Source organism: Lentzea jiangxiensis (assembly GCF_900104175.1).
In the GTDB taxonomy this organism is placed as follows: Bacteria; Actinomycetota; Actinomycetes; order Mycobacteriales; family Pseudonocardiaceae; genus Lentzea; species Lentzea jiangxiensis.
Genome location: NZ_FNIX01000030.1, coordinates 1 through 47521 on the forward strand (window position 1 = coordinate 1; position 47521 = coordinate 47521).

The 47521-nt window shown below is 70.9% G+C and carries 51 protein-coding genes; 33 read left to right on the top strand and 18 right to left on the bottom strand.

Annotated elements, in window-relative coordinates; translation table 11 throughout:
- Positions 1 to 308: transposase (locus tag BLQ91_RS37480; protein ID WP_176960169.1), on the top strand; the 308-nt coding region annotated here is incomplete at its 5' end.
- A 7-nt stretch (positions 309 to 315) separates the two neighbouring features.
- On the opposite strand, the gene BLQ91_RS43200 is transcribed toward BLQ91_RS37480, so the two are convergent.
- The gene (locus BLQ91_RS43200) at positions 316 to 2295 is read right to left on the bottom strand and encodes a helix-turn-helix transcriptional regulator (protein WP_245734242.1); all 1980 of its coding nucleotides are present in this window, start codon (positions 2293 to 2295) and stop codon (positions 316 to 318) included.
- A gap of 211 nt (positions 2296 to 2506) precedes the next feature.
- On the opposite strand from BLQ91_RS43200, the gene BLQ91_RS37490 reads away from it, so the two are divergent.
- Positions 2507 to 2890: an SsgA family sporulation/cell division regulator gene (locus tag BLQ91_RS37490; RefSeq protein WP_090104982.1), complete on the top strand. Its 384-nt coding sequence runs from the start codon at positions 2507 to 2509 to the stop codon at positions 2888 to 2890.
- A gap of 4 nt (positions 2891 to 2894) precedes the next feature.
- Here the strand turns inward: BLQ91_RS37490 and BLQ91_RS37495 are convergent, their stop codons facing one another.
- Positions 2895 to 5150 (bottom strand): ATP-binding protein, encoded by a 2256-nt coding sequence (locus BLQ91_RS37495; protein WP_090104984.1) that lies wholly within the window; start codon positions 5148 to 5150, stop codon positions 2895 to 2897.
- Between the two features lie 9 nt (positions 5151 to 5159).
- A complete protein-coding gene (locus tag BLQ91_RS37500; protein WP_090104986.1) occupies positions 5160 to 5807 on the bottom strand; it encodes a GntR family transcriptional regulator in 648 nt (215 codons plus the stop codon).
- 100 nt (positions 5808 to 5907) lie between these two features.
- On the opposite strand from BLQ91_RS37500, the gene BLQ91_RS37505 reads away from it, so the two are divergent.
- The 8 genes from BLQ91_RS37505 (at position 5908) to BLQ91_RS37540 (ending at position 11718) form a co-directional block, all read left to right on the top strand.
- Entirely contained in the window at positions 5908 to 6861 is a 954-nt protein-coding gene (locus BLQ91_RS37505; protein ID WP_090104988.1) for an asparaginase, read from the top strand.
- A 22-nt stretch (positions 6862 to 6883) separates the two neighbouring features.
- Positions 6884 to 7174, top strand: coding sequence for a hypothetical protein (locus tag BLQ91_RS37510; RefSeq protein ID WP_090104990.1), 291 nt, complete (start codon positions 6884 to 6886; stop codon positions 7172 to 7174).
- A 96-nt stretch (positions 7175 to 7270) separates the two neighbouring features.
- The gene (gene msrB, locus BLQ91_RS37515) at positions 7271 to 7693 is read left to right on the top strand and encodes a peptide-methionine (R)-S-oxide reductase MsrB (RefSeq protein WP_090104992.1); all 423 of its coding nucleotides are present in this window, start codon (positions 7271 to 7273) and stop codon (positions 7691 to 7693) included.
- Between the two features lie 245 nt (positions 7694 to 7938).
- Positions 7939 to 8826, top strand: a complete 888-nt coding sequence (locus BLQ91_RS37520; protein WP_090104994.1) for a TIGR04222 domain-containing membrane protein — start codon at positions 7939 to 7941, stop codon at positions 8824 to 8826.
- 91 nt (positions 8827 to 8917) lie between these two features.
- Positions 8918 to 9700: a TIGR04222 domain-containing membrane protein gene (locus BLQ91_RS37525; RefSeq protein ID WP_143023020.1), complete on the top strand. Its 783-nt coding sequence runs from the start codon at positions 8918 to 8920 to the stop codon at positions 9698 to 9700.
- Positions 9679 to 10536, top strand: coding sequence for a TIGR04222 domain-containing membrane protein (locus BLQ91_RS41905; RefSeq protein ID WP_281199888.1), 858 nt, complete (start codon positions 9679 to 9681; stop codon positions 10534 to 10536). Before BLQ91_RS37525 ends, BLQ91_RS41905 begins: the two co-directional genes overlap by 22 nt.
- Positions 10536 to 11354 (top strand): MbnB/TglH/ChrH family RiPP precursor modification enzyme, encoded by an 819-nt coding sequence (locus BLQ91_RS37535; protein ID WP_090105000.1) that lies wholly within the window; start codon positions 10536 to 10538, stop codon positions 11352 to 11354. The genes BLQ91_RS41905 and BLQ91_RS37535 overlap by 1 nt, the downstream gene beginning before the upstream one ends.
- 4 nt (positions 11355 to 11358) lie before the next feature.
- Positions 11359 to 11718, top strand: coding sequence for an SCO6045 C-terminal-like domain-containing protein (locus BLQ91_RS37540; RefSeq protein WP_090105003.1), 360 nt, complete (start codon positions 11359 to 11361; stop codon positions 11716 to 11718).
- Between the two features lie 49 nt (positions 11719 to 11767).
- Here the strand turns inward: BLQ91_RS37540 and hemQ are convergent, their stop codons facing one another.
- The 3 genes from hemQ to hemE are packed head-to-tail and all read right to left on the bottom strand — an operon-like array spanning position 11768 to position 14945.
- Positions 11768 to 12460: a hydrogen peroxide-dependent heme synthase gene (gene hemQ, locus BLQ91_RS37545; RefSeq protein ID WP_090105006.1), complete on the bottom strand. Its 693-nt coding sequence runs from the start codon at positions 12458 to 12460 to the stop codon at positions 11768 to 11770.
- Positions 12461 to 12483: 23 nt separating this feature from the next.
- Positions 12484 to 13911: a protoporphyrinogen oxidase gene (hemG, locus tag BLQ91_RS37550; RefSeq protein ID WP_090105008.1), complete on the bottom strand. Its 1428-nt coding sequence runs from the start codon at positions 13909 to 13911 to the stop codon at positions 12484 to 12486.
- Positions 13911 to 14945, bottom strand: coding sequence for a uroporphyrinogen decarboxylase (hemE, locus tag BLQ91_RS37555; RefSeq protein ID WP_090105010.1), 1035 nt, complete (start codon positions 14943 to 14945; stop codon positions 13911 to 13913). Before hemE ends, hemG begins: the two co-directional genes overlap by 1 nt.
- 72 nt (positions 14946 to 15017) lie before the next feature.
- On the opposite strand from hemE, the gene BLQ91_RS37560 reads away from it, so the two are divergent.
- Positions 15018 to 15563 carry a DUF3000 domain-containing protein gene (locus BLQ91_RS37560; RefSeq protein WP_245734244.1) on the top strand — a complete coding sequence of 182 codons (546 nt, stop codon included), beginning with the start codon at positions 15018 to 15020 and terminating at the stop codon, positions 15561 to 15563.
- A gap of 115 nt (positions 15564 to 15678) precedes the next feature.
- Here BLQ91_RS37560 and BLQ91_RS37565 read toward each other — a convergent pair whose 3' ends face one another.
- The gene (locus BLQ91_RS37565) at positions 15679 to 16824 is read right to left on the bottom strand and encodes a dipeptidase (protein WP_090105015.1); all 1146 of its coding nucleotides are present in this window, start codon (positions 16822 to 16824) and stop codon (positions 15679 to 15681) included.
- Between the two features lie 255 nt (positions 16825 to 17079).
- Between BLQ91_RS37565 and BLQ91_RS37570 the strand changes: the two genes are divergently transcribed.
- From BLQ91_RS37570 to BLQ91_RS37580, 3 genes are all read left to right on the top strand, one after another.
- Entirely contained in the window at positions 17080 to 17796 is a 717-nt protein-coding gene (locus tag BLQ91_RS37570; RefSeq protein WP_090105079.1) for a response regulator, read from the top strand.
- Between the two features lie 70 nt (positions 17797 to 17866).
- Positions 17867 to 19123: a ribonuclease D gene (locus tag BLQ91_RS37575; protein ID WP_090105017.1), complete on the top strand. Its 1257-nt coding sequence runs from the start codon at positions 17867 to 17869 to the stop codon at positions 19121 to 19123.
- Between the two features lie 230 nt (positions 19124 to 19353).
- On the top strand, positions 19354 to 19842 hold the full coding sequence (locus BLQ91_RS37580; protein ID WP_245734246.1) for a GNAT family N-acetyltransferase: 489 nt from the start codon (positions 19354 to 19356) through the stop codon (positions 19840 to 19842).
- An 81-nt stretch (positions 19843 to 19923) separates the two neighbouring features.
- On the opposite strand, the gene BLQ91_RS37585 is transcribed toward BLQ91_RS37580, so the two are convergent.
- On the bottom strand, positions 19924 to 20412 hold the full coding sequence (locus BLQ91_RS37585) for an HIT family protein (protein WP_090105084.1): 489 nt from the start codon (positions 20410 to 20412) through the stop codon (positions 19924 to 19926).
- 71 nt (positions 20413 to 20483) lie between these two features.
- Positions 20484 to 21134 carry a MerR family transcriptional regulator gene (locus BLQ91_RS37590; RefSeq protein ID WP_090105019.1) on the bottom strand — a complete coding sequence of 217 codons (651 nt, stop codon included), beginning with the start codon at positions 21132 to 21134 and terminating at the stop codon, positions 20484 to 20486.
- Between the two features lie 104 nt (positions 21135 to 21238).
- On the opposite strand from BLQ91_RS37590, the gene BLQ91_RS37595 reads away from it, so the two are divergent.
- The 4 genes from BLQ91_RS37595 to BLQ91_RS37610 all read left to right on the top strand — a co-directional run bounded on the left by BLQ91_RS37595 (position 21239) and on the right by BLQ91_RS37610 (position 25935).
- Positions 21239 to 22075, top strand: coding sequence for a hypothetical protein (locus tag BLQ91_RS37595; protein WP_143023021.1), 837 nt, complete (start codon positions 21239 to 21241; stop codon positions 22073 to 22075).
- Positions 22072 to 22521 carry an ABA4-like family protein gene (locus BLQ91_RS37600; RefSeq protein WP_090105022.1) on the top strand — a complete coding sequence of 150 codons (450 nt, stop codon included), beginning with the start codon at positions 22072 to 22074 and terminating at the stop codon, positions 22519 to 22521. The genes BLQ91_RS37595 and BLQ91_RS37600 overlap by 4 nt, the downstream gene beginning before the upstream one ends.
- A gap of 91 nt (positions 22522 to 22612) precedes the next feature.
- Positions 22613 to 23830, top strand: coding sequence for a thiolase family protein (locus BLQ91_RS37605; RefSeq protein WP_090105024.1), 1218 nt, complete (start codon positions 22613 to 22615; stop codon positions 23828 to 23830).
- Complete coding sequence (locus tag BLQ91_RS37610; RefSeq protein ID WP_090105025.1) at positions 23827 to 25935, top strand: 3-hydroxyacyl-CoA dehydrogenase NAD-binding domain-containing protein; 2109 nt, start codon at positions 23827 to 23829, stop codon at positions 25933 to 25935. The genes BLQ91_RS37605 and BLQ91_RS37610 overlap by 4 nt, the downstream gene beginning before the upstream one ends.
- A gap of 46 nt (positions 25936 to 25981) precedes the next feature.
- Here BLQ91_RS37610 and BLQ91_RS37615 read toward each other — a convergent pair whose 3' ends face one another.
- The 3 genes from BLQ91_RS37615 to BLQ91_RS37625 form a co-directional block, all read right to left on the bottom strand.
- Positions 25982 to 26299: a hypothetical protein gene (locus BLQ91_RS37615; RefSeq protein ID WP_090105027.1), complete on the bottom strand. Its 318-nt coding sequence runs from the start codon at positions 26297 to 26299 to the stop codon at positions 25982 to 25984.
- A gap of 283 nt (positions 26300 to 26582) precedes the next feature.
- Positions 26583 to 26993, bottom strand: coding sequence for a type II toxin-antitoxin system VapC family toxin (locus tag BLQ91_RS37620; protein WP_090105029.1), 411 nt, complete (start codon positions 26991 to 26993; stop codon positions 26583 to 26585).
- On the bottom strand, positions 26981 to 27268 hold the full coding sequence (locus tag BLQ91_RS37625) for a type II toxin-antitoxin system Phd/YefM family antitoxin (RefSeq protein ID WP_090105031.1): 288 nt from the start codon (positions 27266 to 27268) through the stop codon (positions 26981 to 26983). Before BLQ91_RS37625 ends, BLQ91_RS37620 begins: the two co-directional genes overlap by 13 nt.
- 72 nt (positions 27269 to 27340) lie before the next feature.
- Here BLQ91_RS37625 and BLQ91_RS37630 point away from each other — a divergent pair, with 72 nt between their 5' ends.
- Complete coding sequence (locus BLQ91_RS37630) at positions 27341 to 28054, top strand: DUF72 domain-containing protein (protein WP_090105033.1); 714 nt, start codon at positions 27341 to 27343, stop codon at positions 28052 to 28054.
- Here the strand turns inward: BLQ91_RS37630 and BLQ91_RS37635 are convergent.
- Positions 28020 to 29306 (bottom strand): FAD-dependent monooxygenase, encoded by a 1287-nt coding sequence (locus tag BLQ91_RS37635; protein WP_090105036.1) that lies wholly within the window; start codon positions 29304 to 29306, stop codon positions 28020 to 28022. The genes BLQ91_RS37630 and BLQ91_RS37635 overlap by 35 nt on opposite strands.
- The gene (locus BLQ91_RS37640; RefSeq protein WP_090105040.1) at positions 29303 to 29863 is read right to left on the bottom strand and encodes a PadR family transcriptional regulator; all 561 of its coding nucleotides are present in this window, start codon (positions 29861 to 29863) and stop codon (positions 29303 to 29305) included. The genes BLQ91_RS37635 and BLQ91_RS37640 overlap by 4 nt, the downstream gene beginning before the upstream one ends.
- Before the next feature lie 70 nt (positions 29864 to 29933).
- Between BLQ91_RS37640 and BLQ91_RS37645 the strand changes: the two genes are divergently transcribed.
- The gene (locus tag BLQ91_RS37645) at positions 29934 to 31652 is read left to right on the top strand and encodes a glycoside hydrolase family 5 protein (protein WP_090105042.1); all 1719 of its coding nucleotides are present in this window, start codon (positions 29934 to 29936) and stop codon (positions 31650 to 31652) included.
- Here the strand turns inward: BLQ91_RS37645 and BLQ91_RS37650 are convergent.
- Positions 31607 to 32356: an arylamine N-acetyltransferase family protein gene (locus BLQ91_RS37650; protein WP_090105044.1), complete on the bottom strand. Its 750-nt coding sequence runs from the start codon at positions 32354 to 32356 to the stop codon at positions 31607 to 31609. The two genes, BLQ91_RS37645 and BLQ91_RS37650, sit on opposite strands and share 46 nt — an antisense overlap.
- 17 nt (positions 32357 to 32373) lie before the next feature.
- Here BLQ91_RS37650 and BLQ91_RS37655 point away from each other — a divergent pair, with 17 nt between their 5' ends.
- The 6 genes from BLQ91_RS37655 (at position 32374) to BLQ91_RS37680 (ending at position 39953) form a co-directional block, all read left to right on the top strand.
- Complete coding sequence (locus BLQ91_RS37655; protein ID WP_090105046.1) at positions 32374 to 33183, top strand: DUF72 domain-containing protein; 810 nt, start codon at positions 32374 to 32376, stop codon at positions 33181 to 33183.
- Positions 33184 to 33220: 37 nt separating this feature from the next.
- Positions 33221 to 33577, top strand: a complete 357-nt coding sequence (locus tag BLQ91_RS37660; RefSeq protein ID WP_090105048.1) for a peptidase inhibitor family I36 protein — start codon at positions 33221 to 33223, stop codon at positions 33575 to 33577.
- A 155-nt stretch (positions 33578 to 33732) separates the two neighbouring features.
- On the top strand, positions 33733 to 36099 hold the full coding sequence (locus tag BLQ91_RS37665) for an AAA family ATPase (protein ID WP_090105050.1): 2367 nt from the start codon (positions 33733 to 33735) through the stop codon (positions 36097 to 36099).
- Entirely contained in the window at positions 36096 to 36512 is a 417-nt protein-coding gene (locus BLQ91_RS37670) for a hypothetical protein (RefSeq protein WP_143023022.1), read from the top strand. Before BLQ91_RS37665 ends, BLQ91_RS37670 begins: the two co-directional genes overlap by 4 nt.
- Positions 36490 to 37326: a metallophosphoesterase family protein gene (locus BLQ91_RS37675; protein ID WP_090105054.1), complete on the top strand. Its 837-nt coding sequence runs from the start codon at positions 36490 to 36492 to the stop codon at positions 37324 to 37326. The genes BLQ91_RS37670 and BLQ91_RS37675 overlap by 23 nt, the downstream gene beginning before the upstream one ends.
- On the top strand, positions 37323 to 39953 hold the full coding sequence (locus BLQ91_RS37680; RefSeq protein WP_090105056.1) for an AAA family ATPase: 2631 nt from the start codon (positions 37323 to 37325) through the stop codon (positions 39951 to 39953). The genes BLQ91_RS37675 and BLQ91_RS37680 overlap by 4 nt, the downstream gene beginning before the upstream one ends.
- Here the strand turns inward: BLQ91_RS37680 and BLQ91_RS37685 are convergent.
- Positions 39934 to 40329: a very short patch repair endonuclease gene (locus BLQ91_RS37685; RefSeq protein WP_090105058.1), complete on the bottom strand. Its 396-nt coding sequence runs from the start codon at positions 40327 to 40329 to the stop codon at positions 39934 to 39936. The two genes, BLQ91_RS37680 and BLQ91_RS37685, sit on opposite strands and share 20 nt — an antisense overlap.
- A 110-nt stretch (positions 40330 to 40439) precedes the next feature.
- Between BLQ91_RS37685 and BLQ91_RS37690 the strand changes: the two genes are divergently transcribed.
- From BLQ91_RS37690 to BLQ91_RS37710, 5 genes are all read left to right on the top strand, one after another.
- On the top strand, positions 40440 to 41072 hold the full coding sequence (locus tag BLQ91_RS37690; RefSeq protein ID WP_090105060.1) for a hypothetical protein: 633 nt from the start codon (positions 40440 to 40442) through the stop codon (positions 41070 to 41072).
- Between the two features lie 115 nt (positions 41073 to 41187).
- Positions 41188 to 42087 (top strand): helix-turn-helix domain-containing protein, encoded by a 900-nt coding sequence (locus tag BLQ91_RS37695; RefSeq protein WP_090105062.1) that lies wholly within the window; start codon positions 41188 to 41190, stop codon positions 42085 to 42087.
- Between the two features lie 21 nt (positions 42088 to 42108).
- Positions 42109 to 43224 (top strand): hypothetical protein, encoded by a 1116-nt coding sequence (locus tag BLQ91_RS37700; RefSeq protein ID WP_143023023.1) that lies wholly within the window; start codon positions 42109 to 42111, stop codon positions 43222 to 43224.
- A 21-nt stretch (positions 43225 to 43245) separates the two neighbouring features.
- Entirely contained in the window at positions 43246 to 44373 is a 1128-nt protein-coding gene (locus tag BLQ91_RS37705; protein ID WP_090105066.1) for a hypothetical protein, read from the top strand.
- A 63-nt stretch (positions 44374 to 44436) separates the two neighbouring features.
- On the top strand, positions 44437 to 45345 hold the full coding sequence (locus BLQ91_RS37710; protein ID WP_090105068.1) for a hypothetical protein: 909 nt from the start codon (positions 44437 to 44439) through the stop codon (positions 45343 to 45345).
- On the opposite strand, the gene BLQ91_RS37715 is transcribed toward BLQ91_RS37710, so the two are convergent.
- Positions 45318 to 46046, bottom strand: a complete 729-nt coding sequence (locus BLQ91_RS37715) for a Rossmann-fold NAD(P)-binding domain-containing protein (protein ID WP_245734249.1) — start codon at positions 46044 to 46046, stop codon at positions 45318 to 45320. The genes BLQ91_RS37710 and BLQ91_RS37715 overlap by 28 nt on opposite strands.
- Before the next feature lie 160 nt (positions 46047 to 46206).
- Here BLQ91_RS37715 and BLQ91_RS37720 point away from each other — a divergent pair, with 160 nt between their 5' ends.
- On the top strand, positions 46207 to 46566 hold the full coding sequence (locus BLQ91_RS37720; RefSeq protein ID WP_090105073.1) for a nucleotide pyrophosphohydrolase: 360 nt from the start codon (positions 46207 to 46209) through the stop codon (positions 46564 to 46566).
- Positions 46563 to 47153 carry an LURP-one-related family protein gene (locus BLQ91_RS37725; protein WP_245734251.1) on the top strand — a complete coding sequence of 197 codons (591 nt, stop codon included), beginning with the start codon at positions 46563 to 46565 and terminating at the stop codon, positions 47151 to 47153. Before BLQ91_RS37720 ends, BLQ91_RS37725 begins: the two co-directional genes overlap by 4 nt.
- Here BLQ91_RS37725 and BLQ91_RS41910 read toward each other — a convergent pair.
- Entirely contained in the window at positions 47150 to 47314 is a 165-nt protein-coding gene (locus BLQ91_RS41910; protein WP_176960171.1) for a hypothetical protein, read from the bottom strand. The genes BLQ91_RS37725 and BLQ91_RS41910 overlap by 4 nt on opposite strands.
- Positions 47315 to 47521: the final 207 nt, after the last annotated feature.

Below are 47521 nucleotides of genomic sequence, written 5' to 3' on the forward strand. Positions count from 1 at the left end.
AGTTGTACCTGGTCATGGACAACTTCTCCCCGCACCGCCACCCCGACATCCGCAAGTGGGCCGCCGGCAACCAGATCGAGCTGGTGTTCCTGCCGACCTACGGATCCTGGCTGAACTGGATCGAGGCCGAGTTCGCCGCACTGCGCTACTTCGCCCTCAACGGCACCGACCATCGCAGCCACACCGAACAGAACACCGCGATCGCCGCCTACATCCGCTGGCGCAACGCCCGCGCCAAGCCCAAGACCGGCTTCGCCACCGACTCACCCATCCGCACCTGGACCCATTACCCGGCCAACGTTGCGTGACGCGCCACTAGCCGGCACCGAAAACGGACGAGAGCTGCACCCGCCTGCCGATCCCGGCCTTGCGGTAGACGCGGGTCAGGTGCAGCTCGACCGCCCGCCGCGTCACGCCGAACCGCTCGGCGATCTCCCGGTTCGTCCGCCCCTGCAGCGCCAGCAGGACGATTCGCGACTCGTGCGGCGTCAGCTCGTCCCACGCCGCCGAACGCACCGGCCGCGCCGGACGGGACAGTGCCGGACGGGACAGTGCCGGACGGGACAGTGCAGCCCTCGCCTGCTGCACCACCTCGGTGGCGCCGGCTCGTTCGGCGTCGGCCACGGCGGCACGCGGCGAACCCAGCGCGAGATGCATGCGGGCGCGCTGGTGCAGCAGGAGGTCGCACGCCCACGCAGGCGGCAACGTGCCGGTGTAACCCAAGTGCACCAGCATCTCCCGAGCCTCACCCGGCCTTCGAACGTCCACACAGGACGCCACGAACGCCGCCGCTCCCAGCGCCACGCAGCCGCGCAACGGTGACGCCCGGGCCAGCTCACGCATGAGCCGCGACACCTCCGCGTGGTCCCCGCGAGCCCGGTGCGCCCACATCTCCCACGCGGTCAGCCAGTCGTGCTCCGCCCCCACGAGCTTCGGCCGCACCAGCGGCGCCAGCTCCAGCAGCACGTGCTCGGACCCGGTCCGCAGCAACGCGAGCCCGGCGAGCGCGAGCGACGGCACCACCGGCCCGCTCGGGGGAAGCGAGCGCAGCACCCGTTCCGGATCAGCCGGGACGACCGGCGTCTCGCCGAGGCTCAGCACGTCCTCGTCGCACTGCCAGTCGAGGACCACCGCGTCGACCCACGCGCGGGCGACGGGCCGCTGCCGGGCGAGCTCGCCGGCCCCGGGCGCGATCCCGCAGCGCAGGTGCAGCTCCGCCGCGGCCACCGCCACCTCCGCCGCGACCCCGGCGTCCAGCGGCTCCCGCAGCGCGGCGCGCAGGCACCGGACCGCGTGCTCCGGCCTTCCGGCCGCCCGGTGCAGCCGCGCCGCGCCGAGCAGCAGCGGAGCCACCCACCGCGCTCCCAGGGGTTCCGCGCACGCCACGACGTGCTCGGCGACAGCGGCCGGTGGGTCGCTGCGCCGGTGCATCACCTCCGCCGCGGCGCGATGCAGGCGCTCGCGCGGTTCGGGCGCCATCTCGTGCCGGATCGCGTGGCGCAGCGCCGGCGACCGGACCCGCATCGGCTCACCGCGGGCGAGGCGGGCGTCGACGAGCCGTTCGAACGCGGCCAGCGTCCGGAACGACCCCGTCCCGGCCACCTCGCCCAGCACGTCCAGCGACGCCGTCCCCAGCACCGAGAGCGCCCGCGCGACCGCCACCGCGTCGGCGTCCAGCGCCTCCCAGCTCCGCCGCACCGCCCGCAGCAGGCGCGGCAGCCTCAGCCCGGGCAGCAGAGCGCGCAACGAGGACACCGACACGTCCGCGACGACGTCCAGCACGTCGCTGAGCACACCGGGCGCCCCGCCGCTGAACTCGAGGCACAGCTCTGCCAGCTCCGGCGAGACCTCGGCGTCGCACCGGCGCCGGAGCATCTCGGCCACCGCCGCCGCCCCGACCGGCCCCACGGGCACCCGCACGGCGTCCACGACCGGCAGGGTGTCCGGATCGCAGTCCCCCGCCACCAGCACCACGCCCCGGAACCGCGCCAGCCGCTCGGTCTCCTCCCCGGACAGCCGCTCGACGTCGTCCACGACGAGCACCGTGTGGCTGTCGACCCCGGCCAGCGCCCTCAGCCCGCGCACCGGCCGCAGCCCGCTGCGCACCGCGATCGACGACGCGACCGACAACAACGCGCTCTTGCCCATACCAGTCGCGCCATGCACGACGCACGACCGCACACCACCGCTGATCGCGTCCGTCAGGACGGCGATCTCCCGCTCACGTCCCACGAGCAGGCCGCCCGCCCGGCGCACGGCGGCGTCGACGAGGCCGGGACGAAGTGGGGCGACCATGCCGTCCAGCAAATCGCCCGCGCCCCCGCTGGACCATGCAGAAGCACCGGCAGAAGTTCGCCGGTTCTGCCCCTTCGCACAGCACCGGCGACCGCTCTTCAGGGCATGAACGCCGAATCCCCTCGACCAATCGGTCGGTGATGACCGTGAACCGTTCCGGCTCCTGTCACGTGTACCTCTAGGTAGGCACGCGAACACTCGGGAGTCCCCCATGCGGGTCGCATCACGCACCGTCTTCGACTTCGTCCGGCCGGACGGCACCACCGCCCCGGTCGAGACCGAGCTGGTCTACCAGGCGGACGACCCGTTCGCGGTGACCATGAGGTTCCGCGCGGGCGGCTCGGTGGCCACCTGGGTCGTGGGCAGGGACCTGGTCTCCGAGGGCATGGCCGCGGCGGCGGGCGAAGGCGACGTGCGGCTGCGTCCCGTCACGAGCCGCGTGCTGCTGCTGGAGCTGATCTCGGACCGGCAGGTCACGGTGTTCCGGGTGCCGGCGGGCACGCTGCGGAAGTTCCTGGGCGCGACCCACGAGCTCGTGCCGCCCGGCTCCGAGCGGTTCGACGCCGACGCGTTCCTGAGCACCGTCCTGCGCTAGGCCGTCACCCCGCGAACAGGCGCTGCCGCACCTCGGCGGCGATCTCGTGCGTGGCGTCGGTGTCCCACCGCTCGCACACGGCGAGAGAGTCGCGCAGATGCCGTTGCGCCGCGCCGTCGTCACCTCGTGAGGCGGCGTTGTCGGCGAGCGCGCGCAGGATCTCGATCTCACCGAGCCCGTCACCGATCGCCCGGAACCCCTCCAGCGCCCGGGCCAGGTCGTCGTCCGACGCGTCCAGGCACCCGGCAGCACGGTGGGCCAAGGCGCGATGCAGCAACGTGCGCGCGAGCCACGACCTCATGTGCGCACGCCGGTAGACGTCCTCGGCCTCGGTCAGCACCACAACGGCCTCGTCCGCCCTGTCGGCGTCTATCAACGCGAGGCCGAGCCATCCGAGCGTGCGGCCGAGGGCGGAGAGGTCGTAGATGCCGCGGGCGTAGGCGCGTTGCTCCTCCGCCACTTCCTCGTGCGCGGTCACGGCGGCGATCGGGCGGTCCATCAACCGCCACAGCACGCCGAGCACCGACCGCGCGTAGTGCTCGTCCCCGGGCTCGCGCATCGACGCGATCGCCTTCAGGCACACGCGTTCCGCCTCGTCGAAGTGGCCGAGTCCGCTGTGGGCGGCCGACGCGACGAGCCACACCCAGCCGAGGTGCCCGGTCTCCCCCGACTCCCCGGCGAGCCGCGCGGCACGGGTCAGCACCTCCAGCGCCGGGCCCGACCGGCCGGCCACGTCGAACAGCACCCAGCCCAGCTGGGCGAGGACCACGATCTCCTGCCACGGCTCGCGCGCGGACGCGAGAGCGGCGCGGTAGACGCGTTCCCAGAGCAGGCCCGGTTCGATGGCGGCGTAGTGCGACAAGGCGATCACCGCGCGGGCCACGTCGTCGTGCAATCCCCGGGCCTGCGCCCGGTCGACGATCTCGGGCAGCAGGTCGCGGTGCTCGTCGAGCCACCGCCGCGCCGCCACCACGTCGGGGAACGTCCTGCCCCGCGGGCGGACGCGCCGGGCGTCGCCCGTCTGTCCGAACAGGACTCCCGCCGCCACGGTCGACTCCAGCAGCCAGGAGAGCATCCTGCGGTGCGCATCGTCGTCGGTGGCGTCGATCAGGCCGTTGGCGAACGTCCGGACGAGGCCGTGCATCGCATAGCCGTGCTCGTCCGGGTCGAGGAGGCTGACGTCGGTCAGCTCCTCCAGGGCCTGCCCGGCCTCGGCGGCGGTGACGCCGGCCAGCTCCGCCGCGAGGTCCGGGGTCACGTGGGTGCCGACGAGCAGCCCGAGCCGCCGGAACACCAGGCGCGCCGTCTCCGGCAGGTGCGCGAGCGACACCTCGAACGCGCCGCGCACGTCGAGGTCGCCCGCCGTGAGCGCGGCGAGGCGGCGTTCCTCGATCTGCTCGACGAGGTGGCGCAGGGGCCAGCGCGGCCGGCTGGCGAGCCGGTTGCCCGCGATCCGCAAGGCGAGCGGCGACGTCCCGCACAGCCGGACGAGCGTCCGCGCGGCCTCGCGGTCGGTCTCGACGCGGTCCGCCCCGACGATCGACGCGAGCAGGTCCAGGGCGAAAGGCTCCGTGAGACCGCCGAGCCGGATCCACGTGGCACCCGCCAGACCGGCGAGGCGGTGGCGGGACGTGACGATCGTGAGGCACCCCGGATCGGCCCCGAGTGTGCGAACCTCCTCCTCCGTGCGCGCACCGTCGAGCACGAGCAGCAGGCGCTTACCCGCGACCAACGACCGGTAGAGCCGCGTCTGGCCGTTGACGTCCTCGGGCACATGCTCGGCGGGCACACCGAGGTCTCTCAGCAGCCGCTGGAGCGGTCGCTGAGAGCCTTCGAGGTCGACGAGCAGCTGTCCGTCCGGGAACCGGCCCTCCAGCAGATGCGCGGCCCTCACCGCGAGGCTCGTCTTACCGGTTCCCGCCGCGCCGTGGACCACCACGAGGCCGTGGGGCTTGCCCGCGATGGCGTCGAGCTCGGCGTCGCGGCCCACGAGGTCGGCGACGTACATCGGCACCGACCGGACGGGGCTCGTCAGCACGACCCCGCCGGTCCTCGCGAGGCGGCGCAGCTCGGCGCGGTCGCGTTCGTCGAGGTCCAGCGCGTCGAGCAGGGCTTCGGTCGTGCGGCGCTGCGGCGACCGGGCGCGGCCGCGTTCCACGTCGCTGATCGCGCGGACGCTGACACCGGACCGCTCGCTGAGCTCCTCCTGGCTGAGCCCGGCGTTCCTGCGGTGCCGCACGAGCCGGTCGCCGAACGTCATGCCCCGAAATTAGTGGTTGAGGCTCGTGAGCATCTGCGCACACACGCGGGAGAGGTGGCGGCGCATCACCGCGGACGCCTTGGCCGCGTCGCCGTCCGCGATGGCCCGGACGAGCTCGTCGTGGTCGTCCAGCGACGCGTGCTGGTGCGGGGGGTCGTCCTCCAGCGCACTGCGCAGGAGCACCACGCGTTGTTGCACGAGCCGCACCTGCTCCGCGATGCGCGGGCTGCGGGCCGCGTCGAGCAGCGACTGGTGGAACGCGAGGTCGAGCCGGTACGGGAACGGCTGCCCCGCCTTGTAGTTGCGGCGGCTCTCCGCGCAGACCTCCTGCAGCCGCACCAGGTCGACGTCGGTCCGCCGGGACGCCGCCAGCTCGGCCGCCGCGCACTCCAGGGCGGTGCGCAGCTCGAACAGGGCCTTGACGTCCTCGGGCGTGGCATCGGGCACGAACGCGCCGCGGTGGGGCACCAGCGTCAGCAGCCCCTCGGAGGCGAGGTGCCGGATCGCCTCGCGCAACGGGCCGCGGCTGATGCCGAGCTTCTGCGCGACCTCGACCTCGTTGACCCGCGAGCCCGGCGCGATCTCGCCCGTCAGCACCTGTTCGCGCAGGACGTCCACGGCCTGCCCGGCCAGGCTGAGGTGCAGCGGGGGTGTCACCTTCGTCTCCTGATCTGGACGGCACCGGCCGTCCCCCCGCTAAGCTAGCGACCCTGTCAACTGTCGACAGTTGGCAGTTCCGGGGTGCGATAGGGGCGACATGGGACACGAAGTGCTGGCAGAGGTCTGGCGGGGCGACTTCCTCGAGTCGGTGCACCACGGCACCGTCGTCGCCACCGACGCGTCCGGCGCCCCGGTCCTGTCCGTCGGCAGGCCGGACGACATCACCTTCCCGCGCTCGTCCAACAAGCCGCTCCAGGCCCTCGCGATGCTGCGCAGCGGCCTCGACCTCGACGGCCCGCTGCTCGCGCTCGCCTGCGCCTCCCACTCGGGAGAGGACTTCCACGTGGCCGGCGCCCTGGAGATCCTCTCCTCGGCCGGCCTCGGCGAGGAAGCCCTCCAGTGCACGCCCGACCTGCCTCTCGGCGAGCAGGCCCGCGCCCGGCACCTCGCCCAGGGCCTTTCCGCCGCGCCGAAGTACATGAACTGCTCGGGCAAGCACGCCGCCATGCTCGCCACCTGCGTCGTCAACGGCTGGTCGACGGAGGACTACCTCGACCCGGCGCACCCGCTGCAGGTCGCGACCCGCCGCACGATCGAGGACGTGGCCGGCGAGCCCGTCGCCCAGGTGGGCGTGGACGGCTGCGGCGCCCCGATCTTCGCCATCAGCCTCACCGGCCTCGCCCGCGCGTTCGGCCGGCTCGCCGGCGCCGCCCCCGGCACCCTGGAGCACCGCGTCGCCGCCGCGATGAACGCCCACCCGCAGTGGGTCGGCGGCACCGGCCGTGACGTCACGGTCCTGATGGGCGCCCTGCCCGGCGTCATCGCCAAGGACGGCGCCGAGGGCGTCTACGCCGTGGGCCTCCCCTCCGGCGAGGGCGTGGCGCTGAAGATCGCGGACGGTTCGTCGCGCGCCCGAGCCGTCGTCGTCGTCGCGGTGCTCAAGCGCCTCGGGGTGGACGTGAGCGCGGTCGAGGACCTCGCCACCGTCCCGGTCCTCGGGCACGGCCGTGCTGTGGGCGCGGTCAAACCGTCGCTCGCGCTCGCGGGCTGACCAAGCCACTAAGCTGGGGCTTATGGGTGATTCGAAGGACGAGGACGAGAAGTTCCAGGAGGAACTGATCGGCCTCGACCCGCAAGACCCCGAGACAAAGGCGTTCGCGGACCACCTGGACCGCATGCAGCGGCAGCGTCCCGGCTACACCGTCGAGGGCTACCTCGACGGTGTGCGGGACTTCGCCGACTCGGCGAACCGCACGACGGGGCACCAGCGGCTGGTCGCCGTCATCGTCGTGGGCCTGATGCTGCTCGGCGTCCTGCTCACGATCTGGTTCGCGCTGGGCGACATCGTCACCATCATCTTCTGACCCGGACGAGAACGAGTTCTTACCGGCGTCTTACGGCCTCGCACGGGGAACGTCCCGCCGGGAAGCCTCACGAGCCCGCCGGCGTTATAAAGAGACATGGAACCTGTTGTCGGCGCCACCCCCAAAGTCGTGCGATCCGAAGAGGAATGGCGCACGCTGCTCAACCCCGCCGAGTTCGCGGTGCTGCGCCAGGCCGGCACCGAGCGTCCGTGGACCGGCGAGTACACCGAGACCAAGACCGAGGGCGTCTACGAGTGCCGTGCGTGCGGGGCCGAACTGTTCCGCAGCGACACCAAGTTCGACTCGCACTGCGGCTGGCCGTCGTTCTTCTCGCCGCTGGCCGGTGACTCGGTCATCCTGCGCGAGGACCGCGCTCTCGGCATGAAGCGCGTGGAGGTGCTCTGCGCGGCCTGCCACAGCCACCTCGGGCACGTCTTCGAGGGCGAGGGCTACCCCACCCCGACGGACCAGCGGTACTGCATCAACTCCGTTTCCTTGAAACTCGTTGCGTCCGAATAGGAGACTGGAGCAGGACTCCGGTCGCCGGACCGGACCGACCTGGGAGGCAGCATGAACTTCTTCGGTACCGACGGTGAAGGCTCCAGCGGGGTCGACGGCGGTTCGTCGAGCTAGTGACGGCACCGCGGCCGTCGACCGGTGACGGGCAACCCTAAGGCTTCGTCAACAAGCCTTGTCCGGCTGTGGCGCGGACCACACCATGGACGCACCGAAGCACATTCGGGGCAGTTCAGGGGGTGGGTCGCATGAAGGCTTGGGGGTTGTCCGGACCGGAGTTCCTCCAGTTGTACTGGATCGGGCTGGCACTGGCGGTGCTGGTCGCGGTCGTCGTCCGGGTACGCGTGCGGGCAGGTCACGGCGACCAGCCCGTGCGCTCCCTGGACATGGACGAACTCGCCTACCTCGCGGGCGGTCCGAGGCGCGTGGTCGAGACGTCCCTCGCGCGCCTGCTCACCGCGGGTGAGCTCCGCACGTCCCGGCGCGGCACGGTGCAGGTGACGTCCACCACGCAGTCGCTGAACCCGGTGGACCGCGCGGTGGTGACTGACGGCCAGCGCTACACCAACCGCACGGTCAACCTGATGATCCCGGCCGTCGCCCAGGACGACGTGGTCACCGCGATCGGCCGGCGACTCGAGGACATGGGCCTGGTCGTGAACCCGGCCATCGCGAAGAGCGCGCTGCACAAGGGATGTGCCGCGCTGTGGGTCCTGCTGGCGATCGGTGTCGCCCGCTGGGTCAACGGCATCGCGATCGGCGCGGACATCGGCTGGCTCTCCGTCCAGCTCGTCCTGACGGTCCTGCTGATCGTGCTCCTCACGCGACGCGGCAAGCACATCCGCACCGCCAGGGGCACCAGGGTGCTGGAGGCCGCCCGCGGCACCCGCACCAGGGCCGCGAGCGGGGACGAGGCCCTCTACGCGGGCGCGGCCGGAGCGGTTCTCTTCGGCGGCCTCGTCGTGTACCCGGACCTGGCGGTGCGCAGCTCGCTGCTCGCCTCGTCCTCCACCACGTCGGCGACCACCGGCTACGGCGGGTGTTCGTCCAGCTCGTCCTCGTGTTCGAGCGGCAGCAGCTGCAGCAGCTGCGGCGGGGGCGGTGGGTGCGGTGGTGGCTGCGGCGGGGGCAGCTGAGCCGTCCTCCCTTGTTCTATTCCGGTAACGCGAGGAACCCAGGGGTAGATCTCGCGTCGAAGAAGCACAGGCACCAGTGAGGGGAGTGCTGATGTCCACGCCTTCGACACCGCACCAGACCATGTGGACCGCGGAGGAGATCGGGTTCCTGGCGGGGGGACCGGGCAGGGCGGCGGAGGCCGTTCTCGCCCGGCTGCTGGACGGCGGTCTCGTGCGCGTCTCCCGCGAGGGACTCGTGACCGCCGTCCACCAGAACGCCTACGGCGCCACCAGTCCGCTGGAGGCGTACGTCCTGGCGGGACTGCACGGAACGCCCCGGCCGGTCCAGCAGGTCGTGCAGGTGGCGATGACGAGCCACGAGATGGGCGCGCTGCACCAGAGCCTCGTCGCCCGCGGGGTGGTGCGCTCCTCGTGGGGCAGGCCCCGCGGCGGCAAGACCGCGTTGCGGGTCGTGCTGTTCCTGGTGGCGTTCGCCTCGTTGTTCGTGGCGCTCGCGGTCGAACCCCTGGTGCTCGTGCTGACGGGCATGGTGCTGGTGACCGCGCTCCTGTTGCGGGACAAGGGCAGGCTCACGGCGAATGGCAAGATCGTGGTGCGATACGCGTTCAGGTCGACGAGCAGCGGTGCGGAAGCGGTGGCGTTGTTCGGATTGCGGCGGGGCAAGCAGCGCGCGGTCAAGTCCTCCGGTTCGTCCACTCCACACGTCGGCAGCGGTTGCGGCTCCTACGACTGGAGCCACCACGGCTGCGGCGGCTCGTCGAACTGCTCCAGCGCGAGCAGTTGCGGTTCCAGCAGTTGTTCGAGCAGCAGCAGTTCGAGTTCGAGTTGCAGCAGCTCCAGTTCCAGCAGCAGTTGCGGCAGTTCCAGCAACTGAGGAGAAAGCGGTGGCCACGGCGGTCATCGTGGTCGTGGGTTCCGGCAGCAGTTGCGGTTCCGGCAGTTGAGGGAGAACTGATGGTGACTCCGACGACCTCCCGGGCGACGGTCCTGTCCCCCGAGGAGATCGGCTTCCTGACGGCGGGACCGGGCAGGGCGGCCGAGACCGCGCTGGCCCGGCTGCTCGACGCCGGGGTGGTGCGGGTCGCGCGCGATGGCCGGGTGTCCCCCGTGCACCAGAGCGGCGGTGGCGTCACGGTGGTCGAGACGCGCATGCTCGGCCGGCTCACCAAACCCGTGCAGTTCGGTCAGGTGGTGCAGGCCTCCGCGAACAGCCTGGAGATGCGGGTGCTGCAGCAGGGGCTGCGCGAGCGGAAGCTGATCCGCAACCCCCGTCCCCGGATGCGGCTGTGGTGGATCTTCCTGGTGATCGGGTCGTTCCTCGGCCTGGCCGCCCTCACCGAGCCGACCCTGCTCGTGGGAACCGCGGCGCTGTTCGGGGCCTCCTGGTGGTCGTTCGGCGCTCGTCCGGTCACCAGGGCGGGCAGGGCGGCGCTGGAGGGCGTGACCGGGGACGACCGGGTGCTCACGGTCGCGTTGCACGGCTTCCGCGGCCGGGTCGGCGGCCGGAACGTCGGCGACCTCTTCGAGCTGCCGCAGAGCGTCGTCAACACGGTCCCGCGCAAGAACAGGAAGCGCACCGACAACGACGGAGCCGGGTACGGCAGCTGCGGGAGCGGGTGCGGCAGCAGTTCTTGTGGTAGCAGTGGGTGTTCGTCGGGCAGCAGCAGCTGCGGTGGCGGCGGTTGTGGCGGCGGCGGAGGGGGCGACTGATGGCGGGGATCGAGGACCTGGGTGTCGGCATCGGCTGGCGCCCGGAGATCGACCTGACCGTGGAACGCCTGCCCGGCGTGGACTTCGTCGAGGTCGTCGCCGAGAACCTCCACATCGGACACCTGCCGGAGTCGGTCGCGCTGCTGCTGGAGCGCGGGGTCCCGGTGCTCCCCCACGCCGTGTCGCTGTCGCTGGGCGGCGCCGACGAGGTCGACCTGCACCGGGTCGAGCACCTGGGTGCCGTCGCCGAGGCCGTCGGGGCGCCGATGGTCAGCGACCACGTGTGCTTCGTGCGGGCGGGCGGGCTCGACTCCGGTCACCTGATGCCGGTGCCGCGCACCAGGGACGCGCTCGACGTGCTCGTCGCGAACGTCAAGCTGGCCCAGGCGAACCTGCCGGTGCCGCTCGCGCTCGAGAACGTCGCCGCGCTGCTGGAGTGGCCGGACGGCGAGCTGTCCGAGGGCCAGTTCCTCGCCGAGCTCGTGGAGCGCACGGACTGCTGGCTGCTCGTCGACGTCGCGAACCTCTACGCCAACGCCCGCAACATCGGCACGGACCCGGAGCGGTTCCTCGACGAGATCCCGCTCGAACGGCTGGCCTACGTGCACGTGGCCGGCGGCGAGCAGCACGGCGACATCTACCACGACACGCACGCCCACGCGGTCCTGCCGGAAGTCCTGGAAGTGCTGGACGAACTGTGCTCGCGGGTCAGTCCTCCTGGCGTTCTGCTGGAACGCGACGACAACTACCCGTCCGACGCGGAGATCGAGGCGGAACTGGCCGCGATCCGCGCCGTCGTGGACAAGCACCGCGGCTGAAGACATGAACGAGAACGAAGTCCTCGCCGCCCGCGAAAGGCTCGCCGCCCGGCAGGCCGAGCTGCTGAACGCATTGCTGGCGAATGGACCGGCCCCAGCGGGGTTCGACGAACAACGCCTCGCCGTCGAACGGCGCGCGTTGCTGTCCAAACGACGCGGCATCGTGCGGATGCTCGGCCCCGCGGTCGCCGATGAGCTCGGCGAGCGGTTCCGGCCGCTGTTCGACGCCTACGCCGTCGAACACCCGCGTCGGGCGGGATCACGCGCGCGCGAGGACGCCGCATCGTTCGCGGAATGGTGCCGCGCCGCGGGCGAGTTGTCGGCGAAGCGCAAGGCTCGCTGGAAGTTCTGGCAGTCGAACTGATCGACCCGGAGGGATCCCGGCCGCCCGCTCCGGACGGCCGGGACCGCCCTCACGGCAGGTTCAGGACCAGCTCGGCGGCCGGGACGCGGGTGCCCGTGTAGAAGGGGATCTCCTCGCGCACGTGCAGACGTGCCTCGGTGCCGCGCAGGTGGCGCATGAGGTCGACGATGCGGTGCAGCTCGTCCGCCTCGAACGCCAGCAGCCACTCGTAGTCGCCGAGGGCGAACGACGCGACGGTGTTCGCGCGCACGTCCGGGAAGTCGCGGGCCTCCTTGCCGTGGTCCGCCAGCATCTTGCGGCGGTCCTCCTCCGGCAGCAGGTACCACTCGTAGGACCGCACGAACGGGTAGACGCACACGTACTTGCGCGCCTCCTCACCCGCGAGGAACGCGGGGATGTGGCTGCGGTTGAACTCCGCGGGGCGGTGCAGGGCGACCTGCGACCAGACCGGCGTGGAGACCTTGCCGAGCGGCGTGCGGCGGAAGCCGGTGTAGGCGGCTTGGACCTGCTCGATCTCCTCGGCGTGCCACCAGATCATGTAGTCCGCGTCGGCGCGCAGACCGGCCACGTCGTAGACACCGCGGACGACGACGCCCTTGCCCTCCAACGCGTCCAGGTAGTCCTGGGTCTCGCTGGCCGCCGCCGAACGGTCGTCCGGAAGCTTGCCGGGTTCGACCCGGAACACCGACCACATCGTGTAGCGGATGGTGTCGTTGAGCTCGTTGTAGTTCAAGCGCGCCATACATCCATCTTGGCACGGTCCTCTCAGCGGCGAACGCGGCCCAGCAGGTGTGCTGCGACACGGGCGGCGGCCGCGTCGGCGGTCGCGATGCACGCCGGCACGCCCACGCCGTGCAGCGCGGCTCCCGCGACGGCGAGGCCCGGCACGTCGGCGATGCCGCGCTCGATGGTGTCGACCAGGTCGACGTGGCCGACGCCGTACTGCGGCAGCCCGCCGCCCCACCGCTGGACCACGTAGTCGATCGGCGCGTCCTTGACGCCGGTCAGCTCGTGGAGGTCGTTGCGGACGGCCTTCACGAGGTCGGCGTCGCTGCGTTGCAGGAGCGCCGTCTCGCCGTGCCGCCCGACGGAGCCGCGCAGGATCACGGGTTCGCCGTAATGCGCCCACTTGCGGCTGGAGAACGTGAAGGCCTTGGCGGTGAACGGGGTGATGCGGTCGGAGTACCGCTCCCCCTCCGCGATCAGCACGCCGGAGCGGTCCGGCAGCACGGTGCCCGGCGGCAGGGCGAGCGCGACGACGGCCATCGAGGCGACCTCGACCTTGCCGTACGCGGCGGACACCTGCGGGGCGATCTCGTGCAGCAGCTTGCGCGCGGACGGCGCGGGGACCGCGAGCACGACGCCGTCGCACTCCAGGTACTCCGGAGTCGCGGCCGAGCCGATCTCGAGGCGCCAGCCGTCGCCGAGCCACGACAGCACCCGCACCGGCAGGCCCAGCCGCACCTCGGGCTTCGCGACCTCGGCGAGCCGGTCGACCAGCGACGAGACGCCGTTCGCCAGCGACGCGAACACCGGCGGGCGGGCCGCGCGGGGCTGCGGTGGCGCGGGCATCGTCATCGCGGCGGCCGCGAGCAGCGACCCGACGCCCTTGTCGAGCAGCGTCGCGATCTGCGGCATCGTGGCGCGCAGGCCGAGCTCGTCGGCGCGGCCCGCGTAGACACCGCCGAGCAGCGGGCCGACCAGGCGGTCCGCGACCTCGGGGCCGAACCTGTCCTTCACGAGCGCGCCGACGGCGACGTCCCCGCCGCCGAGCGAGACCGGGGGCAGCGTCGGTTCCATCTCGACCCGCAGCGCGCCCTCGGACGACAGCATGTGCCGCACGCTCTCGACGCTCGCCGGGACGCCCATGAACGTGTGCGCCGGCAGCTGGTGCGTGCGCCCGTCCGCGTGAACGCTCGCCTTCGCGCCCGTCGGGTGCACCACCTGGTCGTGCAGCCCGATCTCGTCGATCAGCTCCTGCGCCTCGGGCTTGCGGTGCAGGAACGCCTCCGCGCCCACGTCGAACCGCACGCCGGCGAGCTCGGTGGTGCGCAGCTTGCCGCCCAGCCGGTCGGACTGCTCGACCACCGTGATCCTGGCGTCGGGGCCGAGCAGCATCCTCAGGCGGTGCGCGGCAGCGAGTCCGGAGATGCCTCCCCCGACGACGGCGACGTGCGGTGCCCTGGCGTGCATTACAGGCTGTGGATCAGTTCGACGGTGCGGGTGATGATCTCGGGGTCCGTGTCGGGCAGGACGCCGTGGCCGAGGTTGAAGATGTGGCCGCGGGCGGCCTTGCCCTCGGCGTGGATGCGGCGCACCTCGCGTTCGACGGCCTCGAAGCCCGCGAAGAACAGCGCCGGGTCGAGGTTGCCCTGCACGACCGGCTCCGGCAGCTCCGGGGCGGCCTCGCGCAGCCGCCGCACCGCCACGTCGAGCGGCAGGCGCCAGTCGACGCCGACGACGTCCGCGCCGGCCTCGCGCATGGCGGGCAGCAGCTCGCCCGTGCCGACGCCGAAGTGGATCCTCGGAACGGTGCTGATCGTCTCCAGCACCCGCTTCGAGTGCGGCAGGACGAACTCGCGGTAGTCGCGCTCGGACAGCGCGCCCGCCCACGAGTCGAACAGCTGGACCGCCTGCACACCCGCGTCGAGCTGCGCGTGCAGGAAGGCCGCCGTGACGTCGGCGATCTTCGCGAGCAGCGCGTGCCACAGCTCGGGGTTGCCGTGCATGAGCGCCTTGGTGCGCTCGTGGTTCTTGCTCGGGCCGCCCTCGACGAGGTACGAGGCGAGCGTGAACGGTGCTCCCGCGAACCCGATCAGGGCGACTTCCCGCGGCAGTTCCTTGAGCAGCAACCCGATCGCGTCGGCGACCGGCTGCACCTGCTCGGCGTGCAGCGCGGGCAGCGCCTTCACGTCGTCGAGCGTGCGGACCGGGTTCGCGACGACGGGACCGGTGCCCGCGACGATGTCGAGGTCGACACCGGCCGCCTTGAGGGGCACCACGATGTCGGAGAAGAGGATCGCGCCGTCGACCCCGTGCCGCCGGACCGGCTGCATGGTGATCTCGCAGACCATCTCCGGGTCCATGCACGCGTCGAGCATCGCGGTGCCCTGGCGGAGAGCCCGGTACTCGGGCAACGACCGTCCCGCCTGCCTCATGAACCAGACAGGGGTGTGCGACGGGGTGCCGCCACTTGCGGCCACGAGGAGGGGAACTGAAGAAGTCATATCTCTTTCATGGTCCCACGTCCCGGCGTGCCGCCGTCACTCGGTCGGTTTCCGAGGCATACAGTCAGTTGCGTGACCGAGCCGGAAATCTTCCGCCGGGCGGTGGGGACGCTCAAGTCGGTTCGCCACAGGCCCGAGATCGAACTCACCGAAGTTCGCCCACCGCAGCGGCTCGCCCCGTGGGCGTACGCGCTGACGGCTGAGGTCACGGGTCCCTCGGATGAGCTGTCGACCGGAAGGCTCGTGCTGCTGCACGACCCGGACGGCGACGAGGCGTGGGGCGGCGTCCTGCGCGTCGTGGCGTACGTGCGCGTCGAGCTGGACCACGAGCTGGCCTCCGACCCGCTGCTGCCCGAGGTCGGGTGGTCGTGGCTCACCGAGGCCCTCGACCAGTCCGGTGCGCGGTTCACCGCTTTGGGCGGCACCGTGACGCAGACGTCGTCGGCGAGGTTCGGCGACATAGCCGGTCCGGCTCGCACTGATGACCTGGAACTGCGCGCATCGTGGACGGCGCTCGACGGCGAGCTCGCCGAGCACGGCACCGCGTTCTACGAACTGATGGCGACGGCCGTGGGGCTGCCCCCGGTCGGCGTGACGATGTTCGGCCAGCGTTCCTGATCCATCGATATCCCATATATCAGCAACGACTCCGCACACCCCAACCTTTGCAACTGCTCTTTTGTGGACGTGCACAAAAGAGCAGTTGCAAAGGGCGTGGCGATAAAACAGCAGGTCAGTTGTCGGCGTCGCGCAGCACGCGCAGGACATTGGCGCCCGCGAGCTTCGCGCAGTCGTCCTCGGACCAGCCTCGGTCGAGCAGCGCGCCGATGAGGTTCGGGTAGGTCGAGACGTCCTCGAGGCCCTGCGGGAGCGCCTGGACGCCGTCGTAGTCGCCGCCCAGCCCGATGTGGTCGACGCCGACGACCTCGCGGGCGTGGTCGAGGTGCAGGACGACGTCGTCGAGCGTCGCGACCGGCTTGGGGTGGTCGACGACCCACTCCTCGGTGAACTTCTTCCGCTCGTCCATGTCCGCGTGGCTCGCGCCGGCGGCGGTCATCGCGTCACGAAGGGCTGCGTCCCATTCAGCGACACGCGGCGACACGAAGTCCGGGACGAATGTGATCATGGCCACACCACCGTTGGCCGCCAGCTTGACCAGGACGTCGTCCGGGATGTTGCGGGGGTGGTCCGCGACGTGGCGGCACGAGGAGTGGCTGAAGATCACCGGCTTGACGCTCGTGTCGAGCGCCGCGTGCATCGTGCTGGGCGCGACGTGGCTCAGGTCGACGAGCATGCCGATCCGGTTCATCTCGCGCACGACCTCGCGGCCGAACTCGGTCAGGCCACCGTGTTCGGGCTGGTCGGTGGCGCTGTCGGCCCACGGGGTGTTGTCGTTGTGCGTCAGCGTCATGTAGCGGACGCCCAGCCGGCGCAGGGCGCGCAGGACACCGAGTGAAGAGTTGATGGAGTGACCGCCCTCGGCGCCCAGCAGGGACGCGACACGCCCGGATGCGAAAACTTTTTCAGCCTCGGCGGCGGTGGTCGCGATCCCGAGGTGGTCGGAGTACCGCCCGGCCAGCTCGTGGACCAGCTCGACCTGCTCCAGCACGGCGGTGACGGCTCCGTCTCCCGCGAGCCTGCCGGGGATCCAGACGGACCAGAACTGCATTCCCAGGCCGCCCTCGCGCATTTTCACGATGTCGGTGTGCAGGCTGGGATGACGGTCCGTGAGATCGATCTTCGCGGCGGTCGTGAAGACGTCCTCGCCGGTTCCCTCTCCGAACTCCCGCAGTGCCCACGGCAGGTCGTTGTGGCCATCCACGAGGGGCACGCGCCGCAGCAGGGCCCGCGCTCGTTCGACACCCGAACCGCTCCGCACAACCAACTCCTAGATGTCGTTCTGAGAGGGCCTCGCGTTACGCCCCCTATCCAGTTGTCATCCAATCGTGTGACAGATGGGGCCATCTGTCACAACTCAATAGGGATAGATACCCGATTGATCGTCCCGTAGACCCGCATGGGCGGCTACGCTGCCCCAGACGACACCACTTTCGGTCGATCAGTGGCGCGGCTGATTGGACGAAAGTCTCCGGTGCCGGTCGGGGGGCACGACCGACTCCAGGGAGGTAGTGACGTGGCTGCCGTCGGCTTAGGTCAGGCCGTTCGTACCACGCCAGCCGGCTCGTTGCCGGCGAACATGGTCCCGCACCCGCGGGAAGAGCTTTTTTCAGTGCTGGTGGTCGACGACCACCCACTGCTGAGGGAGGCGATATCAGCTCGGCTCACCCAAATGGGAGCCGGGACAGTGCATGAGGCCGCATCGGTGGCAGAGGCTCGGGCGCGGGCACTTGCCACCGGACCGTGCGACCTCGCGATCCTCGATCTGGGCCTGCCGGATGGCACCGGCATCGACCTGGTCACGGAACTCCGTGCCCAGGGCTGGCCCCGCATCGTGGTCCTCGCATCCTCCGACGACCCCTACGCGGTCAGGTCGGCCTTCCAGGCGGGCGCCCAGGCGTACCTCCTGAAGTCCGCCTCTCCGATGGTGGTCACCGACGGGGTGCGCAGGGTCCTCGACGGCGGCGTTTACGCAGATCCGAGCGTGGCACCAGTACTCGCAGCGGGTACTCGGGTGCCGGGCACGGACAACACGCCGCGGGAACTCTCCGCGCATGAGGTCGAGGTGCTCCAACTGGTCGCCGATGGCCAGAGCAACAAGGAGATCGGCGAAGCTCTGAGCCTGTCCGCGTTGACGGTGAAGTCTCACCTGTCGCGGATCGGCCGGAAGCTGGGCACCGGGGATCGCGCTCAGATGGTCGCGCTGGCCATGCGTGCCGGCGTGATCCGTTAGATACCGGTTTGAAGCACTGAACCGGCCGAGAACACCTGTGAGTGGTGCGATCGTCGTAGGGTCATCCGCTGTGGATGTACCCGCCGACGAGCCAACCGCACCATCCGGACCAGATCCGGTACCGCTGACGGAACCTGCTGATGGGGTCCCGCCCGTGGTCGCCGATCCTGCTGCGCTCCGGCGAGCCGCTGACGCGCTCGCCGGGGCGAAGGGCCCGGTCGCGGTGGACACCGAGCGAGCCTCGGGCTACCGCTACTCACAACGTGCCTACCTGGTGCAACTGCGCCGGGAAGGCGCCGGCACGTGGTTGGTCGACCCGATCGCCCTGGGCGGACGGCTCGACCCGCTGGTGCAGGCGCTGGACGGTACCGAGTGGGTGTTGCACGCAGCGTCCCAGGACCTGCCGTGCCTCGCCGAACTCGGGCTGCGTCCCGGCGTGCTGTTCGACACCGAGCTGGCGGGCAGGCTGGCTGGGTTCGACCGCGTCGCGCTGGGCACGCTGGTGGAACGGCTACTCGGTTACAGGCTCGAGAAGGGGCACGGCGCGGCCGACTGGTCGCGCCGGCCCCTTCCCGCCGATTGGCTGACGTACGCCGCTCTCGACGTGGAGCTGCTCGTGCAGCTGCGCGACGTTCTCGAAGCCGAGCTGGAGCGCCAGGGCAAGCTCGCCTGGGCGCTCGAGGAGTTCGAGGCGGTGCGGACGGCGCCGTTGCCGCGCCCCCGCATCGACCCCTGGCGACGCACGTCGGGCATTCATCGCGTGCGCAACCAGAGGCAACTGGCCCTCGTGCGTGCGCTGTGGGAAGCCCGCGACGCCGTGGCCCGTGAACGCGACATCGCCCCCGGACGGGTCCTGCCGGACTCCGCCCTGATGGAGGCGGCCGCTCGCAACCCCTCTTCGGAAGCCGAACTGCTCGCGCTTCCGGTCTTCCGCGGACGTTCCCAGCGCCGCATGGTCGGCGTCTGGATGAACGCGCTGCGCAAGGCGGCGAACCTGACGAAGGCGGAGCTCCCGGAACCCGCGAGCCAGCACGACGGTCCTCCCCCGCCCAACCGCTGGGCGGACAAGGACCCGGACGCGGCGGCCCGGCTGACCGCGACCAGGGCGGCGCTGGGGGCCATCGCCGAGGCCAACACCCTTCCGGTGGAGAACCTGCTGCTGCCCGACCTCGTGCGCCGCACCTGCTGGCAGCCGCCGGCCGACCTCTCGCCCGAGTCCGTGTCGTCCGCGCTGCGGGAGGGCGGAGCCCGCTCGTGGCAGATCGAGCTCACCCTCGAAGCGCTGACGAAGGCGCTGGCGGCGACCGCACCACCACCGGCCGGCTGACATCCGGCAGTCCAGCCGGCTCCGGCCGAGCTGTGCGTTGACGACGGCCTCGACGGCCACGCGCCTGGGCCATCCAGTGCGCCGCCGAGGACCGTCGTCAACGCGCCGGGCGGGTCGTCCCCGCTGTCCACCCGCGGCCCGAGCACCTGCCCGGCAGCTGACCTCCACCCCGTCTCGGCCGGACCTGCAACCGCGTCGCCGCTTTCCCGCACCACCAGGGGACGTCCCACGTGATCAGCACCGCCCGCCTGGACCTCATCCCGTTGCGGGTCGAACACGCCGCGGAAATGGCCGAGGTGCTCGCGGACCTTGCTCTGCACACGTTCACCGGCGGCGCACCGCTCACCCCCGAGGCGCTCAGTGCCCGCTACGAACGGCTGACCGCGGGCTCACCCGACCCGGGCACCCGGTGGTTGAACTGGGTGATCGCCCTGCGCGACGAGGACCGCCTCACCGGCACCGTCCAGGCGGCCATCACCGACCACGTCGCTGAAGTCGCCTGGGTGGTCGGCATCCCGTGGCAGGGCCGCGGCATCGCCCGCGAGGCGGCACAGGGCCTCGTCACCCGGCTGAGGACCCGGCCCGTCCACACGGTCATCGCCCACGTCCACCCCGACCACCACGCCTCTGCGGCCGTCGCCGCCTCGGTCGGTCTCACGCCCACCTCCGAAGTCCACGACGGCGAAGTCCGCTGGCTGCTCCACCAGCCCTTGCAATGAGTCTTTTGCGGACGAAGTCCAAAGAGTCGTTGCTAAAGGCCAGCTCAGCACGTCGCCCGAACTGATATATCGGTTGTGACCTCAGTTGACCATGTGGTCGCCGAGGCGCCGGGCCAAGTCCGCGACCTCGTCATCGGGCAGGTCGAGGTGGCCGCGGGAAGGATCGAACAGGGCGAACTGCTGATCTTCATACGGCACGCCCGGCGGCAGCGGCACAAGGTGCCAGTGCACGTGCCGGTTGGCCTGCTGACTGCCGAGCGAGAGCACGTAGAGCCGCTCGACGGGCAGTAGCGCGGTCAAGCCGCCGCCCGCCCGGTGCACGACCCGCTGGATCGCGGCGTACTCGTCGGGCGTGAAGTCACCGATGGCGTGCTCGCGGTGCTCGACCGGCGCCACCAGGAAGTGGCCGACCGCCGAGGGGAACCTGCTCGCGAACACGACCGCCACCTCGTCCCGGTAGGCGACGTGGTGCGGGTAGTCCGGGTTGCCGGCGAGGAGCTCGCAGACGAAGCAGGCGCGGCGAGCGAGCGCGAGGTAGCCGCCGGGGTCCCAGGGCACGCGGGTCGTCATGATCCATTCGTACCGGAACCCGTCCGGCGCGGTTCGTGCCATGCCCGGCGGGACGGCCTCTCCTCACCCCATCAGTTCAAGGGATCGGAATCCGGCCGGCCGTCGATCACGTCGCGCGACACCTGGACGTGCGCGAGCCGCCGGACGGCCTTGAGAACGGCGTCGCCGATCAGGGTGCCGACGACCATCGCCTCGATGACGTCATCACGCGAGCCGCGGCCCGCGATGTACTCCACGTCGGCCTGCGCGATGATCTTCAACCCCTCCAGGTAGGGGTCGAGCAGGTCGCGGAAGTGGTCGTGACCGACCGAGCGGGCCACGGAGAGCGCCGCGGCGAGCATGTGGGTCACGTTGCTCCCGGTGACGTCGACGCACTCGGTCTCGCCCTGCCGCGCGAAGAAGGCCTGGACGTCCTCGATCGCGAGCGGGTCCAGCTCCACCGCGCTCGGCTGGCTGATCGCCTCCTGCACCGCGCCGAGCTTGCTGTGCAGCGACTCGTCGCGGGTGTCGATGGCCGCGAGCACCTCGCGCACCGACGCGATCGAGAGACCGCCGACGTCCACCAGAGCACGGACCAGCCGGAGCCGGCGCAGGTGCTCGTCGTCGTAGTGCGCCTGGTTCGGGCTGGTCAGCACACCGGCGGGCAGCAGTCCCTCGCGCAGGTAGTACTTGATCGTCGGCACCGGGACGCCGCTTCTCTTCGCAAGTTCGCCAACACGCATATGGATAGTGTAACTTCCGGATAGTAGAGAGTGCCGCTATCCATCCAGGGGGTACAGAGATGTTGCGCACGTGGCACCGGCCGCTAGTGGTCTTCGGTCTCGCGATGGCAGTGCTGATCCCGATCGCGCTGGTCGGGCTGCTCGTCGACGACCGGACGGTGGTCAACTCGCCGATCTGGCTCAAGCCGCTCAAGTTCGCCGTGTCGCTGACGATCTACGCGTTCACGCTGGCGTGGCTGCTCACGTTCCTCAAGAAGTTCCAGCGCGCCGGCTGGTGGGCGGGCACCGTCCTCGCGCTCGCCGGCGCCGCCGAGATGGTCGTGATCGTCGGCCAGGTCGTCCGCGGCAGGCGCAGCCACTTCAACTTCGAGACCCCGCTCGACACGGCACTGTTCTCGATCATGGGCTCCACCATCGTGGTGCTGTGGCTGACGCACGCGGTCGTCGCGGTCCTGCTGTGGCGCGCGGAGTTCGGGAACGAGGCGCTGGCGTGGTCGATCCGGCTCGGGCTCGTGATCTCGTTCCTGGGCCTCGGCGTCGGCTTCCTCATGACGAGCCCGAAGCCCGGCCAGGCGCTCGACGGCGGCACGCTCGGCTCGCACACCGTCGGCGCGCCCGACGGCGGCGCGTACATGCCGCTCACCGGGTGGAGCACCGAGCACGGCGACCTGCGCGTCGGCCACTTCATCGGCATGCACGCGCTGCAGGTGCTGCCGGTCGTCATCGCACTGCTCGGCAACCGCGCCAACACGAAGATCGCGTGGGTCGCCAGCGCGTCGTTCCTGGGAACCTTCCTGCTCGTGACCTGGCAGGCCCTGCGCGGCCAGTCGCTCGTCCAGCCCGACGGCACGACGTTGCTCGCGCTGGCCGGGATCATCGCCGCGACCGCACTCGGACTGGTGTGGGCGCGTGAACCGGAGAAGGAGCTCGTTGCCGCATGACCGCCACCCTGTTCGACCTGACCTTCCTGGTCGCGGCACCGTTCTGGGCGCTCATGATCCTCGCGCCGAAGTGGTCGTGGACGGAGAGGATCGCCGAGTCGTACCTGATCGTGCTGCCACCGGCGCTGATCTACGTCGTGCTGCTGGTCCCGGAGCTCTCCACGGTGCTGCCTCTGGTCACCCGGCCGGAGATCGGTCCGCTGGCGGAGTACCTGGCCACGGACGCCGGCACGGCGCTGGTGTGGGCGCACATGCTCGCGTGGGACCTGTTCGTCGGACGCTGGATGTACCTGGAGGGGCGGCGGCTGAACGTGCACCCGCTGGTGATGGCACCCGTTCTGGTGATCACGATCCTGCTGGCCCCGGCCGGGTTGCCGCTGTTCCTGGTCATCCGCAAGGTGTGTGACGCAAAGTACAGGGGCGACGCTGTGGTTACCGGCCAGTAACTAGGGCTAGAGTTGGCGTTACCGACCGGTAGGGACGTCGCGCTCCCCTGCCGGAGTGGACAGAGTTGTCACCACAAGTGGAGGAGACGCCGTGGCCGCACCAGCAGCGCCGGCACGCGTTCGGAACGTGGTCTTCGTCGACGGCGTCCGCACGCCGTTCGGCAAGGCCGGCCCCAAGGGGATTTTCGCCGAGACCCGTGCCGACGACCTCGTCGTGAAGGTCATCCGTGAGCTGCTGCGCAGGCACCCCGAGCTGCCGCCGGAGCGCGTCGACGAGGTCGCCATCGCGGCGACCACGCAGATCGGCGACCAGGGCCTGACGATCGGCCGGACCGCGGCGCTGCTCGCGGGCCTGCCGAAGTCGGTGCCCGGCTACGCCGTCGACCGCATGTGCGCCGGCGCGATGACCGCCGTCACCACGGCGGCGAGCGGCATCGCGTTCGGCGCCTACGACGTCGTCATCGCAGGCGGCGTCGAGCACATGGGCCGCCACCCGATGGGTGAGGGGGTCGACCCGAACCCGCGCTTCCTGTCGGACAAGATCGTCGACCCGAGCGCGCTGGTCATGGGCCAGACCGCGGAGAACCTGCACGACAGGTTCCCGGAGATCACCAAGGACCGCGCGGACACGTACGCCGCGGCCTCGCAGGCCAAGTACGCGGCCGCGCTGGCCGCGGGCAAGATCGGCCCGGAGCTCGTGCCGGTCGCGACCCGCTCGGCGGAGAACGGCTGGGGCCTCGCGACGGCCGACGAGCCGCCGCGTCCGGGCACCACGGTCGAGGACCTCGCCAAGCTCAAGACGCCGTTCCGCCCGCACGGCCGGGTCACCGCGGGCAACGCGGCCGGTCTGAACGACGGCGCGACCGGCTGCATCCTGGCCGACGAGGACACCGCGAACGAGCTCGGCCTGCCGATCGGCATGCGCATGGTCGGCTACTCGTTCCTGGGCGTCGACCCGTCGGTCATGGGCGTCGGCCCGGTGCCCGCGACGGAGAAGGCCCTGCAGCGCGCGGGCCTGTCCATCGAGGACATCGGCCTGTTCGAGATCAACGAGGCGTTCGCCGTCCAGGTGCTGGCGTTCCTCGACCACTTCAAGATCGCCGACGACGACCCGCGCGTGAACCAGTGGGGCGGCGCCATCGCGACCGGTCACCCGCTGGCCTCGAGCGGCGTGCGGCTGATGACGCAGCTCTCGCGTCAGTTCGCCGAGCGTCCGGACGTCCGTTACGGCCTCACCACCATGTGCATCGGCATCGGCATGGGTGGAACGGTCATCTGGGAGAACCCGAACTGGAGTGGCGACAAGTGACCATCACCGCTGAGGAAGCAAAGGCGATCTTCCCCGACGAGGTCGTCACCCACGCCAAGACGCGCCTGATCGACGTTCCCGGCCTCGACAAGCCGGTCGCGTTCATCACGATCGACAACGGCCTGGACCACACCCGCCCGTCGACGTTCGGCCCGCAGTCGCTCGTGTCGCTCGGCGCGGCGTTCGACGAGGCCTATGCGGCGAAGCCCGTCGCCATCGCGGTGACCGGCAAGCCGTTCATCTTCGCCGTGGGCGCGGACCTGTCCGCCGTCGAGCAGGCCACCGACCGCTCGCAGGGCGTGACGATCGGCAAGCTCGGCCACGACGTCTTCAAGAAGTTCACCGACTCGGACATCCCGACCTTCGCCTTCGTCAACGGCGCGGTCATGGGCGGTGGCCTCGAGCTCGCGCTGTCGTGCCACTACCGCACGCTCGCGTCGAACGCGGCCGCGATCGCGCTGCCCGAGGTGTTCCTCGGGCTGTTCCCGGGCTGGGGCGGCACGCAGCTGCTGCCGAACCTGATCGGCGCCAACGACGCCGTGACGGTGATCTTCGAGAACGCACTCAACCAGAACAAGATGCTCAAGCCGGCCGACGCGCTGAAGCTCGGCATCGCGGACGTGCTGTTCGACTCCGCCGACTACCTGGAGCAGTCGCTGCTGTGGCTGTCCGGTGTGGTGCGCGGCGAGATCACCGTGCCCCGCAGGGAGATCGACCGCGGCGAGGCGTGGGACGCCGCCGTCGCGCGTGCCAAGGGCATCGTCCACGGCAAGACCAAGGGCGCGGCGCCCGGCGCGCAGAAGGCGCTGGAGCTGCTCGAGCTGGCGCGCGAGAACGACCTCGAGAAGGGCTACGCCGCCGAGACCGAGGGCCTCGCGGACCTCGTCATGAGCGACGAGCTGCGCGCGGGCCTGTACTCGTTCAACCTGGTGCAGAAGCGCGCGAAGCGCCCGGCCGGCGCTCCGGACAGGTCGCTGGCGCGCAAGGTCACCAAGGTCGGCGTCGTCGGTGCCGGCCTGATGGCCTCGCAGATGGCGCTGCTGTTCCTGCGCCGCCTGCACGTGCCGGTCGTGCTCACCGACATCGACCAGGCGCGCGTGGACAAGGGCGTCGGCTACGTCCACGCCGAGGTCGACAAGCTCGCGGGCAAAGGCCGCATCTCGCCCGACGAGGCCAACCGCCTCAAGGCGCTGGTGTCGGGCTCGCTCGACAAGGCCGCGTTCGCCGACGCCGACTTCGTGATCGAGGCCGTGTTCGAGGACCTCGCCGTGAAGCAGCAGGTGTTCGCCGAGGTCGAGGAGCACGTCTCCGCCGAGGCGATCCTGGCCACGAACACGTCGTCGCTGTCGATCACGGACATGGCGTCGAAGCTCAAGCACCCCGAGCGCGTCGTGGGCTTCCACTTCTTCAACCCGGTCGCGGTCATGCCGCTGCTGGAAATCGTGCGCGCCGAGCAGACCGACGACGCCACCCTGGCGACGGCGTTCGCGGTCGGCAAGCAGCTCAAGAAGTCCTCGGTGCTCGTGAAGGACGCGCCCGCGTTCGTCGTGAACCGCCTGCTGACCCGCTTCATGGGCGAGGTCATCAAGTCGGTCGACGAGGGCACCTCCTTCGAGGTCGCCGACAAGGCCACCGAGCCGCTCGGCCTGCCGATGTCGCCGATGATCCTGCTGCAGCTCGTCGGTTCCGCCGTCGCGCTGCACGTGTCGGAGACGATGCACGGCGCGTTCCCGGACCGCTTCTCCGTGTCCGAGAACATGAAGAAGTTCGTCGCCGCGGGCAAGACCGCCGTGTGGCAGTGGGACTCCACGGGCGCGCAGACGGTCGACCCCGAGGTCCAGGCGCTCTGGGAGTTCGGCTCGACGCCGCTCACCGGTGACGAGGTGAAGAACCGCGCGCTGGAGGCCCTGGCCGAGGAGATCCGCATCATGCTCGACGAGGGCGTGGTCGCGGAGGCGCAGGACATCGACCTGTGCATGCTCCTCGGCGCCGGATGGCCGTTCTGGCTGGGCGGCATCACGCCATACCTGGACCGGACGGGCATCTCGGAGAAGGTGACCGGCAAGCGGTTCCTGGCGCCCGGTGTGGCGTCCGTGCCCGCCTAGTCGTTCAGGAGTGCGAAGCCCCGGCTCTCCCGACGGAGCCGGGGCTTCACTCCGTTTCGGGCAGGTACTGCTCCGCGCTGCCGTCCTGGCGGATGAAGTAGGCGTCGATGTTCGTCGCGCGCAGCGTCACCTCGGACCCGGCCACCAGGTCGCGGTAGCGCAGCAGGTCCGGCAGCCCGATCGCGACGGTGTCGAACGGGTGCGTCTGGCGCAGCATCAACGACTTGCGCAACGCCTCGCTGAACGCTCTGCGGGGCGACTCGTCGTGCTCGGGTACCTCCACCAGCGCGCCCGTGAGGTGCCGTTCGAGAGCGGCTCGCACGTGGTTCGCCGTTCCCCACGCCGCGATGTCCGTGACAGTCATGTGTGAGGTATCGGGAAAAATCGCGAGAGCATTAGCAGTCGGGGTGTTTTCGATCAGGTGATGTTCTCCCGTCCCGCGACCGGAGCGGACCCGGTGCGGGCGGGAGGACGTCCCGGCACGCTCCTGGTGCCGGTCGCCCCGTGCGAGGACATCGGCGTGGAGCACCTGGAACGAGTGCGTGAATGTCGTCGCGATCACCCCGAAGCGCCTGGCTCGCGGCACGAACCCGATCCCGGCGCTGCTGCTCCTGGGCGGCGCGCGTCCGTCACTTCTTCCTCGGCGCTCAGACCCGGTGGATCGGCACGACCTCGACGAGCCGTTCGACGTCCTTGAAGTCCTTGACGTTCATCGTCAGCACCGGCATGTTCGCGACCGCCGCCGTGGCCGCGATCTGCAGGTCCATCCGCCGCGGCCGGGGTGAGCGGCCGGCACGGCGCACCAGCGAGGCCATCTGCCCGTAGACCTTGGCCTCCTCCACGCCGAACGGCAGCACCTCGAACGTCTGCAGCGCCGCGTAGTACCGCTCGGTGCGCGCGAACCGCTCCACGGGGTCCTCGGTGTCGAGCCCGAACGCCAGCTCCGCGATCGTGACGGCGCTCAGGAACGGCTGGGCGTGGACGTACTCGCCGAGGTTCGCCCGCTCGAGCCGGATCAGCACACAGGTGTCGAGCAGGCAGCGCCTCACCTCTGCCACGGGTCTTCCAGCGGGTCGTCCGCGCCGAACACCTCGTCGGCGGCGCGGCGGTCGGCCTCCCAGCGGTCGGCGTCGACCGGGGGCAGGGTGCCGAACAGCACCTGGACGTCACCGAGCGGCGGCCTGGACACGGCTTCCTCCCGGTACGGCGAGAGCTGCGCGACCGGCTTGTTGTTGCGGGTGACGACGAAGCTCTCCCCCGCCTCGACGCGACGCATGATCTCCGCGTTGTCGTTGCGGAGCTCACGCTGCCCGATGGCTTTGAGCTGCTGCATGCCACGAATGTAGCGCAGTTCACCAAAAAGTGCTACGGAGTAGCTACAGGCTCGCCCGGCTACCCGGACGGAATGATCAGAATCGGCACGTCGGGCTGGCGCTACCCCGAGTGGCGCGACGGCTTCTACCGCTCCGTCCCGCAACGCCGCTGGCTCGGCCACCTCGCCGAGCACGTGCGGACGATCGAGATCAACAGCTCGTTCTACCGGCTCCAGCCGCCGTCGAACTACCGCAAGTGGGTCGCCGAGACGCCGCCGGACTTCGTGTTCGCCGTCAAGGGGCCCAAGCTCGTCACGCACGTCAAACGCTTGCGGGACGTCGAGGACCCCCTGAAGACGTTCTTCGAGTCACTGGCCCTCGGCGACAAGCAGGGCCCGATCATCTGGCAGCTGCCGCCGTCCCTCCGCTTCGACCACGCGGTCCTGCGCGACTTCCTCGCGATGCTCCCGCCGGGCAGGCACGCCCTCGAACCGCGTCACGAGTCGTTCCGCTCAGACACCTACTTCGACCTGCTGCGCGCGCACAACGTTGCTCACGTCGTGTCGGACGCACCGACTTTTCCGTGCATCGAGGCCGTGACGGCTGACTTCGCCTACGTGCGGCTGCACGGGCACGACGAGCTGTACATCAGTTCGTACAGCGACCAGCAGCTCGACGAATGGGCGGAGAAGATCCACGGCTGGGACCGCGACACCTACGTCTACTTCGACAACACGATGCACGGCGCCGCACCGCGCAACGCCCTGGACCTCATGGCCCGGTCCACGTCTCCAGCGCGGCGCTGAGCGTCGCCGGATCCGCCGCCCACGCGACGTGGCCGTCCGGCCGGACGAGCATCCCGCCGTCGTCCGGCAGGAGCACCGGCCGTGCGGGACGCAGCAGCTCGGCGACGGACGTCGTCCTGCCGTCCACCACCACGGGGCGGTTGGGCGCGAGCCTGCCGAGCAACGGATGGTCGCCGGGGATGCGCGGGTCGTACCGGGTGTCGAGGCCGGTGACGAGCTCGGCCAGCCGCTTGCCGTTCAGGTCTGTCAGAAGGTCTCGCACCGGTGCGAGGTCCTCACGTCCGAGCATCGATTGTGCGCGGGTTGTGGACAGCACGCGTGCACCTGCCGGGTGCCGCTCGTCGTGGTAGGTCTGCAGCAACCCGTCCGGCGCGCGGCCGGAGACCGTCGCGGCCAGCTTCCAGCCGAGGTTCACCGCGTCCGCCAGAGCCACGTTCACGCCGACCGCCCCGGCCGGTGGGTGGACGTGCGCGGCGTCTCCCGCCAGGACGACCCGTCCGTGGACGTACCGTTCGGCCTGCCGCGCGGCGTCGGAGAACCTGCTCAGCCACAACGGCTTTCCCAGCTCGACCGCGCGTCCGAGCCGCGCGGCCAGCAGTTCCCGGACGTACTCGAGCTCGACGGGACCGGAGCGCGGCTCCGGCTCGTCGAGCACGATCCGCACGTAGCCGGGCCGTGGCAGCACGAACACCTCGCCGGTCGCGAGCGCGTCGTAATCGGCCTCGACGTCCGCGATCAGCCCGTACGACGACGCGTCCACGCCGGGGAACGCGATGCCGGCACGGTTGCGCACCACGCTACGGCTGCCATCGCACCCGACCAGGTACGAGAAGCGCCGGCGCTCACCACCGACGACGACGTCGATCCCGTCGGAGTCCTGCGCGAGGTCGACGACCTCCTGTCCCCAGCGCACCCGCACCCCGAGCTCGGCGAGCCACTCCTCCAGCAGTTCCTCGACGCGGTTCTGGGCGATGCCGAGCGTGTACGGGTGGTCGGTGTCCATGACCGACAGGTCGAGGAACACGCCGGGCAGGAACATCCCGTACGGCACCGCGGGCCCCTCGGCGAGGAACCGGTCGACGATCCCGCGCCGGTCGAGCAGTTCCAGGCTGCGGGCGGACAACGTGAACCCGCGTGGGTGCGACCGGCGCCGCACGGCCGCGTCCACCACCTCGACCTCGACCCCGGCGAGCGCGAGCTCGGCCGCCGCCATCAGCCCCGCCGGTCCCGCTCCGGCCACCAGCACCGTCATCGCGCCTCCTCCGGCCAGGCGAGCCGCCCGGACTCGACGTCGCCGACGACCTCCTCGACCCACGCGAGCTCGGCCTCCGCCATCCGGACCGCGTACTCGACCTCGACCACGAACAGCCTCGGCACCTGTTCCAGCGCGTCCCGGTGCCCGGCGCGCATCTCCCCCAGCGACGCCCGCAGCCGGTCCGCGCGTTCCCGCAACGCCGCCACCGCGCCGGCCGGCCCGAGAGCGCCCAGGTAGCTGACGGCGGAGAGGAACTTCGGGAACTCCGCCTGCGGCTCGCGCACGAGCCGGTCGACCCAGCGGGTGAACTCCTCCCGCCCGGCCGCGGTGAGCCCGTAGACCGTCCGCTCCGGCCGCGCACCGACCTTCACGGTCTCGCGCGCCTCGATCCAGCCTTCCCGCACGAGCGCACGCACCACGTCGTAGAGCGAGCCCGTCGTGACTTTGAAAGCTCGGTCCAAGCCGCGTTCCCGCAACGTCGCCGCCATCGCGTGCGGGTGCAACGGCGATTCCAGCAACAGCCCCAGCACCGCCATACCCAGCGGATTCTTCATCACTCGACTCCGATCGCTCGGATTCGAGTATTTGTGCCGCGAACCCTGGTGTCAACTAGCCTGCTCAGACATGAGAACGATTCGCGTCTTAGCTCCCCTGCTGCTGGCCGCGAGTCTCGTGGCCCCCGTGCAAGCGCACGCGGAGGAGGCGACCTGGACCGGCCCCCTGAGCACGAGGGGCCGGTGGATCGTCGACGCCCACGGCGACCGCTTCAAGCTCAAGTCCGGCAACTGGCACGGTGCGAGCGGCACCTACAACGGTTCCGGCGACGTCAACGACCCCGCCAACCACCACGCCGGCGAGAAGGCGGACCAGGTCCCGCTGGGCCTCGGCCGCACCACCCTGGCGACGATCATCAGCGGTTTCCAGGAGATCGGCGTCAACAGCGTCCGGCTGCCGTTCTCCAACCAGATGATCAGGGACACCACCCCCGTCACCGGCCTGAAGGACGCGCGGCTCAACGGCAAGCGGCCGCTGGAGGTCTACGACGCGGTCGTGGCCGAGCTGACGCGCAACAACCTCGCCGTGATCCTCAACAACCACACCACGACGTCGCGCTGGTGCTGCGGTGTCGACGGCAACGAGCGGTGGAACACCAGCCAGAGCACCGACCAGTGGATCGCAGACTGGGTGTTCATGGCCGACCGGTACAAGGCCGACAAGCGGGTCGTCGGCGCGGACCTCTACAACGAGGTGCGCCGCACCGTCTGGGACGACCCGAACTGGGGCTGGGGCAACGACCACGACTGGCACAAGGCCTCGCAGCAGGCCGCGAACCGACTCCAGCAGGTCGCGCCGGACCTGCTCGTGATCGTCGAGGGCATCAACTGGACCGGCATCCCGGCCGACGGCTTCCCGCACGGCCGGCCGACGCTCGAACCCGCGCGGTTCCTCAGCCACACGATCGCGAACCCCGGGAAACTGGTCTACAGCGCCCACTTCTACGGCTACACCGGCCCGAACCACAGCGGCGCGACGGGAATCGGTGAGACGACCGACCCGCGTTACCAGGACCTGTCACCGCAGGAGCTCACGGATGTCCTGCAACGCCAGGCGTTCTTCATCACCGAGGCGCAGAAGCACTTCACGGCGCCTTTGTGGATCAGCGAGTTCGGCGTCGGCGGCATCGACGAGTCGAACCAGAAGGCGCGCGCCTGGTTCGAGCGGTTCGTCGACCAGCTGATCGAGCAGGACACCGACTTCGCCTACTGGCCGCTGGTCGGCTTCCACACCAACCGTTCCGGCAACAGCTGGGCGTTGCTGCGCTGGGACGCCGCCGGGAACCGCATCAGCGTCAACGACGGCGACGACTGGCGCGCGAGCGCGTGGAACCGGCTCGTGAACGCGTCAGGCCGCACCGGGCAGATCCCGCGCGAGACCCGGTGGAACATGCTCCTCGAGGAGTCGTGCCCGCAGAGCGAGAAGCTCGCCGGCGTCAGCCACACCGGCAACCGCGGCCTGTGCGTCAGCGGTCCACAGTGGAGCGGCACGACCCGGGTCACGAACGAGCGGCACGTGACCACCGACTGGGCGCGCGGCTACACGAAGCTCCAGTGCCCCCACGGCGACGCGGCCGTCGGCTACGCGAACTCCACCCTCGTCTGCGCGCCGATCGCGGGCGGATCGACCACCCGCGTCGTGTGGTTCGACCGCGGGGACAACCGCCCGGACCTCGGCGGTGACTGGGCGAACGGGCACTACAAGGGCCAGTGCGCGCAGGACGAGCACGTCGCCGGTGTCGCCTACAACTGGCGCAGGACGCCGGACGCGCTGCTCTGCCGGAAGTGACTCCGCGGGAACTCGATGGCGAAGTGCTCCCGGAAAGCGGCCGCGGGGTCCTCGACGTCGGTCGAGGTCTTGCGGCCGTTCTCGGTCACCACGACCTTCCGGTCGGTCACGGTGATCCGCCCGCCCGGTGTCGCGCGCGTCGCCATCGGGCCCTTGCGGAAGTGCGACTCCGGTGAGGTCTGGTGCCACCAGCAGGTGGGCACGAACTCGGCCAGCTCCCGCGGCCTGCGCTCCACCCGGTACACGGGCGCGCCGTCCTGGAACACGTCCACGTCGTCGCCGTTGTCCCGCAGCCGGAACACGCCGGCCGGGTCCTCCTGGTCGTCCCGCGACGTCCACGACAGCGGGTGCAGCGAGAACGCCCCGAAGCCGACGTCCACCAGCCACGCACCGTCCACGAGCAACACCAGGTGGTCGAACGGCGGCCCGAGCCGCTGCTCCGCGCCGTACGCCCGCGCCGCCAGGAGCGCGACCTCGTGCCCCAGGTCGCGCAACAGCTCCGCGAACAACCCGTTGACCTCGTAGCAGAACCCGCCACGGCGCCGTTCGACGATCTTCTCGTGCAGCCACGGGATCTCCAGGACGATCCTGGTGCCCATGTGGATGTCGAGGTTCTCGAACGGAACGCTCAGCAGGTGCCGCTCCTGCAACTCGGCCAACGACGACGTGCGCGAGGCACCGATGCGCTGTAGGTACGCGTCCACCGTGCCACGATAACCGCATGGGTGACGTCAAGATCGGCACTTCTGGATGGGTGTACCCGCCGTGGCGCGGCGTGTTCTACCCCAAGGGCGTCACGCAGAAGCGCGAGCTGGCCTACCTGAGCCGGCAACTGGGCTCCGTGGAGATCAACGGCTCGTTCTACTCGCTGCAACGCCCGTCGAGCTACCGGAAGTGGGCCGCCGAGACCCCGGACGACTTCGTGTTCGCCGTCAAGGGAAGCCGCTTCATCACGCACATGAAGCGCCTCAAGGACGGCAACGAGCTCCTCTCGAACTACCTCGCCTCCGGCGTCCTCGCCCTGGGTCCGAAGCTCGGCCCGATCCTCTGGCAGCTCCCGCCCACGCTGCGGTTCGACGCCGACCTGCTCACCGGCTTCTTCGAGGGCCTCCCCCGCACCACCACCGAGGCCGCCGAGATCGCCGAACGGCACGACCACCGCGTCGACCCGGCCCACACCACCACCGACGCCGAACGGCCGATGCGCCACGCCCTCGAGATCCGCCACGAGAGCTACCACACGCCGGAGTTCATCGACCTGCTCAAACGGCACGACATCGCGCTCGTGGTCGCGGACGCCGCCGGCAAGTACCCGCTGATCGAGGAGGTCACCAGCGACTTCGTCTACGTCCGGCTGCACGGCCACGACGAGCTCTACGTCAGCGGCTACACCGACGAGGGCCTCGACATGTGGGCGGAGAAGGTCCGGGCGTGGGCGCGGCACGGTGACGTGTACGTCTACTTCGACAACGACGCGAAGGCCTACGCGCCGCGCGACGCGAAGGGCCTCCAAGATCGTCTGGCCGAGTGACCCGAATGGACCCACACTCCTTGGCGGAGGTGCGTCCATGCCGTCGAAGAGCCTCATCACCGCCCTGGTGATCACCGCGGGCGCGGTTGCCTGCAGTGGGATCGCTGTAGCGCAGAGTGACAAGAGCTGTGACAAGGGCGAGTTTTGCGTGTGGTCGGGACCTGACTACACCGGCGCTGTGCAACGCCTCGACTTGGAGACCGCAAACCCCGGCGAGTGCATCACGCTCAAGATCGTCGGCAAGTCCTTCGTTAACCGCCTGAGCAGGGACGCGACCGTCTACCAACGCGAGAACTGCTCCACCGAGGCCGAGTTCACCACCTACCCCCGGCACGGCACCTACGTGCCCGACGCGTACTTCGTGGTCCGGGGGCTCGAGGTGTGGGGACCATAACGACGACGGCTTACTTTAGTCACCCTATGTAACACCACCCGATCGTGTGAGTACTCGTCAGTAGCTCTCGTTTGGTGCCTAAGTTGCCGCCCTATCGAGTGGTGGCAGCTGGAGGAAACGTGACCGTGGCGGGTGAAGCCGGGTTACTCGAACTGATGGCCGGGAGACTGGCCAAAGACGATCTCACCCCACGTGCGGCAGAACTGGTGCTGGCGGCGTGCCGTGGCGGCGGAGCGCTGGACCGCGCCCTCGCCGGCGTGCCCGACCGGCAGGAGGCCCCGCGGGAGCAGACCGACGGCCCCGGTCACGGGATCTACCTGTCGGAGATCCGCGTGCGCGGTTTCCGGGGCATCGGCCCCCGGGCACGCCTGCCGCTGGCACCGGGTCCCGGCCTGACCGTCGTGACCGGGCGCAACGGCTCGGGCAAGTCGAGCTTCGCCGAGGCCGCGGAACTGGCGCTGACCGGCTGCAACGCGCGCTGGACCCACGCCAGGCACGACGTGTGGCTCCAGGGCTGGCGCAACCTGCACCAGCCCGACACCGCCGTCGAGCTGGACCTCGTGCAGGCCGCGCGGCCGGGCCGGACGACGATCCGAAGACGCTGGGCGCCGGGCGAGGACCCCGCGCAGGGCGAGTGGACGCAGGACGACGAGCCGTTCGACGACCGCAGGTGGCACGACGCGCTGGAGACTTATCGGCCGTTCCTGCCGTACAGCGAGCTGGGGACCGTTCTCGACGCACAGCCAGAAGACCTCTACGAGGCGATGCACCGCCTCTTGGGCCTGGAAGCGATCACCGAGGCGCAGCAGGCGCTCGCCGACCACCGCAAGCGCCTCGCCGAGATCGTCGCCCGCCCCTACGACCGGCGTGAACGCGTGCGGGTGGAGCTGGTGGCGTCCCCGGACGAACGCGCCCGCCGCGCCGCCGAGCTGCTCGGCAGCGATTGCCCCGATCTCGACGCGATCGCGGACCTCGCGCTGCGCGCCGACGTGGGCAGCGGGACCAGCCTCCTGCACCGGATCGCGGACATCCCGCTGCCGCCCGACGACGAGGTGGCCAGGGTTCGCGACGCGCTCGACCAGGCGCTCGGCGCGGTCACCGTCGTCGCGACCGACAACGCGCAGGACTCGTTGCGCTCCAGCGAGATCCTGCGGCTCACGATCCAGCTGCAGGAGTCCGGCGGCACCCGGACGTGCCCGGTGTGCGACCTCGGCAGGCTCGACGGCCACTGGCTCGGCAAGGCCCGCAAGCGCGCCGAGCACCTCGCGAAGGCCGCCGCGCAGCTGCACGGCGCCGCGGACCGCCTGGACGTGGCGGTCGCGGCGGCCCGGGCGTTGTGCCAGCCGGCGCCCGAGGTGCTGTCCGAGACGCAGGACGTGCTCGACACGACGGGCGTGCTGCGGGCTTGGCAGGCGTGGGAGGCGTGCGCCTCGGTCGACGACCCGGTGCGGTTGCGGCGGGAGGTGTTCGACCGCCACGCGGAGCTGGCCCAGGCCGTGGAGCAGCTGAAGTCCGTGGCACGGGAGCAGATCGACCGCCGCGACCTCGTGTGGCGGCCGATGGCGATCGCGTTGTTCGAGTGGCACTCCCAGGCGCAGCAGGCGCTGGCGGACAGCGAGGTGCTCGCCGACGTCACCGAGGCGGAGAACTGGATCCGCAAGACCGCGGCCACGCTGCGGTCCGAGCGCATCGCGCCGTTCGCCAAGGAGTCGCAGCGGATCTGGCAGCGGCTGCGCCAGCAGAGCAACGTCGGCCTCGGCGCGGTGCGGCTCGGCGGCACCCGCAACGTCGAGCTGGACGTGTCGGTCGACGGCGTCTCGAACTCGGCGCTCGCGGTGATGAGCCAGGGAGAGCTGCACTCGCTGGGGCTCGCGCTGTTCCTGCCGCGCGCCGTGGTCGACGAGAGCCCGTTCCGGTTCGTGATGATCGACGACCCGGTGCAGGCGATGGACGCGTCCAAGGTGGACGGTCTGGCGCAGGTGCTCGCCGATGTCGGCCTCACGCGCCAGGTCGTGGTCTTCACGCACGACGAACGGCTGGTGGAGGCGTTGCGGCGGTTGCGGCTCAGCGGAACCGTCTGGGAGGTCTGCCGCGGCGAGGAGTCCGTCGTGCAGGTGCGGATGTCCGACGACCCCGTCGGCCGGTGCCTGAACGACGCCCGGTCGATGCGCGGTGACGCGGACCTGCCGGACGCGTTGCGGGCCGAGCTCGTGGCGTCGTGCTGCCGCGCGGCCCTGGAAGCGGCGTCGCACGCCCGGTTCCGGCGCGAACGGCTCGAGAGCGGCATGCCGCACGCCGAGGTCGAACGCGTGCTGGAGTGCGCGCTGACGACCAGGCAGAAGCTCGCCTTGGCCGTGCTCGACGACCACGCGGAGGCGGCGGAGCTGCTGCCGCACCTGGAGGACGTCGTCGGTTCGTGGGCGGTGGACCTGCTGCGGGCGTGCCGCGTCGGCGGCGAGACCGGCGATCTGGACGTGCTGATACGGGACGCCGAACTGCTGGCGGGGTGGCTGCGGCGATGACTCTTCCCCCTGACGTGCAGGACCGGCTGACCTGCGTCGCGAACCTGCTGGCACGCCCCGGGCAGCTCGACGGCGTGCGGATCCGGTGCAGTGCCGAGCTGCTGCGCACCGCGGTGGAGCGGTCGGTGGCCCGCGCGTGCGGCGTCGGGAACTCCGACGAACCCGTGCACGCCCTGCTGATCAGCCTTCCGTCCCATGTGGACGCTGATGTGGCACATGACGTCTCCCAGCTGTGGCACGCGTTGAGCCGTGCGGTCCGCCAGCACGGTTACGAGCTGACCCCGACCGTCGCGGAGCTGGCCGGCTGGCACGCCGACATCGCCAACGTGTGCGCGGTCCTCCAGCCACCCCTGACCCTGTCCGGCACCATCGACCTCGCTGAAGGCACCGGTGAAACTGCTGCTGTTCGCTGACCTGCACCTGGACACGCGCTTCCCCAGCGCGGGACCGGTGCGGCGCAAGGCCTTGCGCGACACGCTGGAGCGCATCGTCGACCTCGCCCAGGAGTCGGAGGTCGACGCGGTGCTCTGCGCCGGCGACCTGTACGAGCAGGACCGCTGCGCCCCCTCCACGGCCTCGTTCCTGCGGTCGGTGTTCGACTGCCCGGTGCCGGTGTTCCTGGCTCCCGGCGACGACGACCGGTACGGGCCGCGGTCGGTCTACCAGCAGGTGGACTGGACGCCGAACGTGCACGTGTTCTCGTCCGAGGAGCTGTCGCCCGTGGAACTCGCCGACGGCGTCACGCTGTGGGGCGCCGCGCACGTCGGACCCGGTCCCGCGCGGGACGTGCTGGACGGGTTCGCGGTCACCCGCGGCGGCGTGAACCTGGCCCTGTGCCACGGTTTCCCGCCCTGCGACGTTGCGATCACGGGGCTGGACCACGCGTTCCTCGGACACGTGCACACCCCGGAGCACGCCGCGCGGTACACGTTCCCCGGTAACCCGGACCCGCTGACGCCGGGCGAGACCGGTGAGCGCGGAGCCGTTCTGTGCACGGTGAACGAGGACGGCTCGGTGTCGCGCGAGGTGGTCGACGTGTCCGCGTCGAGGGACCTCGACTGGCTGGACCACGAGAAGGCGTTCCCGTTGCCGGACTTCGACTCCGTCGCCGCCGAACGCACCGTGCGCGGCCAGTTCGTGCGCGACGTGCTCGCGGACCCGTCGCTGGAGACCACCGTGCGCGGCCGGGTGCTCGCGACCGGGCTGCGGGCGCTGGAGGGCCGATGAGGATCGAGTCGGTCACCGCGCACGCCTTCGGGCCGCTGCACGACCGCACGCTGCCGCTGGCGCCCGGCCTGACCGTGGTGTCGGGCGTGAACGAGTCGGCGAAGTCGTCCTGGCACGCCGCGATCCGCGCCGCGCTGTGCGGCGAGCCGTCGTCGCGGCACCGGCCGTGGCACGGCGAGTCGTGGCGGGTGGCGGCCATGCTGTCGCTGGAGTCCGGTGAGGTCGTGGCCGTGGACCGCGACCTGAACGACGACTCGGCCCCGGACGTCTCCCGGCGGCTCGGGCTGGACCGCACGTCGTTCGCCGCGACCGCGTGCGTCGACCAAGCGCAGCTGCTGACTGTGCTGGACTCAGCGGACGGCCTGCGGGACCACCTGCGCCGTGCCGCGGCGACCGCCGGCACGGACGGCACCGTGGAGCAGGCGTTGCGACGGCTGACCGTGCCGGTGGAGGCGGTGCAGGACGCGCGGAACCGCTTGCGGGAAGCCGAAACCGGCCTGGCCGCGGCTCGTCGTGAGCACGCCCGTTACCTGGAGCTGTCCGCGCAGGCGCGGTCCGCTTCCGCCGCTCGCGCGCGTCTCGCCGTGCGGGAGCACGCCGCCTTTCTCGACGAGCTGTCTTCCCACATGACGCGGCTGAACAGCTTGCAGGAGCGCTTCGGCGACTCCCCGCCGTCCGGGCTGGCGGAGCAGGAAGCGCTGGCGCGTCTGGTGAACCGCGCGCTGGCCGCGTGGCGGGCCGCGCCGACTCCTCGTGCGCTGACGGGCTCGTCGGCGGCGAGTCTGGAAGCCGAGCTCGAGGCGCTGCCGGGGCTCCCCGTCGGCGAGACCGCCCTGGACGACGACCTCCGCGTCGTGGCCTCGGCCCACGCGACCGCTTCCGCTGTCGCCGCGGCCCACCGCGAGCGCCGCCCGTCGCCGCCGACCAGCGCCGAACCGTCCGTGCTGCGGGGTCTCGCGACACGCCTGGACCCGTCCTGCGGCGCCCGCCTGACCACCGCGTCGATCGACGTCGACCACGCCCGCCAGGTCCAGGACGAGGCCGCGGTGAACGCGGCCAGGTCCCAGGTGGAGGCGGACGTGGCGGCGGCGCGCGTGCAGGAGATCCCGGTGCCGAACCCGCTCCTGCGCAACGCCCTCCTCGCCCTGAGCTGCCTGACGACGCTGGTGGGCCTGCTGCTGTTCCTGACCGGCCGGCACCCGGCCGCCGCCGGGGTCCTCGTCGCCGCACTGGTGGCCGGCGTCGGCGGTGCCCTGTCCCGCGACAACGGGCCCGAGCGCGAGGCGGCGGTGACCTTCGCCGCCGAACGCGCCGCCGCCGCGAACCGGGCGCGCGGCGTCCTGTTCACCGCGGACCGCGCCTTGGCCGAGGCCGAGGGCCAGCGCGCCGTGGCGGCCGAGGCCTGCCGGGCCCACGACGAGGCCGTGGCCGGGTGCGCCGCTCTCGGCATCCCAGCGGACCGCGAAACCCTGTGGCGCTTGGCGAACCGCGCGGCGTGGGAGGCCGAACACGCCGACCTGCTGTGCGAGGTGGCCCGCACCGAGAAGGCCGTCCGGGTGGAACTGGCCGCCCGCGGCAAGACCGACCCGTCGATGTCCGTCGCGGACCTGCTGGTCGACTACGAGACCGACTGCAAGGTGCGCGCCCGGCAGGCGTCGATGGCCGCCGGGCGCCCGAGGCTGGTCCAGGCACTGGCGGACCGCCGCCTGGCCGAAGCCACCGTCGCCGAGGCCGCCGCCGCCCACACCCAGGCCCTCGACCTGCTGCGCGAGGCCGTGACCGCGATCGGCCGCACCGGCGACCGCCCCGAGGACCTGCTGCGCGCGATCGCCGAATGGCAACGCGGCTGGGACCGCGTGCTCCGCGAAGCGGAAGACGAACGCAACGCGTGGGCCGAACTCCAGACGTTGCTGGCCAACGGCACCCTGGACGACCTGGAGGCGACGCTCTCCGCGGCCAAGACCCGCCACGCCACCCTGCTCGAAGCCGCCGCCCGCTACGCGGCCTGTCCCCCGGTCGCCCCGTCCCTGGCGGCGTCCGCGGACTCACTGGCCGCGACCGTGGCCGAACTGGCCCGCTGTCTGCCGAGCGTCCCGGACGCCGAGGAGGCCGTGGAGACCGCCACCGCCGTGCTGGCGGAAGTGACCGCCGAGGTGGAAGCCGTCGACCTCGCCTCCCGCTACCTGACCGCGGCCCGCGAGAAGGTGCACAGCACCATCACCCCGGCCCTGGAGGACACGCTGCGCACCTGGCTGCCCACCATCACCGAGGGCCGCTACGTCGACGCCGCCGTGGACCCGTCGTCCCTGACCGTGCGCGTCTGCACGGCCTCCGACACGTGGCACCAGGCCTCGCGGCTGTCCCTGGGCACCGCCGAGCAGGTCTACCTGCTGCTGCGCGTGGCCCTGGCCCAGCACCTGTCCACCGAACCGTGCCCGCTGCTGCTCGACGACGTCACCGTGCAGGCCGACGACGTCCGCACCCGCGCCGTGCTCGACCTGCTGCTGCAGCTGTCGGCGGACCGGCAGATCGTGGTGTTCGCGCAGGACGCCGTGGTAGCGGAGTGGGCTCGGGAGCGGTTGGGTGAGCGGGACGCGTTGCACGAGCTCACCCAGGTGGCGGCTTAGCCGGGAGAGCGGTCACCAGGGCGAGGACCCGGTCGGCGACGTCGTCCGGGTCCTCGTGCTCCCACACGCGCACGACGCGCCAGCCGGCAGCCGTGAGCTGCACGTCCGTGTCCCGGTCGCGCACGACCACGCCGTGCAGCTTCACACGCCACCACTCGCGGTTCGCCTTCGGCAGCTGGCCGTGCTCCGGGCACGAGTGCCAGAAACAACCGTCGACGAACAACGCGATCCGGGCGCCGCGCAGCAGCACGTCCACCCGCCTGCGTTTGTTCGTCCCCGGCGGCGCGACGTCCACGAGGTAACGCAGCCCGCGGCGGTGCAACGCCCGCCGCACCGCCATCTCCGGCGCGGTGCCCGTGCGGCGGGTCCGGCGCATGCCTGCGCAGTCGCCTCCGAGGTGGCCGGCGGGGCGGGACCGGCGTCGACGTAGCGGTACACGACCCGCAGTCTCCCGGAATTGTCAGACCCCGCGGTTACCGTCGACCCATGACCAACGCCGCCTTCCGCAAGCGCACCCCCACCGCCGAAGAGCAGCTCGGCGACCTCGGCCTGCGCCTCGAGGTCCTGGACCGCGCGATCGCCGCCGGGATCGACGCCCGCGCCGCCTCACCGCCGTTCGGGCCGACCAACGCGCCCGGCCTGCTCGACTGGATCCACCGGGTCGGCACGCTGCGGCAGCTCTTGGCCGAGGAAGGCTGGCAGCGCCTCGACCACTGGAACGCGGGGCTGGTCCGGCACCCGTCGCGGCCGATCCTGCTCGGCACGCTGCAGGGCAACCGGGGCACGGGGTCGCCCGACGCGCCGCTGCGCAGCGACTACGCGAAGGGGCCCGCCATCGCGGCGATGATGCGGGACAACGACCACGACCAGTTCGCGCTGTTCGAGAACGTGCGCAACGAGGGCTTCAAGCTGTGGTTCCTCGTCACGTACGCGCTGCAGCTGGAGGACCGGCTCGTCGTGTTGCGCGAGGTGTCGCAGCCGGAGCCGACGCCGCAGAACCAGATCATCGAGCGGTGGGCGCACCGGATCTCGTTGCCGCCGATGGAGTTCGCACAGACCAGAACGCTCAATATGGACGGTCCGGAGGAGGTGGACTTCCCGATCGCGCTCCGGCGGTGACGGCCGGGGCGACTTCGCTACCGGCACCCGCGGAGCGGCGTGGGACCGCAGGTCCGGCGGTCCCGGCAGGACCCGCCTGGCAGCCCGGTGAGCCAGCAGCGACAATGACCGGATCATGCTCACGCCCTCGCGACTCACGCTTGCCCGCACCCGGCGCGGTCTCACCGTGGCTGAGCTGGCGCACAAGTCGGGTGTGCAGGCGCGGGCCATCGGCGAGTACGAACGCGGGGTGCGCACGCCGCTGCCGGCCACGGTCGAGTCGCTGGCGGGAGCGCTGGGGTTCCCGACCGGGTTCCTGATGGCCGACGAACCGCCGCGGCCGCAGAACGCGCCGCCGGACGAGCAGGTCACGGCAGCCGCGCAGCTGGCGATCGAGTTCAACGGGTGGCTGGAGCGCCTGTTCGTGCTGCCGCAGCCGGACCTGCCGCCGCCGCGAACGTCTCCTCAGGGCACGCGGGACGCGTGGCGGCTCGCGGACTGGCCAGCGCCGAACATGGTGCAGTTGCTGGAGTCGCACGGTGTGCGGGTGTTCTCGTTGCCGGTCGACTGTGCCGGGCACGAGGCGTTCTGCTGCTGGCACAACGGGACACCGTTGCTGTTCCTCGACCCCTCGTCGACGCCCGAGCAGGCGCGGTTCGACGCGGCGGTGCAGCTCGCGGTGCTCCTCGGGCACGACGAACCCCGCGAGTTCGCGGCCGAGTTCCTGATGCCGCAGCGGCAGTTGCCCGGCACCGACCACCGGCACTGGCACGTGGGCCGTGAGCAGTTCACGAGGTGGGCGAACGTCCACAGCCTCGTGGAGGGCGGCATGACGCGGCGCGAGAGCTCGAAGCTGCTCACCAAGGTGTTCAGGGTGCTGCGTGAGAACGGCACGACGCCGGCGCACGTGGCCAAGGCGCTCCACCTCGGACTGGAAGAGCTCAACGGCATGGTGTTCGGGCTTGTGCTGACAGCACTGCCAGGTGGTGGAGAACCAGGACCCGGAGGACGGGCACGCCTTACCCTGGTCCACTGATCAAGTCCTGGGGACCACATGATGTTCTTGCGGTATCTCGTCGCGCTGCCGTTGATCCTGACCAGTTACGTCGGCGTGCCGTTCGTGTACCTGACGTTGTCGTCGCAGCTCTTCCGGCGGTCGCTGCCGGGTGGCACGAGCCGGTCTTTCACCACCGGGTTCACCGAGACGTTCACCGACCACATCGGCGGCTTCTGGCCCGTCCCCGTCGCGCTCGTGCTCTTCGCGGCGCTGTGGTGGATGACCACGGCATGGCCTCGGATCGCGTTGCTGCCGTCGGCGCCGCTCGCGCTCACCGGACTGTTCAGCGGGACGGTCGAGAAGACGCTGCTGGCCGTGGCCGCACCTGCGGCGGCGTGGGGGCTTGCGTGGCTCGCGGCGCAGATCGTGTCCTGGCCGCTCACGAGGGATGTGCGGCGCTCGGCCGCCGAGGTCGTCGTCGGACTGCGGGGCGAGGGGCGCTTGCGGGTGCAGTCGCGGCGGCTGTTGCTCGACAAGCTGCCGCCGCCGCTGCACAAGGGGTCGCCGGTGGGCAGGGTCGCGATCCGCTTCGACCGGATCAAGCACGTCGAGGCCGGAGCTGTGCGGACCGCGGCGCAGTGGCGGCTGGCCAACACCAGCGAGCTCACGATCACGCCGGGGCCGGTCCTGCGGATCATCGGCGGCGGGCAGGAGTGGCTGCTGCCGGTCGACGACGCCGAGGCGGCGGCCCGGCTGGTGCTCGAACGGGCCGAGGTGCGCGGCAAGGCAGAACCACGCCCGCCGATGGACAGCAGGCGCTGGACCAGCGCGAAGCACCTGTGGGAGCTCCAGGACGCTCCGGTGCTGCGGCCGAACCCGCAGAAGGTCAAGCACGGCGCGCACCACATGATGCTCGTGCTCAGCGCCCTCACGACGGCGATGGCCGGGTTCGCGGCGTTCCGCATGTTCACCGGCGACTGGACCTTCGTCTTCGGCGTCCTGATCTTCGGTGGTGTCGCCCTGGGCACAGTCCTGTCCTGGGGCTCCATCGGCGCCACGCAGAAGCTCACCGAAGAAAACCCGCGCTCACCACTGGACGAAGATCCCGATCCACACCGGACGCCGGTCACGGGCTGGAGCCCTCGACCGGTCTCCGCGAGCCGCTCGCTGTTCTGATCCGACAACCTGGGGGAAGTCGTGTTGGTCTACCTGCGGTACCTGCTGGCCGCACCGTTCCTGCTCACCGCCGTCGTCGGCGTGCCGACCGGCTACAAGGTGCTCTCGTCCTACCTGTACCGGCGCGAGGTCCGCGACGGCACGTTCGACTGGGCCGGCGAGTTCCGCGATTCCTTCACCCAGATCGCCGTGCTGTGGCCGACGGCGCTGGCGGTCGTGCTGTTCACCGTCTTCTGGTGGATGACGACGGCATGGCCGAAGATCGCGCTGGTGCCGTCGGTGCCCGCCTTGTTCGGCGGCCTGATCTACGGGCTGCTCGACGGCTGGGAGCACGCGGCGGCGGGAGCGGCCGCGCCGGTTGTCGCGTTCGGACTCGCGTGGATCGCCGCGCGGATCGTGGTGCGGCCGGTAAGCGGTTCCGTGCGGCGGTCGGCGGTCGAGGTGGCCGTCGGGCTGCGCGGCGGAGGCCGGTTGCGGATCCAGTCCCGGCGGTTGCTGCTCGACCGGCTGCCTGCGCCGCTGCACCCGATGAGCCCTGTCGGGCGGGTCGCGCTCCGGTTCGACCGGATCCGCGGCGTCGAGGCGGGGGTCGTGCGGACGCCGGCGCAGTGGCGGCTGGCCAATACCAGCGAGCTCACGATCACGCCGGGGCCGGTCCTGCGGATCATCGGCTGCGGGCAGGAGTGGCTGCTGCCGGTCGACGACGCCGACGGGACGGCGCGGATCGTCTCGGAACGGTCGCGGGTGCGCGCGACGCCGGACCCGCGACCGCCGCTCGACAGCGGCCGGTGGTTCCACGCCAAGCTGCTGTGGGGCCTGGCCGGTCAGGAACCGCCGGTCCGCAACACCCAGAAGGTCAACCACGGCAACCGCTGGGCGGCGCTGCTCATCTCCGCGCTCACAACCCCGATGGCGCTCTACTCGGCGTATCGGCTCTTCACCGACGGCTGGAGCTACCTCGTGGGCGTCCTCGTCTTCGGGGTGATCGCCTGGGTCGCGACGCACGTGTGGTTCCGGCAGGGCATCGTCTACAAGCTCACCGAGGAGAACCCGGTGTCGCCGTCGGTCGACGATCCTGATCCGCGCCGAATTCCAGTCACGGGCTGGAGCCCCCAACCCGTGACGCTAGGCCAAATGAGCGATTCGTGAAACGCATCGCCCGGCTTTTCCGACACTGAGAGTGACGGGGAAGCCGAGTCGTGAGGACACCCCATGACGATGCAGCAACGCATGGAGCCTTCGCCTGCCGCGGTCCTGATCGCTGTTGCCGTGCTCGCGCTGGTTCTGACCGTTGCCTTCGGCCCGCTGGGCTTCGTCATCGGCCTCGCGCTCTTCGCGCTCATGTTCGTCGGCAGCAAGAAGCACACCGCCGACCAGATCGTCCCGACGCGGACCCGTTCCCGCCTGCGTCGCCTGTCCACGGCGGGACGGGTCGCGATCGCCGGCGAGGCGCACCACCAGGACGCCATCGCCGAGGTGGCGAGGCACTCCCCGACACTGGACGACGCGGTCCCGGTGACCGCCGTGCTGGTGCCGGAACCGGCGGGCCGGCACGACCTCGCGGCGGTGCGGGTCGACCTGCTGCGCGGGGACGGCTCCGCTGTCACGGTCGGCTACCTGCGCGGCGACCTGGCCGCCGAGTACCAGCCGCTCCTGCTCGAGCTCGCCGAGCGCGGGGAGGTCGGCTCGTGCCCCGCCCGCGTCCTCGGCGGGCGGCGCCCCTACACCGTGCACCTGCACCTCGGCGCCCCTCGGCTCCTGCTGCTCGACCACGAATCACTCGGCACGGCGCTGACGTTGCCCGCCGAGCACCAGGTCGCCGTCGTGGGAGAACCGTCCCACCAGTACGTGCTGCACCGCGTGGTCAACGGCCGCACACCCGTACACGTGATCGCCGAACTCCGCGACAGCCGCATCGCGAAGGGCTCCCACATCGGCGAGCGGACCCTCGAGGTGCTCCTGGAAGGCGAGTCCATCGGCCAGCTCGGCTACGCGACGGGTCTGCGTTACTGCGACACCGCACAGGAATGGCGCACCCGCACCGGGCGCGTGCTCTGCGAAGCTGTGATCACCAACGAGGGCACGCGCGGTCTTCAGGCGAACTTGCTGCTGCCCAGGTAGTCGGCGAACGTCCGCGGCGCTCGTCCGAGCACTCGCCGCACGCCGTCGGAGAGGTGTGCCTCCTCCCCCGTGCGAATGCGCACCAGCAGCATCGTGACGAGATCGGCGATCTCGCCGGGGTAACCGAGCGTGCGCATCGAGGCGACGAACTCCTCCGGCGCGATGTCGTCGTACTGCACGGGCTTGCCCGTGATCTCGGTGATCCGCGCGAGCATCTCGGGGAACGACAGCGCCTCCGGACCGCTCAGCTCGTAGGTCTGCCCGTCGTGGCCGGGCTGCGTCAGCGCGACGAGGGCGACCTCGGCGATGTCGACGACGTCGATGAACGGGTGCACGCCCCCGCCCGCCGGGACTGCCAGCTCCCCGTGCTGGACGGGCGCCGCGAACATGTCCTCGTCGAAGTTCTGCATGAACCAGGTCGGCCGCAGGATCGTCCACTCGACACCGGAGTCCTTGATCGCCGCCTCGAACGGGTCGTCGTCCGGGGCACCGCGCATGGACAACAGCACGAGCCGGGTGACGCCCGACTTCACGGCGAGCGGCACGAACTCGGCCAGGAGCGAAGGGTCCTCCGGCGGCACGACGTAGACGGCGGTCGTGCCGGCGAGGGCGGGCTCCCAGGTGTCCTGATCGGACCAGTCGAACCTGGTGGACGACGACCGGGACGCCGGGCGGGCGGCAGCGCCGAGGAGGTCGGTCACGCGACGGCCGGTCTTGCCAGTGGCACCGAGAACGAGGATGGACGAGGCGTTGATTGCGGTCGATGTTGACATGACTAGAGCTAATCAACGTTGACGCGGACGATCCATGCTTGATCAGCCACCGTCCTTGCTCGTTCGTCCACGTGGTAGTCAGTGGAACATGAGTCACCGTGATCTCGTGGACCTGAGGGACGCCCTGCGGGCGTTCGCCGCTGCCCGCGACTGGGACAGCTACCACACGCCGAAGAACCTGGTCATGGCCTTGTCCGCGGAGGTCGGCGAGCTCACCGACCTCTTCCAGTGGCTGACGCCGGAAGAGGCGAAGGACGCGATGAAGGACCCGGAGCTAGCGTGGAACGTGCGGGACGAGCTTGCGGACGTGATGCACTACCTCACCAGACTGGCGGACAAGCTCAACGTCGACCTCGTCGAGGCCGCGTTCGCCAAAATCGAGCGCAACGAGCGGCGGTTCCCGACCGGGAGCCTCACGCCTGTCGCCGTGGAGAAGGGGGAGCTGTGAATCTCCAGAACGCGCAAGCCCTGCACGTGCACCAGAAGGTCACGTTCATGGTCAACCGCTACGAGGTCTTCGCCGACGACAACGGCAAGCCCGGAGCGCTGGTCGGTTTCGCCGAGCAGAAGCGGTTGAAGATCAAGGAGAAGATCACGGTCTACACGGACTCGTCGAAGAACCAGGTGCTGTTCGAGTTCAACGCCCGCAAGGTGATCGACCTCGGCAGCGGCTACGACGTGACGGACGCCGGCGGCCGGTCCATCGGCCTGTTCCGCAAGAACTTCGCGAAGTCGCTGCTGCGGTCGACCTGGCACCTCGAGCAGCCGGGCTGGGGTCAGACGACAGGAGCCGAGCGGAACGGGTTCCTCGCGGGCTTCCGGCGGCTCTGGCAGTGGATCCCGGTCGTCGGAGACGCGCCGTTCCCCATGCGGTATCACTTCGACTTCACCACGGAGAACGGCGCTCCCGTGTTCAGCGTCGACAAGAAGACCTGGATCCGCGACCACTACCTGATCCGCATCCAGGATCCTGGCGTCGACCGCCGGCTCGTGATCGCTCAGGCCGTGGCGCTCGACGCGCTGCAGTCCCGCTAGAGGTAGGTCAGCAGGAGGAGGATCAGGCACACCAGCAGCACGACGCCGAGCACTGCGGGCAGGAGCGACTGCGAGGACGGCGCGGGCTCGCGGGCGTGCCTGCCCCGCCTCCTGCACGCTCGCCACCGCAATGCTGCCTCCCCTGCCCACTGATCGTTCACGACGATCACGGTAGGGAGGAACAACCCCAGGTTGACGTGCGTCACCCGCTCGCCGGGTCTCATCACCCGGTCAGCCGCTCACCAGGCGCGGGGCCACCTGCACCAATACGTGAAAAGCCCTGCGGGGAGCGCTTGTGGCGCTCAACCCGCAGGGCAAATTAAGTTCGGCGGCGACCTACTCTCCCACACCGTAACCAGTGCAGTACC

Excerpts from the sequence above, each read along its gene's own strand:
- BLQ91_RS37640 (WP_090105040.1), bottom strand. The coding sequence starts at position 29,863 with ATGAAGAATCCGCTGGGTATGGCGGTGCTGGGGCTGTTGCTGGAATCG.
- BLQ91_RS37585 (WP_090105084.1), bottom strand. The coding sequence starts at position 20,412 with ATGACGACCCGCGTGCCCTGGGACCCCGGCGGCTACCTCGCGCTCGCT.
- BLQ91_RS37535 (WP_090105000.1), top strand. The coding sequence starts at position 10,536 with ATGGCGGGGATCGAGGACCTGGGTGTCGGCATCGGCTGGCGCCCGGAG.
- BLQ91_RS37685 (WP_090105058.1), bottom strand. The coding sequence starts at position 40,329 with ATGCGCCGGACCCGCCGCACGGGCACCGCGCCGGAGATGGCGGTGCGG.
- BLQ91_RS37700 (WP_143023023.1), top strand. The coding sequence starts at position 42,109 with ATGTTCTTGCGGTATCTCGTCGCGCTGCCGTTGATCCTGACCAGTTAC.
- BLQ91_RS37695 (WP_090105062.1), top strand. The coding sequence starts at position 41,188 with ATGCTCACGCCCTCGCGACTCACGCTTGCCCGCACCCGGCGCGGTCTC.
- BLQ91_RS37600 (WP_090105022.1), top strand. The coding sequence starts at position 22,072 with ATGACCGCCACCCTGTTCGACCTGACCTTCCTGGTCGCGGCACCGTTC.
- hemQ (WP_090105006.1), bottom strand. The coding sequence starts at position 12,460 with ATGGCGCGCTTGAACTACAACGAGCTCAACGACACCATCCGCTACACG.
- BLQ91_RS43200 (WP_245734242.1), bottom strand. The coding sequence starts at position 2,295 with ATGGTCGCCCCACTTCGTCCCGGCCTCGTCGACGCCGCCGTGCGCCGG.
- BLQ91_RS37495 (WP_090104984.1), bottom strand. The coding sequence starts at position 5,150 with ATGACGTTCGGCGACCGGCTCGTGCGGCACCGCAGGAACGCCGGGCTC.
- BLQ91_RS37645 (WP_090105042.1), top strand. The coding sequence starts at position 29,934 with ATGAGAACGATTCGCGTCTTAGCTCCCCTGCTGCTGGCCGCGAGTCTC.
- BLQ91_RS37540 (WP_090105003.1), top strand. The coding sequence starts at position 11,359 with ATGAACGAGAACGAAGTCCTCGCCGCCCGCGAAAGGCTCGCCGCCCGG.
- BLQ91_RS37490 (WP_090104982.1), top strand. The coding sequence starts at position 2,507 with ATGCGGGTCGCATCACGCACCGTCTTCGACTTCGTCCGGCCGGACGGC.
- BLQ91_RS37660 (WP_090105048.1), top strand. The coding sequence starts at position 33,221 with ATGCCGTCGAAGAGCCTCATCACCGCCCTGGTGATCACCGCGGGCGCG.
- BLQ91_RS37525 (WP_143023020.1), top strand. The coding sequence starts at position 8,918 with ATGTCCACGCCTTCGACACCGCACCAGACCATGTGGACCGCGGAGGAG.
- BLQ91_RS37520 (WP_090104994.1), top strand. The coding sequence starts at position 7,939 with ATGAAGGCTTGGGGGTTGTCCGGACCGGAGTTCCTCCAGTTGTACTGG.
- BLQ91_RS37510 (WP_090104990.1), top strand. The coding sequence starts at position 6,884 with ATGGGTGATTCGAAGGACGAGGACGAGAAGTTCCAGGAGGAACTGATC.
- BLQ91_RS37665 (WP_090105050.1), top strand. The coding sequence starts at position 33,733 with ATGGCCGGGAGACTGGCCAAAGACGATCTCACCCCACGTGCGGCAGAA.
- BLQ91_RS37720 (WP_090105073.1), top strand. The coding sequence starts at position 46,207 with ATGAGTCACCGTGATCTCGTGGACCTGAGGGACGCCCTGCGGGCGTTC.
- hemE (WP_090105010.1), bottom strand. The coding sequence starts at position 14,945 with ATGACTTCTTCAGTTCCCCTCCTCGTGGCCGCAAGTGGCGGCACCCCG.
- BLQ91_RS37635 (WP_090105036.1), bottom strand. The coding sequence starts at position 29,306 with ATGACGGTGCTGGTGGCCGGAGCGGGACCGGCGGGGCTGATGGCGGCG.
- BLQ91_RS37710 (WP_090105068.1), top strand. The coding sequence starts at position 44,437 with ATGACGATGCAGCAACGCATGGAGCCTTCGCCTGCCGCGGTCCTGATC.
- BLQ91_RS37655 (WP_090105046.1), top strand. The coding sequence starts at position 32,374 with ATGGGTGACGTCAAGATCGGCACTTCTGGATGGGTGTACCCGCCGTGG.
- BLQ91_RS37670 (WP_143023022.1), top strand. The coding sequence starts at position 36,096 with ATGACTCTTCCCCCTGACGTGCAGGACCGGCTGACCTGCGTCGCGAAC.
- msrB (WP_090104992.1), top strand. The coding sequence starts at position 7,271 with ATGGAACCTGTTGTCGGCGCCACCCCCAAAGTCGTGCGATCCGAAGAG.
- BLQ91_RS37505 (WP_090104988.1), top strand. The coding sequence starts at position 5,908 with ATGGGACACGAAGTGCTGGCAGAGGTCTGGCGGGGCGACTTCCTCGAG.
- hemG (WP_090105008.1), bottom strand. The coding sequence starts at position 13,911 with ATGCACGCCAGGGCACCGCACGTCGCCGTCGTCGGGGGAGGCATCTCC.
- BLQ91_RS37630 (WP_090105033.1), top strand. The coding sequence starts at position 27,341 with ATGATCAGAATCGGCACGTCGGGCTGGCGCTACCCCGAGTGGCGCGAC.
- BLQ91_RS37625 (WP_090105031.1), bottom strand. The coding sequence starts at position 27,268 with ATGCAGCAGCTCAAAGCCATCGGGCAGCGTGAGCTCCGCAACGACAAC.
- BLQ91_RS37590 (WP_090105019.1), bottom strand. The coding sequence starts at position 21,134 with ATGCGTGTTGGCGAACTTGCGAAGAGAAGCGGCGTCCCGGTGCCGACG.
- BLQ91_RS37680 (WP_090105056.1), top strand. The coding sequence starts at position 37,323 with ATGAGGATCGAGTCGGTCACCGCGCACGCCTTCGGGCCGCTGCACGAC.
- BLQ91_RS37615 (WP_090105027.1), bottom strand. The coding sequence starts at position 26,299 with ATGACTGTCACGGACATCGCGGCGTGGGGAACGGCGAACCACGTGCGA.
- BLQ91_RS37595 (WP_143023021.1), top strand. The coding sequence starts at position 21,239 with ATGGCAGTGCTGATCCCGATCGCGCTGGTCGGGCTGCTCGTCGACGAC.
- BLQ91_RS37690 (WP_090105060.1), top strand. The coding sequence starts at position 40,440 with ATGACCAACGCCGCCTTCCGCAAGCGCACCCCCACCGCCGAAGAGCAG.